At 61.1% G+C, this 56521-nt stretch carries 57 protein-coding genes, 1 tRNA gene, 1 other RNA gene and 1 pseudogene (2 of these 60 only partly in view); 26 read left to right on the top strand and 34 right to left on the bottom strand.

The genetic code is table 11. The annotated features are described in order from the left end of the window. Window positions 1-110 carry the end of a single-stranded DNA-binding protein gene (gene ssb / locus CKO25_RS07210; RefSeq protein WP_200387240.1) on the top strand. The gene continues 394 nt to the left of window position 1, outside the view, so 110 of the gene's 504 nt are visible here — the last part of the coding sequence; its start codon lies off the left edge, out of view; its stop codon occupies window positions 108-110. A gap of 407 nt (window positions 111-517) precedes the next feature. Here the strand turns inward: ssb and CKO25_RS07215 are convergent, their stop codons facing one another. Further along, window positions 518-1666: a Fic family protein gene (locus CKO25_RS07215; RefSeq protein WP_200387241.1), complete on the bottom strand. Its 1149-nt coding sequence runs from the start codon at window positions 1664-1666 to the stop codon at window positions 518-520. A 175-nt stretch (window positions 1667-1841) separates the two neighbouring features. Continuing rightward, window positions 1842-2390: a hypothetical protein gene (locus CKO25_RS07220; RefSeq protein WP_200387242.1), complete on the bottom strand. Its 549-nt coding sequence runs from the start codon at window positions 2388-2390 to the stop codon at window positions 1842-1844. Between the two features lie 307 nt (window positions 2391-2697). Here CKO25_RS07220 and CKO25_RS07225 point away from each other — a divergent pair. Further along, a pseudogene (locus tag CKO25_RS07225) lies at window positions 2698-2901 on the top strand (integrase core domain-containing protein); the annotation flags it as partial. 390 nt (window positions 2902-3291) lie between these two features. Here CKO25_RS07225 and CKO25_RS07230 read toward each other — a convergent pair. The 13 genes from CKO25_RS07230 to CKO25_RS07290 all read right to left on the bottom strand — a co-directional run bounded on the left by CKO25_RS07230 (window position 3292) and on the right by CKO25_RS07290 (window position 16534). Then, window positions 3292-6339 (bottom strand): type I restriction endonuclease subunit R, encoded by a 3048-nt coding sequence (locus CKO25_RS07230; RefSeq protein WP_200387244.1) that lies wholly within the window; start codon window positions 6337-6339, stop codon window positions 3292-3294. Window positions 6340-6613: 274 nt separating this feature from the next. After that, window positions 6614-6808 carry a hypothetical protein gene (locus tag CKO25_RS07235; protein ID WP_200387245.1) on the bottom strand — a complete coding sequence of 65 codons (195 nt, stop codon included), beginning with the start codon at window positions 6806-6808 and terminating at the stop codon, window positions 6614-6616. After that, window positions 6805-7380 carry an ATPase gene (locus CKO25_RS07240; protein WP_338115083.1) on the bottom strand — a complete coding sequence of 192 codons (576 nt, stop codon included), beginning with the start codon at window positions 7378-7380 and terminating at the stop codon, window positions 6805-6807. The genes CKO25_RS07235 and CKO25_RS07240 overlap by 4 nt, the downstream gene beginning before the upstream one ends. Window positions 7381-7429: 49 nt before the next feature. Continuing rightward, complete coding sequence (locus CKO25_RS07245) at window positions 7430-8059, bottom strand: HNH endonuclease family protein (protein ID WP_200387247.1); 630 nt, start codon at window positions 8057-8059, stop codon at window positions 7430-7432. Beyond that, window positions 8060-9373: an AAA family ATPase gene (locus CKO25_RS07250; RefSeq protein WP_200387248.1), complete on the bottom strand. Its 1314-nt coding sequence runs from the start codon at window positions 9371-9373 to the stop codon at window positions 8060-8062. Beyond that, window positions 9370-10638, bottom strand: coding sequence for a restriction endonuclease subunit S (locus tag CKO25_RS21795; RefSeq protein WP_200387249.1), 1269 nt, complete (start codon window positions 10636-10638; stop codon window positions 9370-9372). Before CKO25_RS21795 ends, CKO25_RS07250 begins: the two co-directional genes overlap by 4 nt. Beyond that, window positions 10635-10823, bottom strand: coding sequence for a hypothetical protein (locus CKO25_RS07260; RefSeq protein ID WP_200387250.1), 189 nt, complete (start codon window positions 10821-10823; stop codon window positions 10635-10637). The genes CKO25_RS21795 and CKO25_RS07260 overlap by 4 nt, the downstream gene beginning before the upstream one ends. A gap of 158 nt (window positions 10824-10981) precedes the next feature. After that, the gene (locus tag CKO25_RS07265) at window positions 10982-12451 is read right to left on the bottom strand and encodes an ATP-binding protein (RefSeq protein WP_200387251.1); all 1470 of its coding nucleotides are present in this window, start codon (window positions 12449-12451) and stop codon (window positions 10982-10984) included. Further along, window positions 12448-14574: a type I restriction-modification system subunit M gene (locus tag CKO25_RS07270; protein ID WP_200387252.1), complete on the bottom strand. Its 2127-nt coding sequence runs from the start codon at window positions 14572-14574 to the stop codon at window positions 12448-12450. Before CKO25_RS07270 ends, CKO25_RS07265 begins: the two co-directional genes overlap by 4 nt. After that, window positions 14571-15017 carry a hypothetical protein gene (locus CKO25_RS07275; protein ID WP_200387253.1) on the bottom strand — a complete coding sequence of 149 codons (447 nt, stop codon included), beginning with the start codon at window positions 15015-15017 and terminating at the stop codon, window positions 14571-14573. Before CKO25_RS07275 ends, CKO25_RS07270 begins: the two co-directional genes overlap by 4 nt. Beyond that, on the bottom strand, window positions 15017-15487 hold the full coding sequence (locus CKO25_RS07280) for a hypothetical protein (protein ID WP_200387254.1): 471 nt from the start codon (window positions 15485-15487) through the stop codon (window positions 15017-15019). Before CKO25_RS07280 ends, CKO25_RS07275 begins: the two co-directional genes overlap by 1 nt. Beyond that, on the bottom strand, window positions 15487-16185 hold the full coding sequence (locus tag CKO25_RS07285) for a DUF3800 domain-containing protein (protein ID WP_200387255.1): 699 nt from the start codon (window positions 16183-16185) through the stop codon (window positions 15487-15489). The genes CKO25_RS07280 and CKO25_RS07285 overlap by 1 nt, the downstream gene beginning before the upstream one ends. Window positions 16186-16201: 16 nt before the next feature. Then, a complete protein-coding gene (locus tag CKO25_RS07290; RefSeq protein WP_200387256.1) occupies window positions 16202-16534 on the bottom strand; it encodes an HVO_A0114 family putative DNA-binding protein in 333 nt (110 codons plus the stop codon). 577 nt (window positions 16535-17111) lie between these two features. Here CKO25_RS07290 and CKO25_RS07295 point away from each other — a divergent pair. Beyond that, the gene (locus CKO25_RS07295) at window positions 17112-17624 is read left to right on the top strand and encodes a site-specific recombinase resolvase (RefSeq protein ID WP_242467465.1); all 513 of its coding nucleotides are present in this window, start codon (window positions 17112-17114) and stop codon (window positions 17622-17624) included. Window positions 17625-17872: 248 nt separating this feature from the next. Here the strand turns inward: CKO25_RS07295 and ssrA are convergent. Together ssrA and smpB are read right to left on the bottom strand one after the other, a co-directional pair. Then, window positions 17873-18232: a transfer-messenger RNA gene (ssrA, locus tag CKO25_RS07300) on the bottom strand. 47 nt (window positions 18233-18279) lie between these two features. Beyond that, window positions 18280-18759, bottom strand: a complete 480-nt coding sequence (smpB, locus tag CKO25_RS07305) for an SsrA-binding protein SmpB (protein ID WP_200387257.1) — start codon at window positions 18757-18759, stop codon at window positions 18280-18282. 319 nt (window positions 18760-19078) lie between these two features. Between smpB and tpiA the strand changes: the two genes are divergently transcribed. From tpiA to CKO25_RS07405, 20 genes are all read left to right on the top strand, one after another. Next, window positions 19079-19852, top strand: coding sequence for a triose-phosphate isomerase (gene tpiA / locus CKO25_RS07310; RefSeq protein WP_200387258.1), 774 nt, complete (start codon window positions 19079-19081; stop codon window positions 19850-19852). Between the two features lie 15 nt (window positions 19853-19867). Next, complete coding sequence (gene secG, locus CKO25_RS21930; RefSeq protein ID WP_200387259.1) at window positions 19868-20428, top strand: preprotein translocase subunit SecG; 561 nt, start codon at window positions 19868-19870, stop codon at window positions 20426-20428. A gap of 12 nt (window positions 20429-20440) precedes the next feature. Then, window positions 20441-20525, top strand: a tRNA-Leu gene (locus CKO25_RS07320). Window positions 20526-20700: 175 nt separating this feature from the next. Beyond that, window positions 20701-21057: an NADH-quinone oxidoreductase subunit A gene (locus tag CKO25_RS07325; protein ID WP_200387260.1), complete on the top strand. Its 357-nt coding sequence runs from the start codon at window positions 20701-20703 to the stop codon at window positions 21055-21057. Further along, entirely contained in the window at window positions 21048-21524 is a 477-nt protein-coding gene (locus CKO25_RS07330; RefSeq protein ID WP_200387261.1) for an NADH-quinone oxidoreductase subunit NuoB, read from the top strand. The genes CKO25_RS07325 and CKO25_RS07330 overlap by 10 nt, the downstream gene beginning before the upstream one ends. 17 nt (window positions 21525-21541) lie before the next feature. Then, entirely contained in the window at window positions 21542-22255 is a 714-nt protein-coding gene (locus tag CKO25_RS07335) for an NADH-quinone oxidoreductase subunit C (RefSeq protein WP_200387262.1), read from the top strand. Continuing rightward, the gene (locus CKO25_RS07340) at window positions 22248-23504 is read left to right on the top strand and encodes an NADH-quinone oxidoreductase subunit D (protein WP_200387263.1); all 1257 of its coding nucleotides are present in this window, start codon (window positions 22248-22250) and stop codon (window positions 23502-23504) included. The genes CKO25_RS07335 and CKO25_RS07340 overlap by 8 nt, the downstream gene beginning before the upstream one ends. Beyond that, entirely contained in the window at window positions 23504-24031 is a 528-nt protein-coding gene (locus CKO25_RS07345; protein ID WP_200387264.1) for an NADH-quinone oxidoreductase subunit NuoE family protein, read from the top strand. Before CKO25_RS07340 ends, CKO25_RS07345 begins: the two co-directional genes overlap by 1 nt. A 4-nt stretch (window positions 24032-24035) precedes the next feature. Then, entirely contained in the window at window positions 24036-25319 is a 1284-nt protein-coding gene (nuoF, locus tag CKO25_RS07350) for an NADH-quinone oxidoreductase subunit NuoF (protein WP_200387265.1), read from the top strand. A gap of 166 nt (window positions 25320-25485) precedes the next feature. Then, window positions 25486-27912: an NADH-quinone oxidoreductase subunit NuoG gene (gene nuoG / locus CKO25_RS07355; RefSeq protein WP_200387266.1), complete on the top strand. Its 2427-nt coding sequence runs from the start codon at window positions 25486-25488 to the stop codon at window positions 27910-27912. Window positions 27913-27919: 7 nt separating this feature from the next. Then, window positions 27920-28954, top strand: coding sequence for an NADH-quinone oxidoreductase subunit NuoH (gene nuoH / locus CKO25_RS07360; protein WP_200387326.1), 1035 nt, complete (start codon window positions 27920-27922; stop codon window positions 28952-28954). Window positions 28955-28968: 14 nt separating this feature from the next. Continuing rightward, window positions 28969-29460, top strand: a complete 492-nt coding sequence (nuoI, locus tag CKO25_RS07365) for an NADH-quinone oxidoreductase subunit NuoI (RefSeq protein ID WP_200387267.1) — start codon at window positions 28969-28971, stop codon at window positions 29458-29460. Between the two features lie 193 nt (window positions 29461-29653). Then, window positions 29654-30310 carry an NADH-quinone oxidoreductase subunit J gene (locus tag CKO25_RS07370; protein ID WP_200387268.1) on the top strand — a complete coding sequence of 219 codons (657 nt, stop codon included), beginning with the start codon at window positions 29654-29656 and terminating at the stop codon, window positions 30308-30310. Next, window positions 30307-30612: an NADH-quinone oxidoreductase subunit NuoK gene (gene nuoK, locus CKO25_RS07375; RefSeq protein ID WP_200387269.1), complete on the top strand. Its 306-nt coding sequence runs from the start codon at window positions 30307-30309 to the stop codon at window positions 30610-30612. The genes CKO25_RS07370 and nuoK overlap by 4 nt, the downstream gene beginning before the upstream one ends. An 80-nt stretch (window positions 30613-30692) precedes the next feature. Beyond that, window positions 30693-32699 carry an NADH-quinone oxidoreductase subunit L gene (nuoL, locus tag CKO25_RS07380; protein ID WP_200387270.1) on the top strand — a complete coding sequence of 669 codons (2007 nt, stop codon included), beginning with the start codon at window positions 30693-30695 and terminating at the stop codon, window positions 32697-32699. An 18-nt stretch (window positions 32700-32717) separates the two neighbouring features. Further along, complete coding sequence (locus tag CKO25_RS07385) at window positions 32718-34298, top strand: NADH-quinone oxidoreductase subunit M (RefSeq protein ID WP_200387271.1); 1581 nt, start codon at window positions 32718-32720, stop codon at window positions 34296-34298. 42 nt (window positions 34299-34340) lie between these two features. Further along, window positions 34341-35780, top strand: coding sequence for an NADH-quinone oxidoreductase subunit NuoN (gene nuoN, locus CKO25_RS07390; RefSeq protein ID WP_200387272.1), 1440 nt, complete (start codon window positions 34341-34343; stop codon window positions 35778-35780). Window positions 35781-35855: 75 nt separating this feature from the next. Further along, window positions 35856-36731, top strand: coding sequence for a 4-hydroxy-tetrahydrodipicolinate synthase (dapA, locus tag CKO25_RS07395; protein ID WP_200387273.1), 876 nt, complete (start codon window positions 35856-35858; stop codon window positions 36729-36731). A 67-nt stretch (window positions 36732-36798) separates the two neighbouring features. Beyond that, window positions 36799-37956 (top strand): NlpB/DapX family lipoprotein, encoded by a 1158-nt coding sequence (gene bamC, locus CKO25_RS07400; RefSeq protein WP_242467466.1) that lies wholly within the window; start codon window positions 36799-36801, stop codon window positions 37954-37956. 7 nt (window positions 37957-37963) lie between these two features. Further along, the gene (locus CKO25_RS07405; RefSeq protein WP_200387274.1) at window positions 37964-38788 is read left to right on the top strand and encodes an MBL fold metallo-hydrolase; all 825 of its coding nucleotides are present in this window, start codon (window positions 37964-37966) and stop codon (window positions 38786-38788) included. Between the two features lie 29 nt (window positions 38789-38817). On the opposite strand, the gene CKO25_RS07410 is transcribed toward CKO25_RS07405, so the two are convergent. The 3 genes from CKO25_RS07410 to CKO25_RS07420 are packed head-to-tail and all read right to left on the bottom strand — an operon-like array spanning window position 38818 to window position 42563. Continuing rightward, a complete protein-coding gene (locus CKO25_RS07410) occupies window positions 38818-41601 on the bottom strand; it encodes a cation-translocating P-type ATPase (RefSeq protein WP_242467468.1) in 2784 nt (927 codons plus the stop codon). Then, window positions 41583-41870: a hypothetical protein gene (locus CKO25_RS07415; protein WP_200387275.1), complete on the bottom strand. Its 288-nt coding sequence runs from the start codon at window positions 41868-41870 to the stop codon at window positions 41583-41585. The genes CKO25_RS07410 and CKO25_RS07415 overlap by 19 nt, the downstream gene beginning before the upstream one ends. 24 nt (window positions 41871-41894) lie before the next feature. Beyond that, the gene (locus tag CKO25_RS07420) at window positions 41895-42563 is read right to left on the bottom strand and encodes an ankyrin repeat domain-containing protein (protein WP_242467469.1); all 669 of its coding nucleotides are present in this window, start codon (window positions 42561-42563) and stop codon (window positions 41895-41897) included. Window positions 42564-42695: 132 nt separating this feature from the next. Between CKO25_RS07420 and CKO25_RS07425 the strand changes: the two genes are divergently transcribed. Continuing rightward, the gene (locus CKO25_RS07425; protein ID WP_200387276.1) at window positions 42696-43067 is read left to right on the top strand and encodes a hypothetical protein; all 372 of its coding nucleotides are present in this window, start codon (window positions 42696-42698) and stop codon (window positions 43065-43067) included. Between the two features lie 52 nt (window positions 43068-43119). Here CKO25_RS07425 and CKO25_RS07430 read toward each other — a convergent pair whose 3' ends face one another. From CKO25_RS07430 to groES, 3 genes are all read right to left on the bottom strand, one after another. Continuing rightward, window positions 43120-43818, bottom strand: a complete 699-nt coding sequence (locus CKO25_RS07430) for a potassium channel family protein (RefSeq protein WP_200387277.1) — start codon at window positions 43816-43818, stop codon at window positions 43120-43122. A gap of 284 nt (window positions 43819-44102) precedes the next feature. Continuing rightward, window positions 44103-45734, bottom strand: coding sequence for a chaperonin GroEL (groL, locus tag CKO25_RS07435; protein WP_200387278.1), 1632 nt, complete (start codon window positions 45732-45734; stop codon window positions 44103-44105). A gap of 57 nt (window positions 45735-45791) precedes the next feature. Next, window positions 45792-46079, bottom strand: coding sequence for a co-chaperone GroES (gene groES, locus CKO25_RS07440; protein ID WP_200387279.1), 288 nt, complete (start codon window positions 46077-46079; stop codon window positions 45792-45794). A 245-nt stretch (window positions 46080-46324) separates the two neighbouring features. Between groES and CKO25_RS07445 the strand changes: the two genes are divergently transcribed. Further along, window positions 46325-47167: a tRNA threonylcarbamoyladenosine dehydratase gene (locus CKO25_RS07445; protein ID WP_200387280.1), complete on the top strand. Its 843-nt coding sequence runs from the start codon at window positions 46325-46327 to the stop codon at window positions 47165-47167. Window positions 47168-47205: 38 nt separating this feature from the next. Here the strand turns inward: CKO25_RS07445 and CKO25_RS07450 are convergent, their stop codons facing one another. From CKO25_RS07450 to CKO25_RS07495, 10 genes are all read right to left on the bottom strand, one after another. Continuing rightward, on the bottom strand, window positions 47206-48120 hold the full coding sequence (locus CKO25_RS07450) for a 5-bromo-4-chloroindolyl phosphate hydrolysis family protein (RefSeq protein ID WP_200387281.1): 915 nt from the start codon (window positions 48118-48120) through the stop codon (window positions 47206-47208). Between the two features lie 28 nt (window positions 48121-48148). Beyond that, window positions 48149-48292, bottom strand: a complete 144-nt coding sequence (locus CKO25_RS07455) for a hypothetical protein (RefSeq protein WP_200387282.1) — start codon at window positions 48290-48292, stop codon at window positions 48149-48151. 14 nt (window positions 48293-48306) lie between these two features. Next, entirely contained in the window at window positions 48307-48930 is a 624-nt protein-coding gene (locus tag CKO25_RS07460) for a V-type ATP synthase subunit D (protein ID WP_200387283.1), read from the bottom strand. After that, window positions 48876-49250 (bottom strand): YkgJ family cysteine cluster protein, encoded by a 375-nt coding sequence (locus CKO25_RS07465; RefSeq protein ID WP_338115084.1) that lies wholly within the window; start codon window positions 49248-49250, stop codon window positions 48876-48878. The genes CKO25_RS07460 and CKO25_RS07465 overlap by 55 nt, the downstream gene beginning before the upstream one ends. Window positions 49251-49466: 216 nt before the next feature. Beyond that, window positions 49467-49817 carry a hypothetical protein gene (locus tag CKO25_RS07470; protein WP_200387285.1) on the bottom strand — a complete coding sequence of 117 codons (351 nt, stop codon included), beginning with the start codon at window positions 49815-49817 and terminating at the stop codon, window positions 49467-49469. A 385-nt stretch (window positions 49818-50202) separates the two neighbouring features. Beyond that, entirely contained in the window at window positions 50203-50472 is a 270-nt protein-coding gene (locus tag CKO25_RS07475; RefSeq protein ID WP_200387286.1) for a hypothetical protein, read from the bottom strand. 50 nt (window positions 50473-50522) lie between these two features. Further along, window positions 50523-51251, bottom strand: coding sequence for an alpha/beta fold hydrolase (locus CKO25_RS07480; RefSeq protein ID WP_276569017.1), 729 nt, complete (start codon window positions 51249-51251; stop codon window positions 50523-50525). Between the two features lie 5 nt (window positions 51252-51256). After that, on the bottom strand, window positions 51257-52111 hold the full coding sequence (gene folE2, locus CKO25_RS07485; protein ID WP_200387287.1) for a GTP cyclohydrolase FolE2: 855 nt from the start codon (window positions 52109-52111) through the stop codon (window positions 51257-51259). A gap of 116 nt (window positions 52112-52227) precedes the next feature. Continuing rightward, on the bottom strand, window positions 52228-53124 hold the full coding sequence (ispA, locus tag CKO25_RS07490; RefSeq protein WP_200387288.1) for a (2E,6E)-farnesyl diphosphate synthase: 897 nt from the start codon (window positions 53122-53124) through the stop codon (window positions 52228-52230). Continuing rightward, a complete protein-coding gene (locus CKO25_RS07495; RefSeq protein WP_200387289.1) occupies window positions 53117-53359 on the bottom strand; it encodes an exodeoxyribonuclease VII small subunit in 243 nt (80 codons plus the stop codon). Before CKO25_RS07495 ends, ispA begins: the two co-directional genes overlap by 8 nt. Before the next feature lie 294 nt (window positions 53360-53653). Here CKO25_RS07495 and CKO25_RS07500 point away from each other — a divergent pair, with 294 nt between their 5' ends. After that, window positions 53654-56245: a sensor domain-containing protein gene (locus CKO25_RS07500; protein ID WP_200387290.1), complete on the top strand. Its 2592-nt coding sequence runs from the start codon at window positions 53654-53656 to the stop codon at window positions 56243-56245. A gap of 45 nt (window positions 56246-56290) precedes the next feature. Here CKO25_RS07500 and CKO25_RS07505 read toward each other — a convergent pair whose 3' ends face one another. Continuing rightward, a protein-coding gene (locus tag CKO25_RS07505; RefSeq protein ID WP_242467471.1) for a putative bifunctional diguanylate cyclase/phosphodiesterase crosses the window boundary here: on the bottom strand, window positions 56291-56521 show its 3' portion. Its footprint extends 1509 nt past the window's final position; only the last 231 of its 1740 coding nucleotides appear in the window; its start codon lies off the right edge, out of view; it ends in the stop codon at window positions 56291-56293.

Consider the following 56521-nt stretch of genomic DNA (forward strand, 5'->3'; position numbering starts at 1 on the left):
GCCAGCCGTCACGCGGCGGCGGTCAACGACCCCGGTCCCAAAGTCCGGCGCCCGCATCAGGCGGCAGTGCGCAACCACAATCTGACTTCGACGACGACATTCCTTTCTAGGTGCGTCCCCGGCGCAGGACGGCCCGTCAGGCTTCCGCGCTTGGCGGCCTCCCGAGGATCCCGTCGTGGGGAGGCGTCGCGTCCCTCTCGGTTCTGAACCCGGTCCAACCCCTGGCCTGACGTTATAAGGAAGCCAACCCGCAGCTGTCGGTGCCGTTGGTGATCCGCGTGGTGCTGGGATTTCGGCCAAAAAAAAGCCCGGAGATTCTCCGGGCCCTTCGTTTTGGTGGCGGATGGTTGACCCCGTGAACCCGGTCTCACTGTGATGCATAGCGATGGATCAGGCCGGAGCGGGATGCTGCGGGACAGAGAGTGTTCGTGAGGGAACCTGGCCGATGGTTGACCGCAGGAATGGGTCCTCGGTCAGCCATTTCGGAGCGGTGCGAACGGGTACGATTCCTGCGTAATCACCGCGACAGCAGCTCGATGTAGGGCTGGTAGCTGTAGCTGCGATTTTTCTTCTGTCCGGTCATTTCCGTCACGATGCCCAGGTTTTCCAGTACCTTGACCGCTGCAGTGGCGGTCGGAAAGGTGGTTTCCAGTCTTTGCCGCACCCGCTCGATGGTGAAGCGCGGCATCATTGGCAGCAACTCGAACAGCCGGTAGCTGGCGGGGCCGGCCTTGGGATCTTCTAGCAGGCGGCGCCGATCCGCTGAGATCAAGCTGGCGACTGAGATGATGCTGCGTTCGGCGTCACTGGCGGCTGTCGCTACGCCTTCGAGGAAGAACGCGACCCAGGACTCCCAGTCACCTTCGGTGCGGATGATCGAAAGGCGCCGGTAGTACTCGGCCTGATGCTGCTTTAGGTAGCCGCTGAGGTACATGAGCGGTTCCTCCAGCAATCCCCAGTGTTCGAGAAGCGCCGCGATCAGCAGGCGCCCGATGCGACCATTGCCATCGAGGAAGGGGTGGATGGTTTCGAACTGGGCGTGTGCCAGCGCAATCCTGACTAGCGGCGGTAGCGTGCCTGTCTCGTCGTGAATGAATTGCTCCAGGGCGCCCAGCAGATCTCCCACCCAGTCGGCCGGTGGCGGCACGAAAGCGGCGTTGCCCGGACGGGTGCCGCCGATCCAGTTCTGGGAGCGCCGCAGTTCCCCAGGTTGCTTGCCGGCGCCGCGCGCCCCGTCCAGCAGGACACGGTGGGCCTCACATAGCAGGTGCACGCTGATGGGCAGTCCATTGGGGTCGCGCAGGTTGTCCTGTACCAGCCGGAATGCGCGCAGATAGTTGGTGACTTCCTCGACATCGTCCGTGTTGCTGACGACGAATCCCGCTTCCTCGTCGAACAAGTCGGTCAGCGTCGCCTGGGTGCCTTCGATTTGTGAGGTGAGCAGGGCCTCCTTGCGGATAGCGCTGTACAGCAGCCAGTCCACCGACGGCACCAGCCCGGACACCCCGGAAAGGCGGGCGAGCGCCAGCTCTGCCTGATGATTCAGGTCGGCATACGCCTCTGGGGCCAGCTCAGGATTGGTGGGCGCGAGGGGATGCGGGACGAAGGCCCGAACCGGTTCGCCCAACGTCGTCGAGATGGCGTGAGTGCCCGTGATTCGCTTCATGCGAAAGCTATCTTTAATATGATCTTCATGTATTAAAGAATTCTTTAATATTGAGCGCCAGCATTAAAGCAGTCTTTGATCAGAGGGCCTGCCTCTGGCCTACCTCCTGAACTGTCAAGGATGTTTGAAGGTCGCCGGGCGGTACTGCCGCAGAATCAGCTTCTTGCGCGATCGGTCATGGCCACTGCCGCTTCCGCATCACGTACTGCCTGTCTGCCCAGGCAAACTGGAAGAACTCTTTCATATCTGGCACTTCAGCCGCGCCGGATTGAGCTGTGCGATTGACCGCCCACGCACTGTCACAAAGCGAGCCGTTCACATCGCGCAACGCGGCGATCAGGGTGACCAGTGCGTAGATGGCGTACTTGGCGGCAATATCCAGTTGCGAGGCTCGGACATGAAGCGGCTCTACCTCCATCCGCTGCTGGTTGAGATCACTCATCAGACTGGCCGCAGCATCGCCAAACGCAATGCTCGCGATCCGACCATTCATCTGCGCACGTTCGCGCTCCCGGGGCGTAGCCTGGGTGAGCATGATCTGGTTCGCAATCTCGCCCCACCGCGCGATGGGGTCCACCATCGCCGGATGCCGGATGCCGGATGCCGGATGCCTGATGCCTGTGGCCGGTAAGCTTGTTGATGTTGGAATAGCGCCCGCCGGGGTGAGCGAAAGTGTCAAGGAATCCCAGGATCTCAATTGGTAGTGAATCGGATTGAAATCCATCCAGTGCCGTCACGTTGCGCGCAGCGCAGACGGCCTTTGCGGCATCGAAGAGGGCGCGAAGCTTGTGACCGTAATCTTCGACGGTTTTGCTGTCGGGAGGAACCAGCTGGTTGCGCGCCATATGGTCGAGGATCAAGACCAGCTTCAAGACCAGCTTCAACACCCGCTCAAGACCAATCGATAGTTCGAAGAAGGCCGAATAGAACAATCCCTTCTTGTCCCCCAGATTGGCGCGACGCAGCGCCGTGAGGCCATTGCAAAGGCATGCTTGAGCAAGCAAGCCACTTGAGGTGGTTCAATTGTAGCCTGCTGGGACCATGCGGTCATGGAGCGCTTCTTTGGTTCACTGAAAAGCGAGTGGCTGGCCGACCAGCGTTACCTCAACCGTGAGCAGGCCCGGCAAGACATCGTTCAGGACATCGAGATGGAGATGGAGTACCACAGCGACCGACTCCACTCGTCCCTGGGGTACATCACCCCACAGCAACATTTTTTAGCGGTTGCTGCTTAATCCGTGTCCGCTGCGACTTGACCAGAACAGGGAAAACAGGGAAAACAGAGAAAAGAGACTGGGCTGGCCGGGAAATAGGCCGATTCGGCACATCCGAAGGGGATGGCACCCGCAGGGCAAACCCTCGGAACCCCGCGCTACGCGGGGATTCGCGTAAAGAAAAAGGGCCTGGAGACGATCCAGACCCTTGTGCTTGGTGGCGGATGGTTGACGGCAGAAATGCTCCCTTAGTCGGCCATTTCGGGCCGGTGCAAAGCGGAGCGAATTCCCGCGAGCTTGCGGGTAGGCAACTGTCCGGAATCTCCGGAGGGTTGCGGGTGCGGGGACCAGTTATCCGGGATTTTCGGATAACTGGTGGAAGGCATCCGTCTTTGCCGGCACCCGCTCGGGTCATGCCTTCGGGGCCATATCGCCCGACGACCGTGGGCCTCGGGGTGAGAGCCGCTCATAGACCTGGCTGCCGAGCCATTTTGATACCAGTTCCTGCATGTTCGGCTTGCCCATGTAGTCGGTGAACAGCTCCTCGTTCAACTCCATCCGCTCGATGAACAGTGATTCCAGCACCTGCCGGAATACCAGCTGGAACTTGTCCAGCGAGTTGACCTCGGCGGCCTTCTGCAGCGCTTCGTTCTGGCTCGCCGCCTCCGCAATCTGGTCGAAAAACAGCTGATCCGCCTCGTTGAGTTCGCCGCCAAAGCGCTCGTTGATGATGTCGATCAGACGTGACAGCGAAACATGTTCCTCACGCACGATTCCGGACCCTACCTCACGTGGCCCGTCCAGCGGTTTGGCATAGCCTTCGTTCAGGCTGATCGAGCCTTCGCTGATCTTCTGTAATCGGTAGTAGTCGAGCTCGACGTCTTCATCGAACTGATAGCCGGGTCCGTTCTTGCGCTTGGGTAGCTTGAGCGCGAGATGGCGCAGATAGGTGAAGAGCTTTTCGAGGTCGCTGTCCTGGTAGGGAATCACCTGACTCAGAAAGCTGTAGAGGTTGCGGAAGGCCTGCAGTTTGCCGCGCCAAAGCTCGGCCTCCTCCTCTTCCGCGTTCTGCATCCGTGCGAAGCGTGCGACCGCCTGGTCCAGAACGGCATTCATCGCCTTGTGATCGCCTGGGCTTTGCCGGCGCTTCGGCGCGAAGAACACGCGAGCAAACTCGGTCACTTCGGTCTGCAGATAGATGCCCGAGGCATCGAGCTCCGCCTTGACCTCGTAGAGCTTGTCCGGATCGACTTGCTCGCCCATGACCGAGCCTTCGTAATACTGGCGGAAGGCGTCCTGGATTTCGGCGGGGTCATTCACGAAATCCAACACGAAGGTGTCATCCTTCAAGGGGTGGGTGCGATTGAGTCTGGAGAGGGTCTGGACCGCCTGAATACCCGCCAAGCGCTTGTCGACATACATGGTATGCAGCACCGGCTGATCAAAGCCCGTCTGGTACTTTTCCGCCACCAGCAGCACGCGGTAATCAGGCTTGGAGAAGGTGTCGGGCAGTGCCTTCTCCTTTACCCCGCCGTTCATCTCCACTTCCGTGTAGGTCTTCTCCGGCGTCTTGTCGTCTTCCACCGTGCCCGAGAAGGCGACCAGGGTCTTGATCGGGTAGCCCTTCTCCTGAATCCTGTGGTCGAACGCCTGTTTGTAACGCACGGCTTCCAGCCGCGAGCCGGTGACCACCATCGCCTTGGCGTGACCGCCGATCTTGTGGCGGGTGAAGTGCTGGAAATGTTCGACCATCACCTCGGTCTTCTGGCCGATGTTGTGCGGATGCATGCGCATGAAGCGGGCCAGCGCCTTGGCCGCCTTCTTGCGCTCGACGTTGGGGTCGTCCTCGGCCTTCTTGATCAGCTTGTAGTAGGTCTTGTAGGTGACGTAGTTCTTCAGAACATCCTCGATGAAGCCTTCATCGATGGCCTGGCGCATAGTGTAGCGGTGGAAGGGCTCGCCATCGCGGCCGAAGATCGCCAGCGTCTTGTGCTTCGGCGTGGCGGTGAAGGCGAAGAAACTCATGTTCGGCTGCCGGCCGCGCTTGGCCATGGCGCGGAACAGGTGCTCAAGCTCGACTTCGCCTTCCTCCTCGGCCATCTCTTGAGCCTTGCGGCGCAATTCGGCGCCTCCCAGCACGCCCTTGAGCTCCGTAGCCGTCTCGCCCGATTGCGAGCTGTGCGCCTCGTCGATGATCACCGCGTACTTGCGGGTCGGCAGGTGGCTCTTCGCAGCGTCGCCGCGCTCCTCGCTCAGCTTGGCCAATTGCCCGGACACGAAGGGAAACTTCTGCAACGTCGTGATGATGATCGGCACCCCGGCTTCCAGCGCTTCGGCGAGCTGACGCGAGTCCGCGTCGATCTTCTGCACCACGCCCTGACGGTGGTCGAACTGGTAGATGGTGTTCTGCAACTGGCGGTCCAGCACAACACGATCGGTGATGACCACGACGCTGTCGAACAGGCGCTCGTCGCGTGCGTTATGCAGGCTGGAGAGCCGATGTGCCAGCCAAGCGATGGTGTTGCTCTTGCCGCTGCCGGCCGAGTGCTCGACCAGGTAGTTGTGCCCCACGCCCTCGCTGGCTGCGGCCGCCACCATCCGGCGCACCGCCTGCAACTGGTGATAGCGCGGAAAGATCAGGCTCTCCTTACGCGCCTTCTTGCCGTCCTCGGTGACCTTCTCCTGCACGTCCACGTGTAGAAAACGTGCGAGCAGATCGAGCAGGCTGTCGCGCTGCAAGACCTCTTCCCACAGGTAGGCCGTCTTGTAGTTGCGCCCGTCTCGGTCGGGGGGATTGCCGGCGCCGCCGTCCAGGCCCCGGTTGAAGGGCAGGAAATAAGTGGATGGACCCGCCAGCCGCGTGGCCATGTGAGCCTCTTCGGTATCGACCGCAAAGTGCACCAGGCTGCGCTTGGCGAACGAGAAAATCGGCTCCCGCGGGTCGCGGTCGTGGCGGTACTGGTGGATGGCGTTCGCCGCCGTCTGGCCGCTCAGGGGATTCTTCAATTCCAGCGTCACGACCGGAATGCCGTTGACCGACAGCACCACATCGAGCGACTTTTCCGACTTCGGGCTGAAGCGCAACTGCCGGGTTAGCCCCAGCCGGTTGGCCTGGTAGCGCGCCTCCAGCTCCGGATTCAGCCCGTGGGCCGGACGGAAGAAGGCAATCCGCAGCGTGCGCCCGAAGCATTTGAAGCCGTGGCGCATGATCTCCAGTGCGCCATGGGTATCCAGCCACTTGCACAGCGACTCCAGCACACGCGCACCGGTCTGCTCGCCGTGTAGCGCCTCCAGCTTCTCCCATACCTTGCTTTGGGTAGCGCGGATGAAGGCCAGCGTCTCGTCGGGAAAAATCGCGCGCTTGCGGTCGAAGCCGTTGGTATCGACGCGCGTGTATCCGTCACCCAGCAAGATCGTCTCGATGGCGGTTTCGAAGGCGGCTTCGGATGTGGACTTCATGGCGTCATCCTTTACGTGTCCGGTTCGTTAGTTAAAGAAACGGCGTTTCCTTCCGGCCTTCTCGGCGCCCCCGATCAGCATGAACATGGTTTGCAGCGCCTTGTTGCGGCACTCGCTGACATTGCCACGCAACAACTGGTCGAAGGAGACCAGCAGGGTGCCGGGATTGGAGAACTCGTCGGCAACCCGCCCTGCGCGGACTTGAATTCCAGGTCGTCACCCTGGGCCCAATCGAGCTGGCCGAGGATATCGAGGGGGTTGATGGGAGCGGGATTCATGAGTGCCTTGCCCCCTGCAACTCGACATCGGGCGCATCCTCCCCGGCCACCAATGGCTTGCCGTCTTGCCAGGTCACAGCGTACTGACCCAGACGCCGCTTTTTCTCCAGCGCCTTGGTGACGGCTCGGTGAAGCGCATCCAATTGCCTTTGCCCCTCAGCGGATGGAATCGTCCTTCGTGAGGCGTTCATCGTTCGGCCTCTTCAATCAGAAGCTGATAATAGACTTGGTGCAAGATATCGCGGTTTTCTTCACATTGCTCAAAAACCAGCACCGGACTTTCCCCATCGTTCATGAAACAGGTGCAGCGATCGACCTGATGGCTGAAATCATCGAGCAGGTGGCGCAGGCTACGGGGAAAGCGCCGCTCGATATCCGCCAGCGGGATGGCATGCCCGCCATGCGCCACTCGCTCGGCGACCCGTAGTTTCGACATTTCGGCGCTGGGCAGCGCCAGATAGATCAACTCGACGCACCAGTCGTCGCGGCGCAACCTCTCAACCAGCCGCAAATAGCTGCGTCCTGCCAGGGTGGTTTCGAAGGCAAAGTCTTCGCGTTTCCTGATTCGCTCCTCGATCGCGCGCAGGAAAATCCGACTGGCGGCGAGCAATTCCCGCTCCGGGGCGAGCGGCGCAAGTCCGGCGGCAATCAGGTCGGCGTTGATGAAATGGGAGCAGCCCGCGACCCTGGGCAGGTATTCCAGCGCGAAGGTGGTTTTGCCCGTGCCATTGGGGCCGGCGATGATCCAGCAATTGGGCCTCACTGCCACATCTCTTCGATGGCGGTTTCGAAAGCGGCTACGCTGGTGCGCTTCATACGGCAGCCCTCGCTTGCTTTTTTCGTAGCCAATAGACGATCACCTGTGCGAACTCCGGCAGCTCGCCGGGTTGGCTGCCGTCCCATTTGGGTAGCTCGCGCGCCGGATCGACGCGGCGGCCGTCCTGCAAGCGTTGCTGAAATGCTGTGAGCACGGCCTTGCGATTGCTGATCAGACGCGGAAGATTAAGGTTGAGCACCGTGTTAAGGGCCTCGTCCATGTCCGCGTCATCCGCCTTGATCGTGCCGTCACCCAGAAAGCGGATCTGCCGTTCGATGGGGTGGGCGGGGTCGCACACGCTGAAGCACAGGACATTGTTGCCCTTGCGGGTATCGCAATGCTGCTCCCGTTCGGGCCGGCCGCGGCCGCCCAGGCAGGCACCATGGAGATTTCCGAAATCAAGCTGCCGCCCGGGGTGGTCGGCCTGGCATTGCCAGTGTTCTATCTTCATGCCCTCGGGTGTGGCCCGGATGCGTGACTGGCAGTAGCAGCACAGCCCGCGCTGCTCGGCCACCAACGCCTGCCGCAAGGCGGCCTTGTCGGCGTAGTTGTCGTAATCGGCATGCGGCTGCTGGCGATGCTGGGTCAAGCTGGCCGGCTCCGGCCCCTTTTGGATGGTCCGCATCTACTCGTTGCCCTCCAGGAAACGAATCAAGGCACTGGCCCGGGTCAACTCGGGCTCGTCTTCGCCCAGTTTGCGTTCGAGATCTGCAATTGCGGCACGGGCATCGTTGAAGCGCTCCTGATCGATCAGCTCGAAGAGGGCCTTTAGCTCACAGTCCACCTCACGGTTGCGCACCGGCGCGCCCATCAACTCCTGCAGGATGCGGTTGGCATCCATGCCATAGGCCTCGGTGGGCAGGGTCACGCCCACCTTGCCATCCACGAATTCGAGGAAGCGCACGCAGCGTGCCGGCACCTCGCCCAGCACCAGCGGCGAATGGGTGGTCACTACGAACTGAGAGGCCTTGAAGATGTCGCGCAGCCGTTGCAGGACATCGCGCTGCCACTTGGGATGCAGGTGCAGCTCGATCTCGTCGATCAAGACCAGCGCCACGCTCTCGGCAATCGGGTCGTCGCTGTCCGGGTTGGCGATGGCCAGGCGCCGGGTGAGGTCGAACACCAGGGCCAGCAGGCCGCGTTCGCCATCGGATAGTTGGTGCAGGTAAAACGGCTGGCCGCGCTTGTCCACCACGAAGCCGAGTCGCGGTTGTTCCTGGATGCGCAGGTTGCCGAACTCGGGCAGCAGCTCACCCACCACGGCACGCAGCGCGTCCAGCACCTTAAGGCGGCGTGGTTCGTTGGCAGCGCCCAACTTCTCCTGGGTGCGGAACCAGTGCATGAACTCGCGCAGCTCCACCTCGCGGTCATGCAGGGCACGGCCGTAGGCGATGGACGGGTTGAAGGGCTTGGCTTCAGGCAGGCTGCGCGGTTGGCCGGGCAACTGGCGCTTGGGCGAGAAATACACCGCCAGTGGCGGATGGGCAGCGTTCTTCAGGCTCGCCAGCGCAACGCGGGTTTCCTTGATGCCGGCATCCGGTTCGCCAGTCAGCGTGCGGCCGCTCAGCGCGTGGGCGAAATCGGTGTCGCCGGTGGCAGCTTCGGCCTGCCGCAGCAGCATGAAGCGGTCGCCCTTGTCGTCCGCCGCGCGCAAGCGCTGCACCCCGACGTTGATAAGCTGGCCATCGATCTGGATGCGGGCGGACACCTCTAGCGAGGCCTTGTCGCTGTGGATGTCGTCATCGGTGAAGTACAGCGGCGCCGAGCGCGAAGGCGTGAACTCCGGCAACGCCCGCGACAGCAATACCGCCAGCGCGTGCAGCACCGTGGACTTGCCCACGCCGTTGACGCCGGCGATCAGTGTCACATCCGGCTCGAAGGCGATGTCGAGCTGCTCGAAGCCGCCACAGTGCGCGAGGGAGAGGGTTTCCAGTTTCATCCGGGCATCTCCTCCAGCGGGATCTGGCCGGTGACAGCGGCCGAGATAAGCGCTGCGCGGCGCTCCTTCAGCAGATTGATGGAGCTTCTGATGTGTTCGCGGACTGGAGTCGAAGTCTCTGCGTCTCGCTTGAGGAATGTGACAATCTCCTCCTGCTCGGCCTTTGGCGGAAGAGGGATATGAATCTCGCCGTATCGCGTTGGGCTCAAATTGGCCTGACCGATGGCAGGAATCGCGTTCTTTCGGGCGAACTCTAGAAACAGTGACGCATTCAGTAGCGCGACCAAGTACTGCGGCACTGCGCGATGATTCGTACGAATACGAACCAGATAGGAAGCGAAGGTCAAAGGCTCTTCCGGGTCAAAATCCACAAGCCCGACTTTCGCGATCTGATCCAGACTGTTCGTTCGGTTGAAGAGCAGATCGTTTCGTCGGAGCAGCAAGTGGCCGTCGACCTCCGTGATCATGCCGGACTTCGAAACATCAACCCGACCATCGACGATGCAACTCATACGGAGAACTGCAATGTATCCTTCGTCCCTGATGCTCTCCGATAGGCCATAGTCCGATGAAGCCCAAACGCGCTTCAGTTGGCAGATCTCCCAATGCGTTGGAATCTCGTCCAGCCACTCCAAGCCGGAGGGTTTGAGCGGGGCGTTGGGGTCGAGGCCACGCGTGACGACACGGCTGATTAGGGCGGCGCGCTTTTCTTCCAGCAGAGCCAGCATGCGTTCCTTCTCGGCAATCAGCCCGTCGATGCGGGCGGTTTCGCGGTCGAGGTAGTTGGCGATGAGGCGCTGAGTTCCAACTTCCGGCAAGCTGACCTTGATGTCGCCGAGATCGGATGCATTGATGGCCGGGTAGCTGACGCCAGTTGATCGGCTTTCGACCTCCCACAGGAATCGGTTCGCACGAAGGGCGTATTTGCAGAACCGGTGGTCAAGTACGTTCGATGGCCTGACGACTGCAAATCCCGTCGAGACGATCAGATTCTCTGGCGGACTTTCGACTGGCGCGATGGCTTGCAGGTAGGTGCGGACGGTCGAGATGATGACGTCACCATCGCGCACGATGCGGCGGGCTCGGCTGGGTGCATCTTCGAAGCGATAGTTGACGATGTCGTGTACCCGCCCCTGAGAGTCAACATTGCCGATGTCGATGTAAGCCAGCTCGAAATCAGAATCGGTCGATTCTGAGAGCGCCTCGTCGTTAATCGTCGCAGCGTACTTCAGGCGCCGCGCAGCAAGCGAAGCGGTAGGTGTCACTCCGTCACCTCCCGCAGCAAGTCCAGAATCCGCTCCTCCACGCCAGCCAGTCCCGCATCGATCTCGTGCAGCGGGCGCGGCGGCTGGTATGGAAAGAACGCGCGGTTGAAATTGCTCTCGCAGTCAACCTTGCCGATGCCAACGTCGCGCTTGTCCGGCGTCGCGCAGTCGCGGCGATTCCCCATCGTGCAGAGCCGCTGTCCGGCAGGCCCTGCACGACGGCCAGTCAAGCAACGGTCAAGCAATGCGACCCGCCCAAGCGGCTGATATTCCGACAAAACATTCGCAAGGAGTGTCGGATATTGCGATCCGATCAAGCATCGATCAAGCAACAAGGCCACGGTCATCGTGCCCACCTCGGCAGGTATTTGCGAGCGCGGCTACCCACGGTGTCGTCGTGACAGCAGATCAACCCGGCCTCGATGCTGTCCTTGATGATGCGCGAGACCATGGAGCTGTTCTTTTCGTCGATACCAAACCGCTCGCGCAGGGTGGTGTTGGTCATGTAGTCGCGCTGAACGTAGCGCAAGCAGGCGTGCAGGTAGCAGGCGCGGATGCGGTCCGCCTTGTCCATATCCCTGAATTCGCGGTGGGCGAACAGGACGGCACGTGTATGCTCATCTGTGATTTCGAAGATTGGCGCAGGGAGCTGGTAGAGCTCCGTCTGGAAAACTACCTTGTCGACACCGCTGCCGCGCTCCTCGCAGACGCCAATACGGCGCATGAAGGAGGCCAGCGCCTCGTTGCGCGAACGCGGTAGGCTGTCGAGAAAGCGGTCGGTCTGCACCAGCGGCAGGCCGGGGTTGGTGATCTCCATGCGGTTACCGAAAATCTCCACCAAGGGACCGGTGCCAGCGAGGTGGAAATCCTGGTGGATTACGGCGTTGGCCACCAGCTCGCGGATGGCCAGTTCCGGGAACATGGGCACCTGTTTGCGCAGGGCCTGGCCAATGACTTCGTTGCTGGGTAACAAGTTGGTGACAAAACCGATCAGCCCTTCGAACCCTGCGGCGTAGCCCTTGCTTCCCTCCTGCTCGCGCACGGTTTCCACGCGGCTTTCGCCCTTGTAAAGCACCACCCGAACCGCCTTGCGGGTGAGCGTTCGGAAATCGGCCAGCCGCTTTGCGAAGAGCACAGCCCCGAGGTTGGTGACGTTCCAGTTGCCGCCACTGCCCCGGGCAATCATGTCGTCGGTCGCAAGGGCCGCCAGAATTCCATCCCTGCCTTCTGGAAGAGGAAGGGAGAGCAGATCAAAATAGGCGGGATAATCGAGCAGTCGCAGCACTTCCTCGGCAGCGATGTTGTCGGCGGCGATCTCCTTCTCAAAAGGAGTGCGATCGAAAACCCGCCACAACTCACGCTCCTTTTCTGGAAACTCTTTCAGTTTCTTCTTGTAGGAACCGATGCGGATGAATTCCGCCCCCTTGAACTGCACCGGATGCCGAAAGGCCGCCCCGATTTCCAGCAGGACGACCGGATTGTCTTCGGCCTGAAATGTGTAAAAGCGAAAATTGATCTTGGGCGAGAGCAGACGCAGCAACCAGCTTTCCAGCTCCTCGTTGCCGACTTTGGCTGTCGTTGGGTCGAAAGTAGTACCGATGATATCGTGTGTCGTATCGTCGATGCCCCAGGCCAGCCAGGCGAGTACCTTGCCGGACAGCGCGGCGGCGTTGGCAAGAGCGGAGAGGTATTCCCCGATTCCCTCGGGATCCGCATTGTTATGTTTGAACTCGACCCACTCGGTTTCACGGGGCAGTTTGCGTAGCTCGGTCAAGATCCCGAGCAGCTCCTTTTCGGGGCGATCGATACTCATTCCGTCACTTCCCGCAGCAAGTCCAGAATCCGCTTCTCCACATCGGCCAGTTCCGCATCGATCTCGTGCAGCGGGCGCGGCGGCTGGTACTGAAAGAACACCCGGTTGAAATTGATCTCGTAGCCGACTTTGCCGATGCCGCCGTCCTGTTCGTCCCTCATCTCGCGGTCGATCCAGGCATCGGTCACGTAGGGACGTACCTCGCGCAGCACGTAGCTGACGATGTCTTCCTTCAGCGGGATATTTTCGACATCCTTCAGCGCCGGGTCGGGTTCGTATTCCACGAGGGCTTTGACATCGGCATACAAGCCCAAGAGTGCATACAGTTCGCTCGATTCAACTGCGGGCAACGTCTGCTGCGGGAACCATTCAGAACTGACGGGAACGTCGCCCTTCTTGTGGCGCTTGGCAATGACCGGCGCAGCCTCTGGGTCCGTGGTGGTAAAACAGTCGCGGAAGATCTTCTTCTGCGCCGAGCCCTTGGCGCCCTTGGCCCAACCTTCGATGTCCCCGGGCAGGTTCTTGAACACCTGCTGCACGGCACCCCAGGTCTGGTTCCAATCCAGCAGCGGTTCGCTGTCCAGTTCGTCCTGCACAGCCTGCAAGGCATCGAACAGTTCCGGGCAGGTGTTGAGGAAACGCTCGCGGGCCTCCTCGGTGATCTGAAAGCGCAGGCGCAGCGGACGCAACACGGTAACTCGGCGATAGCCGAAGTCGGTGTTGTCGAACACACGGCTAGTTTCGCTGTTCTCCATGGCACCATGTTCACGCGTGACGCCGTCGAGGGCGGCTTGGTCGAGGTAACGGCGCTTGTCGCCCAGACTGCGCTTCATCGGCGTGTAGCGCTCGCGGGCGTCGATGAGCTGGATCTTGCCCTTGCGGTGCGGGCTCTTGCGGTTGGTCACCACCCAGATGAAGGTACCGATGCCGGTGTTGTAGAACATTTGCTCGGGCAGGGCGACGATGGCTTCGAGCTGGTCGCGCTCGATGATCCAGCGGCGGATCTCGCTCTCGCCGCTGCCGGCGCCACCGGTGAACAGTGGCGAGCCGTTGAAGACGATAGCGGTGCGCGAGCCGGGCTTGTCGCGGTCGCCAGCTTTATAGTCCTGGAACTTGCTCATCATGTAGAGCAGGAACAGCAGGGCGCCGTCGTTGATGCGCGGCAGCTTGCCGCTGTAGCCACGGAAGTTGGGCCAGCGGTCGATGACTTTCTTCTCCGCCTTCCAGTCCACGCCGAAGGGCGGGTTGGCCAGCAGGTAGTCGAAGCGGTGATCCGGGAACGGGTCGTCGGTGAGGGTGTTGCCCAGCACCACCTGGCCATCCTTGTGGCCCTTGATCAAGAGGTCGGAGGCGGCCACGGCGTAGGAGCGCGGGTTGTAGTCTTGCCCGAAGACCTTGACCGTGGCCTGTTCATTGTGGGCGCGAATCCAGTTCTGTGCCTCGGCCAGCATGCCGCCGGTGCCGCAGGCCGGGTCGCAGATGGTGACGATGACACCGGCCCGGGTGAGCACGCGGGTGTCGGGCTCCAGCAGCAGGTTGACCATGAGCTGGATGACTTCGCGCGGGGTGAAGTGATCGCCGGCCGTTTCGTTGGCGGCTTCGTTGAAGCGGCGGATCAGGTCTTCGAACACCAGACCCATGGTGATGTTGTCGACGCGCTTGGGGTGCAGGTCGATCTCGGCGAACTGGGCGACCACCTGGTACAGACGGTTCGACTCTTCGAGCTTCTCGATCTCCTTGTCGAACTCGAAGCGCTCGAAGATCTTGCGGATGTTCTCGGAGAAGCCGTTGATGTAGTCGGCCAGGTGGCGGCCGATGTTGTCAGGGTCGCCCTTGAGCTTGTAGAAGTCGAGCTGGCTGTGGTTGTGGAAGCCCAGCGGCGTGCCGTCCTCGTCCTTGGCCAGGTTGTTGAGGATGACATCAATGTTGGGGATGCCCTTGCTGCTCAGCTCGGCATAGCGCTTGAGCACGGCTTCCTTGCTCGGCGCCAGCACGGCATCGAAGCGGCGCAGCACCGTGAGCGGCAGCATCACGCGTTCGTACTGCGGCGGGCGGTAGGGGCCGCGCAGCAGGTCGGCGACGGACCAGATGAAGTTGGCGAGTTGTTGAAAGCTGGCGCTCATGGGTGCGTCCTGGAATGCGAGAGATTCAGTTGTGCCGCTATCGACCCTGCCGTACCCGTGGTGATCGATATAAGGCATCGATTTGTCAGGTATGCCTGGGCGTATCGCCCATTTTCTATCGCCCGGCTATTGCCGATCGGGCGCAGGTTGTCCGATAGGGATTCCGGCAGCCTGCTTTGGCTCCGGCATCCGATTCGAGCCAAGCCGTAAACAGCATTAGGACAAAGAGTTACGCCGTTGTTTCTGGCGTTTGGCCCGGCGGTTTGGCGCAAGGTGGGCAGATAGGCCAGGGTTTGAGCCAAAGCCAGCCCGGCTTGACAAGCAGGCCATTCGGGATACACTCTGGCATTGAGTTCACTGCCTATCGGCTTTGAACCTATCGAGGTTTCGGCCGCTGAACCCGCGTAGCGAATCAGCGGCCTTTGTTTTTTCTGGGCTGCCATCACAGGCCACCTCCCAGCAGGCGCAGGCACGCTGCCCGTGACCATATCGGCGAACTTCTGATCTTCCCGATGCTGCTGTCGGCCTGGTAACAGGTCACGAAGTTGGCTTTCAGTGAACCATCCTGCTTCAGTCCCATCGCGACCACGACGACGAAATCCTCGTAGACGACGGCCACGCGGCGCGTTGCATCGTACCGTCTTGACGCCTTATCCCAGCCTTCGAACAGCGCGGCCGTGGGGTGCTCCAGGGTCGCTTTGATCCAATCGATGCGCTGTGCGCGCACCGGGGAAAAGACATCCTTGCGACCATCCCGCGCCGTGCTCTCGTAGAACATGTGGCCAAATTTGCCTACACCGAAGTACACGCGGATGCCGTCAAAAGTCTGGATGTTGCCCCGGCAGTAGACTCGCTCGTAATGCGAGCTGTATTCAGCGACCGTGGCGTAGTGAACAAGAGGCGGTAACGCCATTACCAGCCTCCCTGCAGGCGAATCTTGAAGATGTTGAACTTCTCTTCGCCCTTGTGGGTCGGGGCGAGCGTTCGGCCCAGCGCTGATTCGAGACGTTGGACGACGGCGGCCTTGGCCGTGCCGTCACGCAGCGTGTCGTTGATGCGGCTGCTGGCCGCACCCAGCAATAAATCGCACAACTGGATCAATACCACTTCATGGGACGGCAGCGATTGGATGCCGTCGATACTCGACGTGAGATTCGCGCGTGCAAGACATCTAGCCAGTACAGGCAGCCGCTTCGGGTCGCGGTTGCTCTTGACGTCGCAGAAGATCCGGTAGGCGTTGAAGTCCAGAATCCAGTGATGCAGCAGCTGGTAATAGAACTTGTAGAAGCCCAGCTCGCCGTCGTTGTCGTGCAGAGCAAGATTGAGCTGGGTTCGATCAACGGCAATGCAGCGGAAACGCAGATTGTCGCCATAGGCGAAGAACAGATCGATCAGTTCGACGTAAAAATCGCGGCGGTTGGGCGACACCTTGCTCCACTTGATCTCGCCCCAAGCTTGGTGACGTTCCCGCAGCGCGCCGACGCGTGATTTGATTTCGTTGCGCAATTCCTCGGGTAGCCAGAGGCTGCCGATCATGAGGTGTCGTGCACGCGGATTCGCGGATGTCAGTACATCCGGATTGGCTTCGTCGCAATACACCTCGAACTTCATCGTTGTTCCTCTCAGGTCAATCCAGCACGATCAGAAACTCGGTGGCCAGTGCCTCCGGGCGCACGGCGCGGGTGTCCGGGCTGCGGTGCATCTTGACCAGACCATGGCGCTCCAAATGACGCAGGGTGCGCGACAGGTTGCTGGCCGCTCGACCGGACCATTCGGCCAGCTCCAACACGGTGCGTGGTTGGCGCTCGCGCATCAGGCGCAGCAGCGCGCGATTTTCGTCCGACAGCAGGCTGGCCAACTGCCGCCAGGAATCGAACCAGACGGTAGGCTCGGGGTCAGTGGCGCCATCGCCTGCTCGGTGGCGGGGTTTGGCCGGACGGATGCCAATCACTGTGCGCATGCTGGGGTTCCTCGTTGTGATTCCGAGATGCTATCACGCGAGCATATTATGCTTCACCGTCGGATCTCGAAGTGCAATCCGTAAACCCCGCAAACCTCGGTTTGCACCCTGCCGGTAGCGCAATGCCGCGCTCCCGCCCCCCGCATGGCCTTCTGGCCGGGAAGGACCCCTCTCGCCTGGGGCACCTGCGCGTGCGCCGACCATAACAATAGGGGTGACCATCACCATCGTCACGACCATCACGGGTCGAGGCTCAACGTGACTGTGGTGATGGTTGTGACGGTTGGTTCCTATTGTTTACACCGCTGCAAGCGCAGACATAACCTTGCGCCGGATCATCACGGAGACGGTTCCTGCGGGTGGACTGCGGGGCCGGCCCGGACAATGCTGCACCGGTACGGATTTGCGTGGACCACGCTGGACCGCCCTCGGTAGACTGTTGGGGAATGAATCCGCATCTGCTCACCCTGGCCCTGACCACACCGCTCGAACAACTTCTGGAGTTGCCGAACGCGGTGCGCATTGCCGCCTCTGCCAGGAAGATCTGCGGCGCTTCAGCACCGAGCAGTTGGAGCAGATGTTGGCCGGCATCGACGCCGTCATCACCGACGCCGTGGCATTGGTGCAGTCCGAGCACGGCAGTGGACAGGTCAGCCGTGGCGAGCAGCGTGACCTGGACTGGTTCGTTGATGGTGGCGCCGTGAAGCTCTCGACCTTCATCCCGCTGCAGATTCGCAAGCGCGGCGTGCGCAAGGTGGTGATCCGGCCGGACGGGGAGAGCGGCAGTTCGACCACCGCACGCGGCCAGTTCGACAGCCCTATGCTGGTCGCGCTGGCGCGGGCCTTCTACTGGCAACAGCTACTCGACGAGGGCGTGGTGGCCAGTGGCAGCGAGATCGCCCAGCGCGAAGGCTTGCATCACTCGACGGTGAACGAACTGCTGCGCCTGACCCTACTGGAGCCCACCATCATCCAGGCCATCCTGGCCGGGCAGCAGCCGCGCTGCATGAGTCTGATCTGGTTCCAGCGTAACCCGCTGCCGCTGGACTGGATCGAGCAGCGGCGGGTGGTCGACGGGTTCGATGCGTAGCGGTTTGTCGGCCAATTGGTGGGCATGGTCGACCACGGAAAGGCCGCGCCAAGCCCTTGTAAACGCAGCGTTCGGCCACGCGACTACCCGCCGGGAAAACAGAGAAAAGAGACTGGGCTGGCCGGGAAATAGGCCGATTCGGCACATCCGAAGGGGATGGCACCCGCAGGGCAAACCCTCGGAACCCCGCGCTACGCGGGGATTCGCGTAAAGAAAAAGGGCCTGGAGACGATCCAGACCCTTGTGCTTGGTGGAGGCGGCGGGAATCGAACCCGCGTCCGCAAGCCCTCTGCCCTCGGTCCTACATGCTTAGCCCGCTCTATTGTTTTTAGCGTTCCACCGCCCGAGGGGCAGGGCGATTGGTCGGCGATCTCGAATTGGGTTTTAGTGGTTCAGGTCCGAGCTCCCGTCACCACGATCCTATGTGAGGTTACCCCACGAATCCGTTACCCATAGGCAGGTCACGGTGTGAGGCCCGCTGGGATTAAGCAGCGAGGGCGTAGTTGTCGTCGTTGGCAACTATTGGTTTGCGGTTGGATTTACGAGGTTACCCGCACCTCGGCATGCACCTTAGGTTTTGCGACCCACGTCGAAGCCAAGTCGCCCCCAAGTCAACAATCCGACACTCTAGCGGATCAGGTGTTCCCCGGCAAGCTCATCGCGTCTTAAACAAGCGTTCCTTATCGCGTTGCCAGTCCCGGTCTTTTTCAGTGTCACGCTTATCGTGCTGCTTCTTGCCCTTCGCTAGGCCGATCTCGAGTTTGGCCCGGCCACGCTTCCAGTACATCGCGGTGGGCACGAGGGTGTAGCCGGCGCGCTCGGTTTGACCGATGAGGCGGTTGATTTCGCTGCGCTTGAGCAAGAGCTTGCGGGCGCGCGTTGGGTTCGGTTGTACGTGGGTCGAGGCCGCGGCGAGAGCGGAGATGTGTGCCCCGATCAGGAAGGGCTCGCCTTGCAGGATCTTCACGTAACCTTCCTTAAGCTGGAGCCGGCCGGCGCGCAGGCTCTTGACCTCCCAGCCCTCGAGCACGATGCCGGCTTCGATGCGTTGCTCGATAAAGTATTCGTGACCAGCCTTTTTGTTCAGGGCGATCGTGGAACCGCCATCGCCTTTCTTGTGTTTTCCTTTCGCCATGGGAAGCTCAGTCGTGTCCGGGGTCGTCAGCAGGGATCGGCCGTGGCGCAACCGGAGGCGGTGGCGCGGCTGTCTGGTGCCGCCGTCGCGCTCCGCGCGCGGGCGCTGTCTGCGTCGTCATCGGCGCGCACCCGGTCGGGTCCCTGGATCGGACGGGGTGGGTTGGACCAATTCGGTCGGGCGGATCCGAAGTGAAGACATTCAGGGCGGATGTGGCTGCACATCATGCCTGTTGAGTGCGAAGTGTAAAGCAAACGAGGCTTGATTTCCGCGTGGCCTCCAGCTAAATTTAACGGCTCGATTTACTAGGAGAGGTTCGATGCGAAAGCCGCTGATTGCCGGGAATTGGAAGATGAACGGCAGCAAAGCCAGCGTGACGACCCTGTTGGAAGGTGTCGTTGGTGGCATGCAGGACCTCTCGAATGTGGATGTCGCCGTGTGCGTCCCGTTTCCCTACCTCGAACAGAGCGAGCGAATGCTGAAGGGCAGCGCGGTCGCGCTGGGTGCGCAGAATCTCTGCACCGAGTCGGGTGGCGCCTTCACGGGTGAGGTTTCGGCGTCGATGCTGTTGGATTTCGGATGTCACGTCGTGATCTGCGGACACTCCGAGCGACGCGAATACTATGGCGAGGATGATGCCATCGTCGCTGCAAAGATCGCGCAAGCCGTTTCCGCCGGTTTGCGACCTATCTTTTGTGTCGGTGAGACGCTGGAGCAGCGACAGCAGGGCGAGACGGATGCCGTGATCGCGGGTCAGGTCGACGGTGTGATCGAACGCATTGGGATCGAGATCTTCCGTAAGGTCGAGATTGCCTATGAACCTGTGTGGGCAATCGGCACCGGGATGACCGCAACACCCGAACAAGCCCAGGACGTGCATGCCTTCATTCGCGCACGCATTGCCGCCCTGGATCCGGAGATTGCGGCAGGGATCCGCATCCTGTACGGCGGCAGTATGAAGCCGGGGAATGCGTCCGAGCTGCTCGCGCAGCCCGACCTCGATGGGGGCCTCATCGGCGGTGCATCCCTTGATGCAACAGACTTCCTGGCGATTTGTCGGGCAGGGGAGCAGTCTGTCGCCTCGGCACGATAGCGGCGTGAGCGAACCATGCAAACCATACTGACAATTTTCCAGGTCTTTCTCTCGCTCGGGCTGATCGGTCTGATTCTAATTCAGCACGGTAAGGGCGCGGATGCTGGAGCGGCTTTCGGGAGCGGCGCCTCCGCGACCGTGTTCGGTTCACGCGGATCGGGGTCCTTCCTGACGCGGGCGACGGCGGTCATGGCCACGATCTTCTTCCTGACCAGCATGGCCCTAGCGTACTACGCGACCAAAGGGTCCGAGCCAGATACGATCATGAATCGTGTCGATGATCGGGTGATCCTGATGCCGGATGCCGTCGAGCCGGTATCGGACATTCCAGCGATTCCGGGCGAAGCGATGGACTTCGAGACGGACGAGATGATTGACGTGCCATCCGTCCCTGGTGCGGTCGATGATGCGATTGAGACCGAAACCGATGCCGAGGAAAGAGTGCTTGACGCTCCTGTCTTCGGCGTGGAGGATGTGCGCGAGATCGAGGTCGTTCCTGGCGAACATCTCGACGATGTCGAGGTAATCGTCGAAGACGGTGCCCTCGACCAGCCGGACATGGACCGGCCCGAGTGATTGTCCTATTTAGCCGACGTGGTGAAATTGGTAGACACGCTATCTTGAGGGGGTAGTGGCGCAAGCCGTGCCAGTTCGAGTCTGGCCGTCGGCACCATTCAAAAGCAAACGGCATGCCGCCTCAGTGGCATGCCGTTTTTTTTGCCAACCAATCCGCGTAAAGATTTGAAAATCCAAATATTTGAATTGAGTTTGGGTTGACACTCTGGCGACGCCTGCTCTAGACTTCGGCCTCTGCCAGAGGCATCGAATCCGAATTCAAGGGGGAGCTGGTGCTCGATAACTATCTGCCAATCTTGATTTTTATCATTGTCGGAATCCTGGTTGGCGTGGGTCCGCTGGCGCTGGGATACTTCCTCGGGCCACGTCGTCCAGACGCAGAGAAAGACTCCCCTTATGAATGTGGGTTTGCGGCATTCGAGAATGCGCGTTTAAAGTTCGACGTACGCTACTACCTGGTTGCGATCCTCTTCATCATCTTCGATCTGGAGATCGCGTTTCTCTTCCCGTGGGCCGTGGTACTCGATGAACTTGGTCTGTACGGGTTCTGGGCCATGGTCATCTTTCTGGGAATCCTGGTGGTTGGGTTCGTCTACGAGTGGAAGAAGGGGGCACTGGAGTGGGAATAGAGGGCATTCTCGAAGAAGGCGTCGTCACCACATCCGCCGATCAGCTCATCAACTGGGCGCGTACCGGGTCCTTGTGGCCCATGACCTTCGGGCTCGCCTGCTGTGCCATTGAGATGATGCATGCCGGGGCGGCACGCTATGATCTCGACCGCTTTGGAATCATCTTTCGGCCGAGTCCGCGACAGTCGGACGTCATGATCGTCGCCGGGACGCTGGTCAACAAGATGGCCCCGGCCTTGCGCAAGGTTTATGACCAGATGGCCGAGCCGCGTTGGGTGATATCGATGGGGTCGTGCGCCAACGGCGGCGGCTATTACCACTATTCCTATGCCGTGGTGCGTGGTTGTGATCGTATCGTGCCGGTGGATGTCTATGTCCCGGGATGCCCCCCGACGGCGGAAGCCTTGCTCTACGGCATCCTGCAACTCCAGAACAAGATTCGACGCACGAACACCATCGCCCGCTGAGAACCGAAGTCTATCCCATGGCAACAGATATCCTGTCCAACCCGGAACGGTTAACCACGCTCGTCAAGGTGCTCGACGGTGCCCTGGCCGATCACGAACACGAGACCCTGGTCGAGCATGGTGAGGTGACCCTTGTGATTCCGGCGGCGGCCTTACTCGAGGTCGCCTGGATCCTGCGCGATCACCCGGACCTGCGCTTCGAACAGCTGATCGATCTCTGCGGGGTCGATTACGCGGCTTACGGATCCTCGCAGTGGACGACTGATGACGCCTCCAATACCGGCTTTGGGCGCGGTGTGGATCGTGATCAAGACTTCGCCCTCGATCATCCGCATCGCTTCGCGGTGGTCTACCATCTGCTGTCGCTGGTACACAACCAACGCGTGCGGGTGCGGGTCTATGCCGACGGGGCGCAACCGGTGGTGGCATCGATCGTGCCGGTCTGGGCCGCGGCCAATTGGTTCGAGCGTGAAGCCTTCGATCTCTTCGGGATCCTGTTCAGCGGACACCCGGATCTGCGCCGCATCCTCACCGATTATGGGTTCGTCGGTTATCCCTTCCGTAAGGATTTCCCGCTGTCTGGCCATGTCGAGATGCGTTATGACCCGGCGCAAGGCCGAGTCATCTATGAGCCTGTATCCATTACTCCGCGTGTCCTGGTGCCGCGTGTCATCCGTGACGATCATCGTTACGTCGGAACCGCGGTGAGTTCAGAGGCGCCTCATGCCTGAGATTCGCAACTACACCCTGAATTTCGGACCGCAACACCCGTCGGCGCATGGCGTGCTCCGCTTGGTGCTGGAGATGTCCGGCGAAGTCATCGAGCGCGCTGACCCCCATGTCGGTTTGCTGCATCGTGGTACCGAGAAGCTCGCCGAGTCCAAGCCATACAACCAGAGTATCGGCTACATGGACCGGTTGGACTATGTGTCCATGATGTGTAACGAGCATGGGTACGTTCGGGCGATCGAGAAATTGCTCGGAGTCGAGGCACCGGAGCGGGCCCAGTACATCCGAACCATGTTCGACGAGATCACGCGGATCCTGAACCACCTGATGTGGCTTGCCGCGCACGGCCTCGACATCGGGGCGATGAGCATCTTCCTCTACTGCTTTCGCGAGCGCGAGGACCTACTCGACTGCTATGAGGCGGTTTCGGGCGCGCGCATGCACGCGACCTACTACCGACCGGGCGGGGTCCATCGTGATCTGCCGGAGCAGATGCCGCGGTATCGTGGCAGTTCGAAGTGGCACAGCGAAAAGACGATTGCCAAGCGCAATGCCGCGCGCCAGGGTTCGCTGCTCGACTTCATCGAAGATTTCACGGACCGCTTCCCCGGCCATGTTGACGAGTACGAGACCCTCCTGACCGATAACCGCATCTGGAAACAGCGCACCGTTGGGATCGGTGTCGTCTCACCCGAACGCGCCTTGCAACTCGGCTTTACGGGCCCGATGCTGCGTGGTTCAGGGGTCGAGTGGGATCTGCGCAAGAAACAGCCCTACGCCGCCTATGACAAGGTCGAGTTCGACATCCCAGTGGGCGTGAACGGGGATTGTTACGACCGCTATCTGGTGCGGATGGAGGAGATGCGGCAGTCCAATCACATCATCAGGCAGTGTGTGGCCTGGCTGCGCGCTCATCCTGGCCCGGTGGCGATCGACGACCATAAGATCGTACCGCCACTGCGCGCCGATATGAAGGATGACATGGAAGCCCTGATCCATCACTTCAAACTCTTCACCGAAGGCTACTGTCCACCGCCCGGCGAGGTCTACGCCTGCGTGGAGGCGCCGAAGGGTGAGTTTGGGTGCTACATCGTTTCCGACGGGGCCAACAAACCCTATCGCTTGAAAGTCCGTGCTCCAGGGTTCCCGCATCTCGCCGCGCTCGATGAAATGTCGCAAGGCCACATGCTTGCGGATGTCGTGGCGATCATTGGGACACTGGACATCGTGTTCGGGGAGATCGATCGCTGATGAGTTTCCGTACTGCGCCGCTGGCGGTGATCCACGATCGTGATAAGGCATCGCTCTTCACGCCAGAAATCCGTGCTGAGATCGAAACCTGGATCGCGAAGTATCCTACCGAATGGAAGCAATCCGCCGTGATGCCGGCTCTGACGATCGTTCAAGAGGCCAATGGTGGGTGGCTCACGCGCGAGCTGATGGACGATGTGGCGGCCTACCTCGATATGCCGGAAGTCTCGGTCTATGAGGTGGCCACCTTCTACGGCATGTACGACCTTGAGCCACAGGGCCGTCATAAGGTCTGCGTCTGCAATAGCATCTCCTGCATGCTGCTCGGATCGGAGGAGCTGATTGAGCACGTCGAGCAGAAATACGGCGTGCGTGTTGGCGAAACCACCCCGGATGGTCGTCTGACCCTCAAGGAGGTCGAATGTCTCGGCGCCTGTCGTCATGCCCCGGCGGTGCTAGTTGACCAGACCTATCATGAGAACCTGTCGCCGCAGGCGCTCGATCGGTTGATCGACGAACTGGAGTAGGCCAATGGTCCAGAATCAGAACAGTGTGTGTTTCAGAACCATGCACCTCGACGCGTCGAGTCGGTATACCCTTGAGGCATACCGCGGGCTTGGCGGTTATGTCCAGTGGGAAAAGATCCTGCGCGAGCGCCCAGATCCCACAGTTTTGATCGAGGAGGTCAAACGCTCGGCACTGCGCGGGCGGGGCGGGGCGGGATTCCCAACCGGCTTGAAATGGAGCTTCATGCCGCGCAACGCGCCGGGCCAAAAATACATCGTCTGCAACTCCGACGAAGGCGAGCCTGGGACCTGCAAGGACCGCGACATCCTGCGCTATAACCCGCATCAGTTGATCGAGGGGATGGCCATCGCGGGCTACTGCATTGGCGCCACCGTCGGCTACAACTACATCCGGGGTGAATTCTACGAGCCGATCGCGCGGTGCGAAGAGGCACTCGCGGAGGCCTACGCGGCCGGTTTGTTGGGCAAGGATATTCAAGGCTCGGGGATCGATTTCGACCTCCATATTCACCTGGGCGCGGGTGCCTACATTTGTGGCGAGGAGACCGCCTTGCTGGAGTCGATCGAGGGCAAGAAAGGACAGCCGCGCTTCAAGCCTCCTTTTCCTGCACAGTTCGGTCTCTATGGTCGTCCGACGACCATCAACAACACCGAATCGTTGGCATCGATCCCGGTGATCCTCGAGAAGGGTGGACAATGGTTTCTCGAGCAGGGTCTGCCGAACAATGGTGGCCCGAAGCTCTTTTCGGTCACGGGCCATGTCGCGCGCCCCGACAACTTCGAGGTTCCGCTGGGGACACCCTTTCGCGAGTTACTCGAGATGGCTGGTGGCATGCGGGATGGGCGGTCCCTCAAGGCCGTGATTCCGGGCGGCTCATCGGTCCCCGTGGTTCCAGGTGAGGTCATGATGGACGTCAACATGGACTATGACTCGATCGCGAAGGTCGGTTCCATGTTGGGCTCGGGGGCGGTGATCGTGATTGCCGAGGGGACCTGCATGGTGAAGGTCTTGCACAACCTCGCACATTTCTACATGCACGAGTCCTGCGGTCAGTGCACGCCGTGTCGCGAGGGCACGGGGTGGCTGGAGCGGGTGCTCAAGCGCATTTTGAACGGGCAGGGTCGCCGGTCTGACTTGGATCTACTCGATAGCGTCGCCGGGCGCATCGGCGGGCGGACCATTTGCGCCTTGGGGGATGCCGCCGCGATGCCGGTTCAGAGTTTCCTGAAACACTATCGCCACGAGTTCGAGTATCTGATCGACAACGGGCATAGCATGGCGGCGTAAATGATGCGCTGCGTCCAATCCGCGGCTGGGATCATGACCAGGCAATCGGTCCAGGTACCAGCGTCGCAACGAATTGAACGGCCCTGTTCGCGATGACGAACACGTCCGGAGTCGCACGCTCGCGCAGCGTCGACTTCGGCGCCGGGGCGCCGATCGAGAGACCTGAATGACGGACAAGATCACCATCGAGATCGACGGGCGTGTCTGTGATGCGGTTGCGGGTGAGATGATCATCGCGGTCGCTGACCGTGAGGGGATTCATATCCCCCGCTTCTGCTATCACAAAAAGCTGTCGATCGCCGCCAATTGCCGCATGTGTCTGGTCGAGGCGGAACAAGGGGGGCGTCCGTTCCCGAAGCCCGTGCCGGCCTGTGCGACTCCCGTTGGAGAGGGGATGCGGGTCTTGACGCGCTCGCCGAAGGCGATTGATGCGCAGCAGGGCACGATGGAATTCCTCCTGATCAATCACCCACTCGACTGCCCGATCTGCGATCAAGGCGGGGAGTGTGAACTGCAAGATGTCGCCATGGGGTACGGTGGTGATGTCTCGCGTTTCACCGAGCGCAAACGGGTGGTCAAGGACGAAGACCTCGGTCCACTGATCGCGACCGAGATGACGCGCTGTATTCACTGCACCCGCTGCGTGCGCTTTGGTGCCGAGATTGCCGGGGTCCGTGAACTCGGTGCGACGGGACGCGGTGAGGACATGCGCATCGGCACCTTCATCACGCACACCGTGAGCCACGAACTCTCGGGCAATATCATCGACCTCTGTCCGGTTGGCGCACTCACCTCGAAGCCTTACCGGTTTAAGGCGCGCGCATGGGAACTCACTGCCGTCGACAGCATCGCTCCCCATGATGCGGTCGGCGCCAACGTACGGCTGCATGTGCGGAGCGGGGAAGTGATGCGGGTCCATCCGCGCGATAACGAGGCGGTGAACGAGACCTGGATCTCGGATCGCGATCGCTTCAGTTATGCCGGGTTGCAAGCTGCCGATCGTCTCACCACACCGCTGATGAAGCGCGATGGCGTCTGGCAGGAGGTGCCCTGGCAAGAGGCCTTGACCAGCGTCGCGGAACGACTGAAGGGTGCCGATCCAGCACGCACTGGTTGGCTGCTGGCCCCGCAAGCAACGCTTGAAGAGTGTTATCTCGCGCAACGGCTCGCACGTGGCCTCGGGTGCGCCAATATCGACCACCGTCTGCGCCAAGCGGATTTCAGTGGTGACGCGAGCGACCCCCTTCTACCCTGGCTGGGTCGACCGATTGCGGCACTCGAGACGACCCCGGCGATTCTCCTGATCGGCACCGACATTCGACAAGAACAACCGCTGCTGGCGCATCGCATCCGCAAGGCCGCGCTCACGGGTTCGCTGGTCGCCTGTGTGAATCCGTTCAGTTTGACCCTGACCCATCCTGCCGAGCAGTTGGTGGGAACGCCCGCCGAAATGCTCGACCATTTGGCTGGCATCGCCCGGGCCCTGAATGCAAAGCCCACGGGTGTCCTGAAAACGCTGGTGGCGGCGTCTGACCCGACCCCTGAGCAAGAGGCCATTGCAACGCGCCTGAAGGACGCGAAGACCGACGCGGGCGAGGAGGACGTCTCAGGGGCGGTCCTGCTCGGTGCGCTGGCCGCCGCGCATCCTGACTATCGGTTGATCAAGGCCCTTGCGTGGCTGATCGCCGACACCGCGGGCGCCCCGTTGGGCTATTTGCCCGCCGCGGCCAACAGTGTCGGTGCGCATCTTGCCGGCGCGGTCCCTTACGGACGGCCTGGTGGCGAAGCCGTCGATGAGCCAGGACTGAGTGTTGGCGCCATGCTTGAGGCCTCACTCGAGACCTTGGTGTTATGGGGGATCGAGCCCGACCGCGATCTGAATGACCCACGTCGGGCGATGAGGATGTGTGATGCGGCTTCCTTCGTGGTCGCCTGCAGCGCGTTTCGGGCGCCGTCGCTCGAGGCAGTCGCGGATGTGATGCTGCCGATTGCGTCATTCGCCGAGACGTCGGGCACCTTCGTGAACGCCTCCGGCCTCTGGCAGTCCTTTCAAGGCGCGATCGCACCGCCCGGCGAGGCCCGGCCGGGTTGGAAGGTATTGCGCGTCCTCGGCAATCTCCTCGATCAGCCTGGGTTCGATTATCGTGACGCCCGTCAGGTTCGTGACGAGTTAGCGGCCTGCTGTCAAGAGCCCCCCTTTGATAATCATCCGCGCCGTGCCGCTGGCGGGAGCAAGGCGAAGCGCGCGGCCGCGCCGAAACTGATGCGCGTGGGACCGGTGCCGATTTATGCCACTGATCCCTTGGTGCGTCGTGCCCCGGCGCTGCAATCCACGCCGATCCCGGGGGCGGCCTTCGGGGTTTATCTGCATCCGGCACAGGCCCAGGCGCTTGGTGTCGAGGCCACTCAATCGGTTCTAGTCAGTCAGGACGGCGATGAGGCGGTCGCGGCGACGGTCGTGCTTGACGATGCCGTCCCCATGGGATGCGCCCGCATCCCCGCGGGGGTGAGCGGCAGCGAGCGATTGGGCGCGCAGATGGGGCCAGTGGAGATCCGCGCCACGGGTGACCTACAGCCTGGCGAGACGGGATGAGGACATGATGATCGAACTATGGAATGCACTTCCGGTCGTGATCCAGATCCTGTTGAAGATCTTGGCGATCCTGCTACCCCTTCTGGCGATGGTGGCCTATTACACCCTGGCTGAGCGGAAGGTGATCGGCTACATCCAGGTCCGGATCGGTCCGAACCGGGTCGGTTGGCGCGGTTCGCTGCAGCCGATCGCCGACGCGGTCAAGTTGATGATGAAGGAAATCGTCATTCCGACGAAGGCCGACAAGGGCCTCTTCCTGATGGCGCCGATGATTACGATCGCACCGGCCATGGCGGCCTGGGCGGTGTTTCCCTTCGATGAAGGACTGGTCCTCGCGGACATCAATGCCGGGTTGCTCTATCTCTTGGCGCTGACCTCCCTGGGTGTCTACGGGATCATCATCGCGGGTTGGGCCTCGAACTCAAAATACGCGCTGCTTGGGGCGATGCGTTCCGCCGCCCAGATTGTTGCCTATGAGATCGCCATGGGCTTCGCGCTGGTGGGCGTGTTGGTTGCCGCGGGCAGCCTGAATCTTGGTGCGATCGTTGCGGCCCAAGAGGGGCATCTCCTCACCTGGTTTTGGCTGCCGCTGCTGCCCCTGTTTGGCGTCTATCTCATTGCGGGCATTGCGGAGACCAATCGGGCGCCCTTCGACGTGGCGGAGGGCGAGTCGGAGATCGTTGCCGGTTTCCATGTCGAGTACTCGGGGATGGCCTTTGCCGTCTTCTTCCTCGCCGAGTACGCGAACATGATCCTGATTTCTGCGCTCTCGGCGCTCTTATTCATGGGAGGTTGGCTCTCGCCCCTGCCGGCCAGTTGGATTGGCGATCACCGGCTCTTGAGCGACGGCTTCCATTGGCTGCTACTTAAGACCTTCTTCTTCATGTTCGTCTTTTTGTGGTTGCGGGCGACCTTTCCACGTTATCGCTACGATCAGATCATGCGATTGGGTTGGAAGGTCTTTATCCCGATCACGATCGTTTGGATTCTGGTGGTGGCACTCGCGGTGCTGTATGAGTTGCCACCCTGGTGGTCCGTTTGAGCCGGAGTCGACCCATGCTGAACGCTGCACGCGACTATCTCCGAAGCCTGTTGTTGGTCGAACTCTTCAAAGGGTTGGGTCTGACCGGTGCATACATGTTCAAGCGCAAATTCACCGTTCAGTACCCGGAAGAAAAGATCCCGATCTCCCCGCGCTTTCGCGGACTCCATGCCTTGCGTCGCTACCCGAATGGTGAGGAGCGCTGCATCGCCTGTAAGCTGTGCGAGGCGGTCTGTCCGGCCCTGGCGATTACGATCGAAGCCGAGCCGCGTGAGGATGGGTCGCGGCGGACCACACGTTATGACATTGACCTCTTCAAATGCATCTACTGCGGATTCTGCGAGGAATCCTGTCCGGTCGATTCGATCGTCGAAACCGGGATCTATGAATACCACTTCGAGAACCGTGGCGAAAACATCATGACCAAGGACAAGCTGCTCGCGATCGGAGATCAATACGAGGCCGACATTGCGGCCGCACGGGCTGCTGATGCACCCTACCGATGAGGGGCCGCGCGTCCCATTCGCCGGGTGTCCCGCGGCGGTTGAGCGGCGCAAGCGGGGTACGCGTCCACTCTGGAACGCGCTCGTCGGTTGGAGCTGGACTCACGCCCTGGTGGCGCGGGTCGATTCGGTGTCGCGGGTGATCGACTTGTTACGAATCGTGCCGTTGTGGCGAAACCAGGCATCTGGATGAATCATGGGCTTTGAAAAATTCCTCTTCTACGTGTTTGCTGCCATAACCCTATATTCATCAGGGATGGTCATCACCCGTCGAAATCCGGTCCATGCCGTGCTGTATCTGGTGCTTGCGTTCATCAGCAGCGCGGCCTTGTGGATCCTGCTCGAAGCCGAGTTCCTCGGTATCGTGCTGGTCCTGGTCTATGTTGGGGCCGTGATGGTGTTGTTCTTGTTCGTCGTGATGATGCTCGATATCGAGATCGATGCCCTGCGTGCGGGCTTCATTCGGTATCTTCCGCTCGGTGCCGTGATCGCGGTGGTGCTTGCGCTCGAGATCTTTTTGGTTGTCGGACCTGGCCACTTTGGATTACAGCACTTCCCAAAACCGCCGCCGGTTGGGTCGGAATTCAGTAATACCGAAGCGCTCGGTCTGTTGCTCTATACCGTGTATGTCTATCCGTTCGAAATCGCCGCGGTCATCCTGCTCGTAGCCATCATCGCCGCGATCCGGTTGACCTTGCGGCATCGGCCCGTTTCGAAATATCTCGACCCCGCCGCGCAGGTGCGTGTGAAAAAGGGTCCCGATCGAATTCGCATCGTGCAGATGCCCACGGAGGGCGTCGCTGGCCCGACGGCGAGCGCGGGTGCCGGTGCCAAACAGGAATCGACCGAATGATCGCGCTCTCTGACTACCTGATCCTGGCTGCGATGATCTTTATCCTCGCGGTCGCGGGCATCTTTCTGAATCGTAAGAACCTGATCCTCATTCTGATGTGCATCGAGTTGATGCTGCTCGCCGTGAACATGAACTTCGTCGCCTTCTCCCACTTCTTGGGCGATATGACGGGGCAGGTCTTCGTCTTCTTCATCCTGACCGTGGCGGCGGCGGAGGCTGCGATTGGTCTCGCGATCCTCGTCGTGCTCTTCCGCAATCGTCGCACCATCAAGGTCGAGGATCTCAATAGCCTGAAAGGATAGCGGGTGGGGCGAGTGTCGATGACCGATCGATACGGCCCGCTCCGTCCCGATCAAATTAGAGCGAAAGGGCGAATCTAATCGTGGAAAAAGTCTACCTGACCATCGTGCTCGCGCCTCTAATCGGCGCCATTATCGCCGGTTTTTTTGGCGGCAGGATCGGCCGGCAGGGTGCGCATTGGGTCACCATCGCCGGTGTGGGGCTCTCCACCGCACTGTCGTTCATGGTCCTGGCGCGCTTTATCTGGGACGACGAGCCGGTCTTCAATCAAGCCGTCTACACCTGGCTGATCTCGGACGGGATTCGGTTCGAAATCGGTTTCCTGGTCGATCGGCTCACGGCGGTCATGATCGCGACCGTGACCTTCGTCTCTCTCATGGTCCATATCTACACCATCGGCTACATGGCCGATGACGAGGAGAACTGGCCGAAGGATTCGCGCTGCGGTACGAACAGTTATCAGCGCTTCTTCAGCTACATCTCGCTCTTCACCTTCTCCATGTTGATGTTGGTGATGGCCAATAACTTCATGCAGCTCTTCTTTGGCTGGGAGGCGGTTGGCTTGGTGTCCTATCTCCTGATCGGGTTCTGGTCGACCCGCGAGACGGCCATCTTTGCCAACCTGAAGGCGTTCCTCGTCAACCGCGTGGGTGATTTCGGCTTCGTCCTGGGTATCGCTGCGGTTGCCATGTATTTCAATAGCCTGGACTATGTCGAGGTCTTTGCCGCCGCGTCCGAGCATGCCGACACGCAAGTCGCCCTATTCGGCGGAGTCTCGCTGATGACGCTGATTTGCATCCTGCTCTTCATCGGTGCGATGGGGAAATCGGCACAGGTTCCGCTCCATGTGTGGCTGCCGGATTCGATGGAAGGCCCAACACCGATCTCGGCGCTGATCCATGCCGCAACCATGGTCACAGCCGGTGTCTTCATGGTCACGCGCATGTCACCGCTGTATGAACTCTCGGAGACCGCGCTGAGTTTTATCCTCATCATCGGCGCGACCACGGCGCTCTTCATGGGTCTGGTCGGCTTGGTGCAGAATGACATCAAGCGGGTCGTTGCCTACTCCACCTTATCCCAGCTGGGCTACATGGTGACCGCGCTTGGCGCCTCGGCCTATGCTGCCGGAATGTTTCATTTAATGACCCATGCCTTCTTCAAGGCACTGCTGTTCCTCGCCGCGGGCTCGGTGATCATGGCGATGCATCACCGCCAGGACATCCGCGACATGGGCGGTCTGCGCCACTACATGCCGATCACCTGGATCACGGCGCTGATTGGGTCCCTGGCCCTGATCGGTTTCCCAGCCTTCTCCGGCTTCTTCTCGAAGGACGCCATTATCGAAGCCGTGGGTCACTCGACCATCTATGGGTCGGGCTATGCCTCGTTGCTGTTGACACTCGGCGTCTTCGTCACCGCGCTCTACAGCTTCCGCATGTATTTCCTTGTCTTCCACGGTCAGCCGCGGATGGATGCACACACGCGTGAGCATCTCCATGAAACCTCCTGGGTAGTGACCATTCCCTTGATCCTGTTGGCGATCCCCTCGGTGGTGATCGGCTGGATGGTGGTCGAACCCTTCTTAGTGTCCAACTGGTTCGCGAGCGGTGATTGGAATCCGATCGTGGTCGCGCCGGATCACGATACCCTGCTGCCGATTCGTGAGGATTGGCATGGTCAATGGGCCTTCGTGCAACATGGTTTGACTATGCCGCCGTTCTTCCTCGCGATGAGTGGTCTTGGCCTCGCGGCCGCGCTCTGGTGGTATCTATTCGCGCGCAACCCCCGGATCGACGAGCAATTGCAGGCGATGGGTGGTCCCCTGACCAAGATCCTCGAGGCGAAATACGGATTCGATACCTTCAACCAGAAGGTCTTCGCCGGGGGGGGGCGCAAGCTCGGCACCTTTTTATGGAATACCGGGGATCGCACCCTGATCGACGGGGGGATGGTCAACGGCTCCGCGCATCGGGTGGCGTGGCTCGCGCAGTATGCGCGACACCTGCAAACTGGTTACCTCTATCACTACGCCATTGCGATGATCGTCGGCCTGGTCGGGCTCCTGACGTTCTTCGTGGTGCTTTGAGGCGGAAGGAGACGCAGCATGTACCAATTTCCTCTCCTGACGTTGCTCATTTGGTTGCCGATCATCGGCGGGATCGTCGTGCTGGCCAGCGGTGATCGCGCGACGGACATCTCGAAGTGGACAGCGCTTGGTTTTGCGGTCTTCACCTTCCTGATCAGTCTGGGACTCTGGACCGGCTTCGATACCACCAGCGCGGAGATGCAATTCGTCGAGCGCTCGGCTTGGATTCCGACGTTCAATGTCGAGTATTTCCTGGGTGTCGACGGCATCTCCATGCCACTGATCATCCTGACGACCTTCATCACCATCTTCGTGATCATTGCCGGCTGGGAGGTCATCACCTATCGGCCCAGCCATTACATGGCCGCCTTCCTGGTCATGGAAGGCATCATGATCGGGGTCTTTTCGGCACTCGATGCGATCCTGTTCTATGTGTTCTGGGAGGCGATGCTCATTCCGATGTTCCTGATCATCGGGGTGTGGGGTGGTCCCAATCGGGTCTATGCCACGATCAAGTTCTTCCTCTACACCTTCTTCGGCTCGGTCTTCATGCTGGTGGCCCTGATCTACATGTACTTCCAGGCCGGAAGTTTCAGTATCCTGGACTTCCATACCCTGCAGTTGGGGATGACGGCGCAGATCCTGATCTTCATCGCCTTTTTGTTGGCCTTTGCGGTCAAGGTGCCCATGTTTCCGGTGCATACCTGGCTACCGGATGCCCACGTCGAGGCGCCTACCGGCGGTTCGGTGATCCTCGCGGCCATCATGCTGAAGATCGGCGGCTATGGTTTTCTGCGCTTCTCCTTACCGATCGCTCCAGATGCCAGTGACTCGTTGGATTGGTTGATCATCACGCTCTCGCTGATCGCCATCATCTACATCGGCTTCGTCGCACTCGTCCAGCAAGACTTGAAGAAACTCATCGCCTATTCCTCGATCGCGCACATGGGCTTCGTGACCCTCGGTTTCTTCATCATCTTCACCATCCTGCGCGACCCCAGCGCGACCGGGGGCGCGGTCATGGGGATCGAGGGCGGGATGGTCCAAATGATCTCGCATGGCTTCATTTCCGGGGCACTCTTTCTGTGCGTCGGGGTGCTCTATGATCGGGTCCATTCGCGCGAAATCGCCGTCTATGGTGGCGTGATCAACACCATGCCCTGGTTCGGTGCCTTCGTCGTCTTCTTCGCGATGGCCAACGCCGGGCTGCCTGGCACTTCTGGATTCGTGGGCGAGTTCATGGTGATCCTCGCGACCTTCCGCGCCGACTTCTGGTGGGCCTTGCTGGCCGCGACCACCTTGATCCTCGCCGCGGCCTTCAGTCTTTGGATGGTCAAGCGCGTCATCTTTGGTGAGGTCAAGAACGAAAAGGTGGCGGCCTTGCAGGATTTGAATCGGCGTGAGGCCTTCAATCTGGGTGTGCTCGCCACCGCAGTCCTGATCCTCGGCATCTGGCCCGCACCCCTGATCGATGTGATGCATGCCACGGTTGAGAACCTGGTCGCTCATGTCAGTCTATGTAAACTGCCCGCAGCGGAGGCCGCGCAATGCATCCTGGCGGTGCCCACGGCAGATCTGGGCCTGGCGGGCCAGCCCTGAGACGGCGCCGCGGCGTGGGTCTTAATCAATTGGAACTGTGACATGCCATTCGATGCTGCCAATCTGATCACCGTCCTGCCGGAGATCGCCATCTTGATCACCGCCGCGGCGGTTTTGATCCTGGATCTCTATCTCAAGGATAAGGATCGGGACATCATCCATACGCTCACCTTGATCGGCTTGCTCGTGGCGATCGGCCTAACGGGCGCGGTCGGTGGGGGCGAGCGTCAAGTGGTCTTCGACGGCAATGTCGTGCGCGACGCCATGAGTGATTTGCTGCGGGGTGCGATCCTGATCGTGAGCCTCTTTGGGTTCGTGTATGCACGGCCGTGGCTGAAAGATCGTGGTCTGTTTGTGGGTGAGTTCTATGTTCTCGGGCTTTTCGCGGTGCTCGGGATGCTCATCATGGTCTCGTCCAACAGCTTCCTGACGCTGTACCTTGGACTCGAACTCCAAGCCCTGTCGCTGTATGCCCTGGTTGCCTTCGATCGCGACTCGAACAAAGGGGCCGAGGCGGCAATGAAATATTTCGTCCTCGGGGCGCTCGGTTCGGGAATGCTGCTCTATGGCGTGTCCATGATCTATGGAGCGACCGGCTCGGTTGAATTTGGCCCGGTCGCGCAGGCGGTTGCCGAGCAGGGTATGGACAACACCGTGCTGGTCTTTGGGATCGTCTTCCTCGTGGTTGGGATCGGTTTCAAGTTCGGAGCGGTCCCATTTCACATGTGGGTCCCGGACATCTACGAGGGTGCTCCTACCCCGGTGGTGCTCTTGTTGGGGAGCGCACCGAAGATTGCCGCGTTCGCCCTCGCGGTGCGGATGCTGGTTGACGGGCTCGCGGCAATTCATGCCGATTGGCAGGGGATGCTCGTGATCCTGGCGGTGCTCTCGATGGGTCTCGGCAATCTGGTGGCGATCGCTCAGACCAACATCAAACGCATGTTGGCCTATTCGACCATTTCACATGTCGGATTCCTGCTACTGGGATTACTCGCCGGATCCGCGCAGGGCTACGCGGCGGCCATGTTCTATGCCATCGTCTATGCGGCGATGGCCGCCGGCGCCTTCGGCATTCTTCTGATCCTAAGCCGGCGGGGATTCGATGCCGAACAGCTTGACGATCTCAAAGGGTTGAATGAACGCGATTCCTGGTATGCGGCCATGATGGCCCTGCTGATGTTCTCCATGGCTGGTGTTCCGCCAACGGTTGGTTTCATGGCGAAGCTGCTGGTGCTGGAAGCCGTGGTCCGAATCGATCTGGTGTGGCTTGCGGTCGTGGCCGTGATCTTCTCGATCATTGGCGCCTTCTACTATCTACGGGTCGTCAAGCTCATCTATTTCGACAAACCAGTGGAGGGGCTGCCGCGGTTGTCGACCTCGGGCGGAGTGCGGTTCGCCATGACCCTCAATGGGCTTTCGATGCTCGCGCTCGGGGTGTTCCCCGCGGGTCTGCTCGGTCTCTGCCAGAATGTCTTCGCGTGACGCGTGCGAGTTGATCGGTTGTGTCAGCATGCGCTGACGTAATACCATCACCCTTTTCGGTTAGCGGAGTTGCACATGTTTCGCGGCAGCATCGTGGCCCTCATCACGCCCATGCATGAGGATGGTGAGGTCGACGACCAGAGCCTTCGTCGTCTCGTCGATTTTCATGTCGAGGCCGGGACCACGGCGATCGTGGCAGTCGGGACGACCGGCGAATCGGCAACACTCGACGAAGACGAGCACTGCGCCGTGATTCGTGACGTGCTTGAGTACGCCGCAGGACGCATTCCGGTGATTGCCGGCACGGGAGCGAACTCGACCCGGGAGGCCATCATCCTGACGCGCTGTGCGCGGGAGGCGGGTGCGCACGCCGCCCTACTGGTCACTCCCTACTACAACAAGCCGACCCAGGAGGGACTCTACCGCCATTATTGTGCGGTGGCTGAAGCGGTCGATCTTCCGCAGATTCTTTATAATGTTCCGGGGCGTACCGCGTGTGATCTGTTGCCCGAGACGGTGGCCCGGCTGGCGCCGATCGAGAATATCATCGGGATCAAGGAGGCGACCGGCGATCTGTCGCGCCTCGCCAGGCTGCGCGAGGCCGGGGGACGGGATTTCGTGCTCTACAGCGGTGATGATGCAACCGCCTGTGAATTCATGTTGCAGGGCGGCGATGGCGTCATCTCAGTCACCGCGAACCTCGCACCTCGATTGATGCAGGACCTCTGTCAAGCGGCCCTCGAAGGGGATCGGGAGCGCGCCGAGGCGTTGAATCAGCGCTTGCTCCCCCTCCATCGCGATCTGTTCGTGCAATCCAATCCTATTCCAGTGAAATGGGGCGCCATGGCGATGGGGCTCTGTGGTCACGGCATCCGACTCCCACTGACCTGGCTTCCAGAGGAGCACGAGGCCTGTGTCCGCGCTGCGATGGAGCATGCGGGTGTCCTTTGACCTCCGCCGGCATCACTGGATGCTGGTTCGTCGCGGACCAGCAAACCGATTTAAGAGGCCACCGACGTTGAGATCACCGATTTGGCTTCTGTCCGTTACTCTGGGCTTCACGCTCGCGCCACTGCTTTTGGTCGGCTGCGGTTCGAATCTGCTCAGTGACGCGATTCCCGATCAGCGCCTGGCCTACAAGCAGCAACGCGAGGCCGGGGAGAATCTGGAGATTCCGCCTGATCTGACCGCGAGTCGGTTCGACGACGCGCTCGATATTCCACCAATCGGTGGTATGACCTATTCCGAATATGCTGGAAGCCGGGCGCAGCGTCAGCGCGTTTCCACGACTCAGGAGGTGTTGCCCCAAACGCCGAACGTCGAACTCAAACGACGCGATGCCGAGCGCTGGCTCGAGGTGCAGGCCGATCCCGCGGTCGTCTGGCCACAGGTCATTGCCTTTTGGCGCGAGCAGGGCATTCTTCTGACCGAGCAGAATCCGACAGTGGGTGTGATGCGTACCGACTGGCTGGATAATCGAGCCGAGATCAGGCGTGACTTCATCACCCGGATGGTCAGCCGGGTCGCCGAAGGAGTCTATGCGACCTCCTCGCGTGATCAATATAGCGTTCGTATCGAACCTGGTCCCACTCCGGGCACAACGGATATCCATCTCACCCATCGCGGCATGGAAGAGCGCGTGATCACGAATGCGATCGGCGACGGCAGCCGGACCATGTGGGAGCCGAGTGGATCCGAGCCCGCGAAAGAGGCAGAGATGCTGCGGCGTCTGATGGTCTTTCTCGGGGGATCGGAAGCGCGTCGAGACACGGTGGCGGACACCACTCCCGCGACGCGTTCCCTCAACTCACGGATCGTGACAACGGACGGGCAGCCGGCCCTCCTGTTGCCGGAGGATCCCCGCCGAGCGTGGCGCACCACTGGTTCGGCCCTGAGCCGAGCGGGTTTCGCGATCGAGGACCGCGACAATGCCCGCGGTATCTACTATGTGCGCTATGCCGGGCACGATGCCGCGACGCCGAGCGAACGGCCTGGCCGGTTTGCCCGGATGGCTTTCTGGCGTACCTCAGAGGTCGATACCCTCAAGCAATACCAAATCTTGATTATCGGCGATGACAGCGAATCTCGGGTCACCGTCCTGGGCGCCGACGGACAGCCGGATCGCACTGAAACCGGGCAGCGGATCCTCACCCTCCTGCAGGAACAGATTCGCTGACGCTGGGGTGAGGTTCTGTTCGCTTGGAAGTGGGAGCCGCGGCAATGCCACGCTGGTGGACACTGGTGGCTACCGCATTCTGGTCGACAATGGCTTCAGTCTTCGCGAACTGCTGCGGCGACTCGAGCGGGTAGGCGTCGCCCCCGCGACCATTGACTGTCTGCTGCTCACGCATGAGCACGCTGATCATGTCAAAGGCGTCGCGTCCTTCGTGCGGCGCCATGATGTGGAGGTTTGGACCACGCCGGGGACTTGGCGCGCGGCGGGTGCCCCGGACGTCCCTCGGCTGCGGTTGCTCTCAGGACCCGGACAAACCCTGGAGCTCGACGGCGTGCGCGTCAGCTCCTATCCGGTTCCCCATGATGCCCGCGAACCCTGTCAGTTCGTCTTCGAGTCCGGCGGACACCGTCTTGGCATGCTGACGGATTGCGGTCGCGTGACACCGCATATTCAGCAGTTCCTGAGCGATTGCGACGCGCTCATCCTTGAGTTCAATCATGATTCGCAGTCTCTGCAACGCGGACCCTATCCGCTTAGTCTGCAGCGACGGATCAGTGGGGGCTTCGGACATCTGAGTAATCGGCAAGCGGGCGACTTTCTCGATCGCTTGTCGTGGGGAGCGCTCCAACATCTGGTTGTCGCGCATGTCAGCGAGGCCAACAATCATCCCGATCTCGTGCTGGATACCATCCGCTCGGTATCGACGACACTCGCTGAGCAGGCGGTGTTATGGGAACAGGATGCGCCGAGTCCCTGGTGTGCGTTCGCGAGCGGCACTCAGCGCGCACACGGTCCCGCTGCGCTCGTCGAACCGTCCAGCTCACCAGGATGACCCTGCAGCGCCTTGCCGCCCGGGGGCGCTCAGACCGCGACCGATGCTCCTGGGTTGGCGCTCAGGGTCCGGCGCTGCAGCCATTTGCGGGTTTCCTCGAGCAACAGCACGCTCGCGGCCATGAGGGTTGCCGCCAGCCAGTGTGCTGGTTGCAGCGCCGTGGTGGCAAAGATCTCCTGCGCGCTCGGCCAGGTGACGACCAGCCATTGTAGGGCGAGCACGGACGCGAGCGCGAGCCAGAGCTTCCCATTCGCGAAAAATTGGTTGTTGAAGGCCGTGCCCTGTTCGTTGCGCGCGTTGAAGACATTGAAAAACTGAAACAGGACAAAGGTCGTGAAGGCAAGCGTCAAGGCGTAGGTCTCACCGTGCGTGGTGAGGGCCAGCTGAAACAGCCAGATGGTGCCCACCATCATGGTCACGCCATAGAAGGCGAGGCGGGCGAGGCGGGGGAGGGTCAGGATCTGGGCCTCGGGGCGACGCGGCTGGGCTTGCATGATGCCAGGACGGGCGGGCTCGACCCCGAGTGTCATGGCTGGAGGGCCATCCATGATGATGTTGATCCACAGGAGTTGGATGGCGGTGAAGGGTGCCGGCAGCCCCATCAAGGTTGCGGCCAGGACGGTGAGAATGGCCCCGATGTTGGTGGAGAGCTGGAAGCGGACGAATTTCACGATATTGTCAAAGATCACCCGTCCTTCCTCGACCGCCCGAACGATGGTTGCGAAATTGTCGTCCGTGAGCACCATCGTGGCGGCCTCGCGGGTCACGGCCGTGCCGGACACGCCCATGGCAACGCCAATATCAGCCGTCTTGATCGCCGGGGCATCGTTGATTCCATCCCCGGTCATGGCGACGATATGCCCACGCGCCTGAAGCGATTTGACGATTCGCACCTTGTGTTCAGGCGAGACCCGCGCAATCACGCTGATCGCATCGATCCGCCGCATCAGGGTCGCATCGTCCATCGCGTCGAGTTCCACGCCCGTCACGACGTCGCCCTGAAGACCGAGTTCCCGTCCAATGGCGGCTGCCGTGAGCCGGTGATCACCCGTGATCATCTTCACTTGGATGCCTGCATGCGCACAGCGTGCGATCGCGGCCGCGGCCTCCGGGCGCGGTGGGTCCATGAGCCCGGCCAGCCCAACAAAGGTCAACCCCTCGGTCCAGCTCCAGAGATCCCCACCCGGGTCGAATTGCGCGGCTGGAATGGTGCGTCGCGCAACCGCGAGCACGCGCAGCGATTGATTGGCCAGGAACTCGTTCTCGTCCTGGATTCGCGTGCGCATCGCCTCGCTCAAGACCTCGGAACCCCTGTCGGTCAGCCAGTGCGTGGAGCGGTCCAGCAGCACATCTGGTGCCCCCTTCACGTAGAGTTCCACCTGATCGGCTGCATGGTGGAAGGTCGCCATGAACTTATGCGCCGAATCGAACGGGATTTCGGCTAGACGCGGTCGGTGTGATTGTTCTGATTCGGGATCGAATCCAGCCTTCTCGGCGAGCACCCAAAGCGCGCCCTCGGTTGGATCGCCCAGCAGCCGGCCATCACGCACACAGGAGTCGTTGCAGAGTGCCAAGGGGCGGGCCAACTCAGTCAATGAGTGGACGTCGACAGAGCGAATCTCCCCGGCACGGTCGTAGCCTGTTCCGGTGACGCTGAAGCGTTGGCCCGCGAACCAGCCCGCCCGCGCGGTCATCTGATTCAGGGTTAGGGTGCCGGTCTTGTCCGAGCAAATGACGGTGGTCGAGCCCAGGGTCTCGACCGCGACCAACTTCTTCAGGATCGCGCGATTCTGAGCCATTCGCCACATTCCGATCGCCAGGGTGACCGTGACCACCGCCGGGAGCCCTTCAGGAATGGCTGCGACCGCCAAGGCGACCGCGGTGATTGCCGCTTGCGTCCAGGCCAGGCCGCGCGCGAGATCGAGCATGAAGATCAGGATCACGATCACACCCGCGATCACCGACAGGCGTTTGCCGAGGGTGTCGAGTTGGCGCTGCAGTGGGGTTTCGGTCTCGCGTGTTTCGGCGATCAGACCGGCTAACCGGCCCATTTCGGTTGTCATGCCGGTCGCCACAACGATCATTTCGGCCCGACCGCGGGTGACGACCGTGTTCATGTACAGCAAGTTCAAGCGTTCGGCGAGTGGCGCCCGCGGTACGCTCAAGGTGCTCGGGGACTTGCCCACGGCATGTGATTCGCCGGTTAAGGCGGCCTCATCGACCTCCAGGTTCGGCCCGATGATGAGGCGCCCATCCGCGGGAACCCGCTCACCCGCCTCGAGCAGCACCAGGTCGCCTGGAACCAGATCATCGGCATCGATCTCGATGACCATGCCGTCGCGCCGCACCCGCGAGCGGGTCGCCACCATGGCCTTGAGGGTCGAGAGGGTGCGTTCGGCGCGATACTCCTGGTGAAAGCCCAGCAGGGCATTCAGGACGACGACCGAAAGGATCACGACCGCATCCTTGAACTCACCGATCAGCCAGGCGAGCAGGGCGGCGCCAATCAGCACGAGCACGAGAAGATTGCGGAACTGATCGAAAAATTTCAGCCAGGGTGGGCGCGCTTTGGTCTCGACCAACCGATTAGGGCCGGCGGTGGCGCGTCGGTGCTGGGCCACGGCCGTGCTGAGGCCGCTGGCAAGGTCGGTCTCGACGAGGCGCGCGACCTCCGCGACCTCACGACAATGCCAGTCCGTCTGCTCGCGCTGGTGCGTCGTGGCGCCGGCTCGCGGGTCCATCGCGCGGCGCCGGCGCTCGGCACCAGGGTTGCGCATCGCGGAGATGACCTGACTCAGTCGTCCTTCAGCCATGCTTGAAACGCATCGACGAGGGCCTGGGCTTGAGCGCGGCTGGAGATATTAAACTTCGATTGCTGGCGGTATTCGCCACCGCGCTTTTGGTACCGCCTGATGGTGTATTTTTCGGGTCCATAGCTTCCTTTCGCACGATCCCAGTCCTGGTAGCGAAACAGAATCGTGGTCCAACTCCCTTTCGACAGGACCACCTTATCGATCTCCTTCGTTGTCTCGATGCCGTCCTCCACGTAGGTGACGGTCAAGTCTTCGATCCGCTCTGCCATGCGGGGACTCCTATTGGTGCTCGTTTAGCGTGGGAGCTCGACGATGGCGCCATTGCGCTCCAGTGTCGATTGGATGAAGCGCGCATCGCTCCCGGGGGCGGATTCTCGCGCAATCCGCAGTGGTAAGCGACCGTCGCCGTCGGGCTGATTGACATTGGCGCCGGCGATGATCAAGCGACGAACGGTCTCAAGATGGCCATGCTTGATCGCCGCGTGCAGGGCTGTGTCGCCGGCTTCGTCGACCCCTTCCAGGGTGGCACCGCGGCGGATCAGCAGCGCGATCGCGTCACGATCGATCACCCCGGCGGCGGACAGTTCGATCAGCATCGACTGGGCCTGCAACGCTGCGCCGCGCTCGATCAGCTGCTGCGCGACCTGTGTCCTGCCATGCGCCAGTGCAACGTAGAGGACGCTCTGACCCGCGGCATCCAGGGCGCTCAGATCGGCCCCGTTACGAACGAGTTCACGCACGATCGCGACCCGGCCTGCGCGTGCGGCCACATGCAATGGCGTTTCGCCCGCCGCGTTGCGCTTGTTGAGATCACTCTTCCAATAGGCATGTCGTTTGATTTGGTCGAGGTCACCGATTTCGACGGCACGATTGAGCCCAACGGTCGGTGCGGCCGGCTCGGTACAGGCGACGAGACTCAGACTCATCACGACCATCAGGACCGGGAATGTGAAGGCTTTCATCAGTGTTCTACTCACCACTTGGTCTATTCTTGATCTGCCCGGGGTGATCACAGACGCCGGTCCCTGTTGCGTCGGGTGCGTATCACCTGGCATCGGCTGCTCGATCTCGTCCAACATGCTAACGTATCGAACATGATCTGGAAGCTTCTTCTGACCACATTGGTGATCCTTGGTGCGACGCTGGTCATTCGGGCGCGCATCCGACGTGCGCGTCTGGGCGCGGATGGCGCGCCGCGGCCGCCGCTGATCCCCCTGGCGCTGATTCGTCCACTCGCGTACGGACTTCTTGCACTCATGCTGATCGGAAGTCTAACGCACCTGATCCGCGGTTGGGATCGCGACCAATTGCCGGTGACGGTCCAGGTCCTGAATACCCACACCGGGGCGATAACTGAATATGAGGCGCGGCGCGGCAGCGTGGAAGGGCGACGTTTCACCACCCTGGACGGGCGCACCATTTATCTGGCCGAGATCGAGCGCTTGGTCACTGAGGCGACACCCTAGGGCGCGGCAGCGGCTCTGGTGTGGCGCGGACGTGCCGTGCTACCCGCACGCATCATTTGGCATCGTGCTGGTAGAGTGTCACCAGGCGTGCGATCAGGATGGCGGGGTAGAGCTGGCCGATTAATCCTTGGATGCTGACGATGGCCCGTGCGAATGCGTTCAGCGGGGTGATGTCGCCGTAGCCGATGGTGGTGAGCGTGACGAAACTGTAGTAGTGGAGCTCCGGGAGTGGAACGTTCGGGACTCTGATGTCGGCGTCGAAGCGAAAGGCGTCAGGTGAGAACAGTATGATGATCAGATAGATGTTCGAGAAGATTAACCCGATCATGATGTAGCCCGCGATCGATCCGAGGATCCGATAGGCATTGATCCGCCCTGGGCCAAAGACCCTTGCGAGCGTGTAATAGCCCTGCGTCGTGAAAAATAAGATGGCGGTGATGGCATCGAGCAGATACAAGGTGAAGCCGCCGACGACGAGATGTGCCCAGTGGATGCAGAAGGCCATGAGGGCGATGGCGATGACAGCGTAACGGATGAGATGATGTTGCGCGGTAGCCAAGACGCCGGTGAAGAGGATCAAGGAAAAGGCAACCGCTGACAGACCCTTTTGCTCAACGGGAGAACCGTAGAGCGGGACGAAGACGGTCATATAGAGCAGGAGCAGGAAGAGTAAGGTCGCCAGGTTGTGATCGGGGTCCTTGAGAAAGCGCCAAACGCGCGAGCCGCGAGGTGAAATCTTAAGCGAGCGCATCAGTGTGTGGCGTGATCGTCCTGTGGTGAGGCCGCGCTCATCAGTCGCGTCTTTTGTACCGAACGGCTCCGGATTGCCATCAGGTCAGACGCCGTGCGCCTCTAGAGATCGCACGCGGATGACCGTCTCGGTCGTCCGCGTGCGCCATGAACCCATGGCCGGGTGGCCATGTCCGTGCCACACCAAGCGCTTCAGACCCGTCAGACGGGTTCTCTGCGTCGGAGCGTCGGATGAGGCGTTGGGGGCACCATCAGAGGTTGCCGATCCGATGGCAAGGCGGCGCTTTAATAATCCATGTCGTCCATACCGCCACCACCCGCTGCTGGAGCCTTGTCCTTCTTGGGCTCATCCGCCACCATGGCCTCGGTCGTGATCATCAGCCCCGCGATTGACGAGGCGTTTTGCAGCGCCGTGCGCGTGACCTTGGTCGGGTCGATTACACCCATCTCCATCATGTCCCCGTACTCGCCCGTGGCGGCGTTGTACCCGAAGCTCCCGCTGCCCTCGGCGACCCGACTCATGATAACCGAGGGCTCCTCGCCCGCATTGGCGACGATCTGTCGCAGTGGCTCCTGCATGGCGCGACGGGTTAGGGCAATGCCGAGATCCTGATCGTGGTTGGCGCCCTTGAGCTCAGTGACCGCGGCGATGGCACGAATCAGTGCGACGCCACCTCCGGGCACGATCCCTTCCTCAACCGCGGCGCGGGTCGCATGTAGTGCATCCTCGACGCGCGCCTTCTTCTCCTTCATCTCGATTTCGGTCGCGGCACCGACCTTGATCACGGCCACACCACCGGCGAGTTTGGCCAGCCGCTCTTGGAGCTTCTCGCGGTCGTAATCCGAGGTGGTGTCCTCGATCTGATTGCGGATCTGGTCGCAGCGCGCCTTGATGTCGTCGTGCGAACCGGCCCCGTCGATGATGGTGGTGTCTTCCTTGGCCACCTGGATCGTCTTCGCGGAGCCGAGGTCGTTGAGCGTCGCCTTCTCGAGTGACAGTCCGACCTCCTCGGAGATGACGGTCCCGCCGGTCAGGATGGCGATGTCCTGCAGCATGGCCTTGCGCCGATCACCGAACCCGGGTGCCTTCACGGCGCAGACCTTCAGGATGCCACGCAGATTGTTCACCACCAGGGTCGCCAGGGCTTCGCCCTCGATGTCCTCGGCGATGATCAACAGGGGCCGACTGGCTTTGGCAACGCCCTCAAGGACGGGCAGCAACTCGCGGATATTGGAAATCTTTTTGTCGTGGAGCAGGATGAATGGATTTTCCAGCTCGGACTTCTGACTCTGCTGATTGTTGATGAAGTAGGGCGAGAGGTAACCGCGGTCGAACTGCATCCCTTCGACGAGGTCGAGTTCGTTGTGCAGCGACTTGCCTTCCTCAACGGTGATCACACCTTCCTTGCCGACCTTCTCCATCGCCTCGGCGATGATCTGTCCGATCGACTCATCGGAATTGGCCGAGATGGTCCCGACCTGGGTGATCTCCTTGCTGGTCGAGCAGGGGCGGGAGAGGGCCTGCAACTCGGCGACCGAAGCGGCGACGGCCTGGTCGATGCCGCGCTTGAGATCCATCGGATTCATTCCCGCCGCGACGGCCTTCAAGCCTTCGCGGACCATGGCTTGTGCGAGCACGGTCGCGGTGGTGGTGCCATCACCCGCGATGTCGGAGGTCTTGGAGGCGACCTCCTTGACCATTTGAGCTCCCATGTTCTCGAGCTTGTCTTTCAGTTCGATCGCCTTGGCGACCGACACGCCGTCCTTGGTGACGGTCGGTGCGCCCCAAGACTTTTCGATCACCACATTGCGACCTTTCGGACCCAACGTGACCTTCACGGCGTTGGCCAGGATATCGACGCCGTGGAGCATCCGGGCGCGGGCTTGTTCGTTGAATGAAATCTGTTTTGCGGTCATGGTTACGATGCCTGAGTTCGAACGAAAAGGAAGATGCGGAAACGAGCAGTGAGGCCGTTATTCGACGACGGCAAGGATGTCCTCTTCGCGCATCACGAGCAGCTTCTCGTCGGTGACCTTCACCTCGGTGCCGGAATACTTCCCGAACAACACCTTGTCACCGACCTTGACGTCGAGGCGGCGAATGTCGCCATTATCGAGCGGCTTCCCATTACCAACGGCAATGACTTCGCCTTGGATCGGCTTCTCTGTGGCCGTGTCTGGGATCAGAATGCCACCGGCGGAGGTGCGCTCCTCCTCCTGACGGCGGACGACGACACGATCATGTAACGGACGTAGCTTCATAGAACGCAAGGCTCCTCAAAAAATGAGACGATCGATTGAGAGAAACACGAGACCGAAACGTTGTTAGCACTCGGTTAGCTCGAGTGCTAACAATCTAGAGAAAAACGCACCGATGTCAAGTCCCCCGCACGCGCTTCGACCGGTTCTGGTGCCGGCGTCCACGGCCGCGATCCTGGTTCAGGGTCCGCTGGCCACGAGGTCGACTGTGCCGAGCGTCCCATTCATTCTGCCCGAGCGGATCATCCATGAGTGAACTCAACCCTGATGTCGTGCGCGATCTCGATTCACGCATGGCGCGTGAATCACGCTTTGGTGGCATCGCTCGACTGTACGGGAGTGCGGAGAGTGACTGGATCGCCGGTCTGAATGTCTGTGTCGTTGGGGTAGGGGGGGTTGGATCCTGGGCGGTCGAGGCGCTTGCGCGGACCGGCGTCGGTGCCATCACCATGATCGATGGCGATACCCTCGAGGCGGGTAATGTCAATCGCCAGATCCATGCCCTGAGCCGTGATCTTGGACGCCCCAAGGTCACGGTGATGGCCGAGCGCGTGGCGGAGATCCACCCCGCCTGTCAGTGCACGCCCATTGATGATCTGCTGACCGAACACAATCTCGAGGCGCGGCTCGGGCGGGGCTATGATGGCGTGATCGACGCCATCGATCACATTCGGGTCAAGGCCGGGATGATCGCTTATTGCAAGCGACACCAGCTCTCACTGGTCACGACCGGTGGTGCCGGTGGGCGGCGCGATCCCACCGCGATCCGGGTCGCGGACCTCAGCCGCACCACCCATGACCCGCTTGCGTCCGGGGTTCGCAAGTGCCTGAGAGACCGTCACGGCTTTCCCCGCGACCCCAAACGGCGCTTCCAGGTCACCTGCGTCTATTCGCTCGAACAGCCCCGGTATCCACGACCCGATGGCAAGGTGAGTGCGGGAAAGCCAGGGCTCAGTGGGATTTCGCTCGACTGTCGTCTCGGGTATGGTTCAGCAACCTTTGTGACCGCGAGCTTTGGCTTCGCGGCGGTTGCCGCCTTGCTTGAAAAGCTGTTGGCACGCCGTCCCGGTGACGGGGTGAACGTGGGTTGAGAGCGCCTTGGCGCCTCACTGAGTTGCGCGCTCGCGGTTCACATCAGTCCTTCGCGCTTCAACTGGCTGGTCAGGACTTCAATCGCGACATCAAGATCCAGCAGGTCCTTTTCCAAGAGTTTCGCGCGCTGCTCCTCGAAGGCGGCTTCGATGCTGACGAGCACCCTGCGAAAATTGGCGTCGAGGTCAGGCGAGGTGGCCCATTGATGGGTGCGGGCGTAACCCTGCACGACACGCTCGACGCCATCCAGATACACGTTCAAAAAGGTGCGCGCGCGATAGAGGTTGCGCGGATCATCCTCGAGCAGCCTGAGGATGTCACGGGCGAGCCTGGTGATGCGCTGCAACCGGTCACGCAATTCGCTGCTTCGAAAGGCGCGGCTTGCGTGTTCAATGGCCGCGATGGTCTGCTCGGCCTGAGACAGGGTCGCGTGCGCCGATCCGGGTGGAGCGCGCCTGAAGTCCGGGTGGTCTCCCTCCCGGCGCCGCGGATCGCGACCATAGAAGAGCAGGCAGCCCAGCAGGGCAACCAGGCCGAACGTGAGACTGATCACGGGATGGTGTCCAACACCAAGCCAGGCGGTGATCCCCGTCGCTAGGCCGATCAGACCACTCCCGATGGTCTTCAAGGGCCATAACCGGCGCGCATTCGGGTGTTGCGCGAGCAGGGTCTCGTTCATCAGACCACGCAGGATGAACCAGGCGCCAACCAGATAGAGGAGATAGCCGAGACTGTTGCCCAACAGCGGGGTCAAGAGACCGCGGGCCATGGCGATGATGGCGGCAGCGAGCACAGGAAGCGGCAACACGAAGAGCAGCGCGCCCGCAACCGGGAACCGGGCGGCGACCGGATCGCGTGGCGGCGCGCGACCCGCCCGCAGACGCTCCCGCACCAGCAGCACCGCACTCATGATGGTCCCGAGGAGCAAGCCGATGAGGAGGATGCGCAGCATGCGGATGACTCGGATGCGGCGGTCTGCGTCAGGTGCCCGAAAGGGGGCTGGCGGAGGAGGCGGCGACGCTGGGCGAGGCCGAGCAAGAGGTTGCCAAGGTCTGCCACGCGGCGATCCCGATGGCGCTGATGAGCAGGATTGCTCCGAGCAGCTTGCGTGGCAGTGGCGGCATGGTGACGTGTGCTGCTAGGCTTCGGCTTGTTGTCGCAACAACTTGACTTGGAAAAGGGTGTTGCGTTCTTCCTCCTCAAGTGACGACTGAATGAAATGGATGGTGCGTCGATACAGTGGAATGATGTTGTACTTGAGCGCGTTGACCCGTTTTTGGGCCTTACGCTGTTCTTCCATCAGGCGGTGTAAGGCGGTTTCAACCTCGGCGAGACGCGCGAGCAGAACACAGGCATTAGCGAGATTCTCGCGCGTCGTGTCGAAGCTCGCATCCGTCCCCAGTAACCCCACCGGCTTGAGCGGAACCCGCTCACTGGTGACCGCCGGATACTCGACGCCGAGCGCGCGGCGCGGGAGGATGTCGACGGTCAAGGTTAACTCCGATCCGAGCGCGGCCTGATGAATACCACGACTGCCCATGCGCAGGTGCGAAATGCTGAGACAGCGGTAAGCCTCGGCGAGGGCCTTCTCGGCCGCGCTGCGCAACCGTCGATATTCCCCGATGCGTTCGTAGACGAGACGCGTGAGCAGTTCGCGCTTACGCTCAAGCAAATCATGGCCTTCCTCGAGGAACTTCGCTTGTTTCTTCAGCCGCAGCAGGGTGTTCTTGGTCGGGGGAACCTTGATGAGTTGTGATGCCATGGGATGCTCTCGGTGAACTCACGATGCTCGGCAAGACATTCGGGACTGCCGACGCGCAGTTCTCGACACACAAGCGGGCGCTGTTCGTAAATGCGGCACAATAGGGTCTGACGGTCGAGCGCAATGCACCAACCGTCGTCGAGACGGGCCATGACCGTCCCCCCGCGCGGATCGGCGCGCATGAATGCCTCTGGAACACCGGTTTCGGTCAGGCACCATACCTCGAGTCGACAGCACGCGGCGGGGCAGTGTGCACAATCGATTCCGGTCGACGGCTGGCTCATCGGGTGTGGGGATCTCGGATTCAGGTTGCGCGCCATGATGAAAGCGCTCGGGCCGCATTCCCTCGGCGCATCGACACGCCGGTACGGCGGATCGGGGGGTGGGTGGAGGATGGCGGCGCGGATCGTTCAAACCCATGATCAGCGGGCGGCGGGACGCATCGTCATCGGCGCTGGTGTCCCGCGACCATTCGGAGCCGAAACAAGGCGACCCCAACCACCGACAAGGCGATGGTTGGGGCACTCAGAGGGTGCTCAGTCGTACTTGCCGCTGATCGCGCCGCTGGCATCATCTTCCGCCTCGAGATCGGCGGCAGTTTTGGCTTGTGCTTCTGGATCCGACGTGGGATCCGTGATTTGCCCTTCCTGACCAATGTTCATGGGTTCGTCGCCAGTCAGCTCAACGCCCTGCTGCCTGAGCATCTCGCCGGTCTTCTCTTGGGCTGCTGCGTCGGGCGTGGGGGCGGTGAGCTGCCCTTCTTGACCGATGTTCATCGGCTCGTCGCCGGAAATCAGTGGGTTCTCCGCCTGCACGGTCGTGGCGAGGCCGCCGAGCGTGACGGTGAGGGCGGCCACTGAACTCAACAGAATTTGCTTCACTTTCACAGGCTTGTTCTCCTTGCTCGTCGTATGAATCGGGGCAACCAGACAACTGAGGTCCTGACGGATCGGTCTACGCCGAGCGTTGCAGGAAACGGCTCATCTGTCGAGTGCACCGGGGGACAGTTGCTCGTACTCGATCACCATGCAATGCCACCTCGATTCCGGCGAACCGCAATGTGATCGACCCGAAACAGGTGTTGATCTTGTCACCTCAGATCTTTCGATCATACCAGGGTTTAAGGAAATTCGAATGATTTCCGCTCCCGCTGACGCGACCGGCATTTCGGGTTGCGGCACGGCTCAGAAGGCAACGCTGTTGGCTCCATCGGCAGGTTCCATCACCCTGAGCATCGACTGATGTGGCGACAGTCCGTTCCCGGGGGACGGATCACGACCGCTCGCGTCGCAGGGGATGGAGCAGACTCAACAGGGTCGCCGCGACGCCAAAAAAGGCGAACAGCAGTTTAAATCCCCGCTCCCCAAGCGTCACGATCAAACTATTCTCTTCCTCGCGCACATGATCGGTTCCAGGTGTCGGAGTGGCCGAGGGCGGCGCGGACCCTGGCTCGGATGCATTCTGTCGCATGAGTAACTCCTCACGATGGTCGAGTCGATTGGCACAGCGAATATCCGTGGCCTGTTCTGTATGCAGACTCATGCCACGCCATCAGGGTTCCGCCCAACGGGCGCTCGCCTCAATCCCGGCCCTTAAGGGTGTGCCTGCCCAAGGGTGTGATGGATCAGAGGTTCGAGCCGTCCTGGGCACTCGAGCAGCGGATTATGGCCGATCTTTGGCAAGACATGAAGGTGGGTCGTTGGCCGGAGTTGCCTCACGGCACGGGCGATGGCGAGGAATTTGGTGTCGGAGCCGCCGACCACCCAGGTCAGTTGACCCGGAAAATCACGCACACCGTCCCAGAGGCTCGGCATCCGCCCCAAACCCAGCCTCTCCAGGGACGATGCCAGCGCCTCGGGCCGGTGGGAGAGGCGGTGTTGCCGTTGCCATCGCAGGCGCTCGGGGTCGAGGCGCGCTTGGGTCGCGAACAGGGGCTGTGTTTCCCACGACGCGACGAAGGACGCGAGACCCTCAACCCGCAACCGGTACAGCCATTGGGCGTCGTGGGCGTTGCGCGCATCACGTTCGGGCATCGAGCGCAAGCCCGGATGGGCGGAGATAATGAGCGCGCGGCGGAAACGGAGCGGGGCCGCGGTGAGCAAGCCGAGCGCGAGGCGTCCGCCAAGCGAGTAGCCGGCTAGGGCGTCGACCTCGGCGGGGAGCGCGGCTAGGAGACCCTGAATCGTCTCCTCGAAGCCCTTGACCGCTTGATCCGTTGGCCCGTGTCCAGGCAGGTCGATGGCCCAAGCCCGCGGGTCGTCGCGAAGTTGCGGACAGGCCATCCACCAGTCGCTTGCACGCCCCGTGAAACCATGGAGCAAGAGGATCAGGCCGCGGTCTCGGTCAGGCGGTCCATGGCGGTCTTATCGCGCTCGATCAGTGCATAGGCCGAATGATTGTGGATGGACTCGAAGTTCTCGGCCTCGATCACATAGGCGCTGATCCGATCGTCCTCGTTGAGTCGTTGCGCGACATCCCGGACCATGTCCTCGACGAATTTTGGATTGTCATAGGCGCGCTCGGTCACGAATTTTTCATCCGGTCGTTTGAGCAGACCGTAGAGTTCCGAAGAGGCCTCCTGCTCCACCAACTCGATCAATTCCTCAATCCAGATGTAGCCTTGGGTGCGCACTTGGACCGTGACATGGGAGCGTTGGTTGTGTGCGCCATAGGCCGAGATTTTCTTCGAGCAGGGGCAGAGGCTGGTCACGGGGACCACGACCTTGATTTCAAGACTGGGCCGTCCGTGTCGAATCTCGCCGATGAAGGTGACCTCGTAGTCGAGCAGACTCTCGACGCCGGTCACGGGCGCCTTCTTGTTGATGAAGAACGGAAAGCGCATCTCGATATGACCCGCTTCCGACTCGAGTCGCTCGGACATCTCGGTGAGCATCTCCTTGAAGGTGCTCACCCCAATCTCACGCTCGTGATGATTGAGAATCTGCACGAAACGTGACATGTGCGTCCCTTTGAAATCGTGCGGCAGATAGACATACATGTTGAAGGTGGCAACGGTATGTTGTTCAAGGCCACTGCGATCACAGATCCGCACGGGATGGCGGATATCCTTGATCCCGACCTTGTCAATCGCGATCCGCCGGGAGTCGGCGCTGCCCTGGACGTCAGCGATCTGGGTGCCGCTGGATAGACTGCAGCCGGATGAATCGAGCGCGTGCTCCATGATGTAACATCTCTCAGTGAACAATCGTGTTCGGCGATGATTGATGGTGGGGTCAGCGCACGCGAAGACCAATCGGTTCGCAACTTCAGGACTCGCCGCGGGGGCTCCGCCCGGATTCAAGCCGTGCGACCAAGCAGCGCACTGGCGATCCAGCGTAAGGGGCGTGCGCGATCTTCTGGAAAGACCGCGATGCTCGCGAGCGCATCGGCGATGAGTCCGTCCGCCATGGCCTTGGCCTCGTTCAACCCAACCAGCGCGGGATAAGTGGCCTTTTCGAGGATCTCATCCCGGCCGGCGGTCTTGCCGATGAGGGCGGTGTCGCCCTCGACATCCAGGATGTCATCCTGGATCTGGAAGGCTAAACCGATGCATTTGGCATAGTGATCAAGACGTTCGCTCTGGTGCGCGTCGGGATCATCATGGGCGAGCATGCCCATCTGAACCGACGCCCGAATCAGGGCGCCGGTCTTGTGAATATGGATGTGCTCAAGGAGGGCGACATCCTGGACCTGGCCCGCCGCGGCCAGATCGAGTGCCTGTCCGCCGACCATGCCGCGTGCACCACTGGCCCGCGCCAGATTCGCGACCATCGCAATCCGTTTGGACGCCGTGAGCCCCGGAGCATCCGCCAGCGCTTGGAAAGCCAGTGTTTGCAGGGCGTCGCCAGCGAGGATCGCGGTTGCGTCGTCGAAGGCACGATGACAGGTCGGACGCCCGCGGCGCAGATCGTCATCATCCATGGCCGGGAGATCGTCATGGATGAGTGAATAGGCATGAATGAACTCCACCGCGCAGGCGGGTCGATCGAGCAGGGTCGGGGTGACCCCGAACGCCTCGCCCGCCGCGTAAACGAGCAACGGGCGGATGCGTTTTCCACCCCCAAGCACGCTGTAGCGCATGGCTTCGTGCAGGCGGGTTGGTTCGACCTTGGTCGGGGGCAGGAGCTCGTCGAGCATGGCCTCCACGCGGGCCTGGATGCGTGCGCGAAAGGCGTCGAGATTCTCGTCAGTCATGGGATTGAAATGGCTCTGGCTCGGCGTCGACCCGGGTGTCGCTGAGCAGGCGCACGCGCTGCTCCGCCGCATCGAGCGCTTGTTGACAACTGCGCGTGAGTCCGATTCCGCGCTCGAATGCATTCAGCGACTCTTCAAGACTCATCTCGCCCCGTTCCAAGGCGTCGACGATGGCTTCCAGTTCGCTGAGTGCGTGCTCGAATGGCGGTGGTGCGGGAGCGGTTGATTTTTTCACATCACTCTGTTTGCAAGAAAACAATCACTAAGAGGACGCTTGCGACGATGGCGGCAGGCTTGATCACGGACGGTCACGTGGCCTACGTTAGCTTGATGCGGGTGAAGGGTCAAACGGTGGCGGTACCGGCTGTCGCACCAGGCATCACGCCCTCGATCAGCCGCGTCAGACCTCCGCCGCCTCCCCTGCGCGCTGCACTCGCACTGAATCTCGCTAGGGGCATCCTGGTTGTGCTGTTGGTCAGCTTGACCCACACTCCCGTTTCGCCACCAACGGTCGGATCGTTTTCACAACATGAGCGCCAACCGCCACAATCTTGACGATGAGGCCAATGCCCGAGAGGTGATCACGGCATTGCAGGACGAGATTCGGGCACTCGACGCACGACTTCGCGGGTTGCACGAGGCTGAGGCGCAGCTTTTGGCCACCCAGTCACTGTTGCGGACGGTGATCGACGAGATTCCGGATTTCGTCATCCTCAAGGATCACGAGGGGCGTTTCCTGCTGGCCAACCGCCCGCTTGCCTCCTTCTATGGCACCACTCCTGATCAAATGGTTGGAAAAGACGACGCTGACTTCAGTGCGTCGCCCGAACAGGCCGAGTTCTTCCGTCAGAACGTCAAGGCGATCATGGCGCGCGGGGTCACCGAGATCGTCTTCGAGGAGTCCACGGACGACGAGACCGGTGAAGTTCGCTATTTCAAGTCGATCAAAAAGCCGTTCGTTGGTCCGGATGGCGATCCGCGTATCTTGGTGATCGCGCATGACATCACCGATATTCGGCAGGCGCAGGCGCGGGTCGAAGCCAGCGAAAAACTCCTCGGCTATGTTCATGAAGCGACCCGCGAGGGGATTTGGGACTGGGATATCCCGAGCGGCAGGTTGCAGCACAACGCGCGCTGGTTCGACATCCTTGGTTTTGCGCCCGAGCAACTCACCGGAACCATTGCCGATTTTAAGAACCGTCTGCACCCAGACGATCTCGCCGGGACGATGGCCGCCCTTGAGTCCGCGCTCGCGGGCGGCGCGGACTATCGCCACGAGCACCGCATGATCTGTCAAGACGGTCGGGTCATCTGGACCCTCGACCGTGGTCGCATCGTCGAATGGGACAGCCAAGGGCAGCCGATCCGGATGGTCGGCAGTTTCGCGGATATCACGGCCCGCAAACTCGCCGAGCAACAACTCGCTGAGAGCGAGGAGCGTTTCCGGCGTTTATTCGAGGATACACGTCAGCCCCTGTCCTTGATCGATGAGGGCCGGTTCGTGGCCACCAATCAGGCAACGCTTCAGATGTTGCGGATGACCTCGCCAGACCAACTGATCGGACGCACTCCGGGGGATGTGTCTCCGCCCTATCAGCGTGATGGGCGACCCTCAGGGGAGAAGGCGCTGGAGATGATTCAAACCGCGCTCGATCTCGGGTCCTACGAGTTCGAATGGGAGCATGTCCGCGCCAATGGCGAGTGTTTTCCAGCGACCATCCTCTTGACGGCCATCCGTGAACACAACCGCGAGATGATGCATGTCGTCTGGCATGACATGACCGATGCCAAGAAGGCGCAGGCGCGGATCGAGTACATGGCCTACTATGACGCGCTGACCGGTTTGCCGAATCGTGTGCTTGGCCAGAAGCTGCTGTCGCACGCCATCACTGCCGCGCATCAGCGCGCGGCATCGGTGGCGGTGCTCTATCTCGATCTGGATAAGTTCAAGTATATCAATGACACCCATGGACACGAATTGGGTGATCAATTGCTCAAGGCGGTGGCGATTCGGCTGCGCAGCCAACTGCTCGGCGAGGAGCAGGTGTGCCGCCTGTCGGGCGATGAGTTCATGCTGATCTTCCCGAGCACGCCCCGGCCTGATGTGCACAACGCAATGCTGCGGCACTGCAAGCAGTTGTTGACGAGTTTAGAGTCGCCATTCGATCTCGACGGTATTCGGCTTTCCATGTCCTTCTCTGCTGGGTGTGCGATCTATCCACAAGATGGAATGGACGGCGATACCCTGATGCGCAACGCGCACACCGCGCTCTACTACGCGAAGAAGACCGGGCCGCGGTTCTACCGACTCTTCGAGCCCCCGATGAATGCCGACCTCATCCGCTTCGTCGAAACCCGCGAGGCATTACGTGTCGCGCTCGAACGCAACGAGTTCGAACTGCACTATCAACCGCAGATTGATTTAAGTACACGCCGCGTCATCGGGGTCGAGGCCTTGATTCGGTGGCGGCGTCCGGGCGTCGGACTGGTGATGCCGGGGGACTTCATCGAGGTTGCCGAGGAGAGCGGTTTGATTCTGCCCATCGGGCGCTGGGCCCTGTACGAAGCGTGTCAGCAAGGTGCGGTCTGGGGGCAACGCGGTTGGAGCAACCTGTCGATCGGGGTGAATCTCTCCGCGGTTCAGTTCCGGGAAGGACAACTCGGTGAAGACGTGCTCAAGGCACTGGATGCGAGCGGATTGCATCCCGCACGCTTGGACTTGGAATTGACCGAGTCCACTCTCTTGTGCCACCAGGAGACGATTTCGAGCACGCTCACGAGTTGGAAGGCGCTGGGTATCCGCCTCTCGATCGATGACTTCGGAACCGGTTATGCCAGTCTCGCTTATCTGAAACGATTCAAGGCGGACACCATCAAGATCGATCGTTCGTTCGTACAGCACCTGCTGACAGACCAGGAGGATCGCGCCATCGTCAAGGCCATCATTCAGGTCGCGCAGAGTTTGAACGTGTGCACCATCGCGGAGGGGGTGGAGTCGTTCGAACTCGCTGAGCAACTGGCATCAATGGGCTGCGATCAGGTTCAAGGGTTTGTCTATTCGAAGCCATTGCCGCCGGACGCATTCGAGAAATGGTTGTTGGCTGCCGAGGTTCTGCCCTGAATGAGGCCGCGCCCAGGGGGGCGTTCCCGATCGCTGGCGCATCCTCTACGAGGACGGTCCCGTCTGGTTCAACTGCCCCGGGACCAGATCCTCGAGTCGCAGGGAGGGACCGACCCCAAATCCCTGGGCATAGTCGACTCCCATCTCTCGGAGGATCTCGATGATGTGAGGGGTCTCGGCCCACTCGGCGATCGTCTTCAGTCCCAGAATGCGTCCGAGGTGATGGATCGAGGACACCAGTGCATGGTCCACTGGATCGGTTGCAAGCTGACGCAC

It is taken from the genome of Thiocapsa imhoffii (genome assembly GCF_016583985.1).
In the GTDB taxonomy this organism is placed as follows: Bacteria; Pseudomonadota; Gammaproteobacteria; order Chromatiales; family Chromatiaceae; genus Thiocapsa; species Thiocapsa imhoffii.

Bases quoted from the DNA above. Each gene is read 5' to 3' on its own strand.
- CKO25_RS07245 (WP_200387247.1), bottom strand. From the start codon at position 8,059: ATGCGGACCATCCAAAAGGGGCCGGAGCCGGCCAGCTTGACCCAGCAT.
- dapA (WP_200387273.1), top strand. From the start codon at position 35,856: ATGTTTCGCGGCAGCATCGTGGCCCTCATCACGCCCATGCATGAGGAT.
- tpiA (WP_200387258.1), top strand. From the start codon at position 19,079: ATGCGAAAGCCGCTGATTGCCGGGAATTGGAAGATGAACGGCAGCAAA.
- CKO25_RS07295 (WP_242467465.1), top strand. From the start codon at position 17,112: ATGTTGGCCGGCATCGACGCCGTCATCACCGACGCCGTGGCATTGGTG.
- CKO25_RS07215 (WP_200387241.1), bottom strand. From the start codon at position 1,666: ATGAAGCGAATCACGGGCACTCACGCCATCTCGACGACGTTGGGCGAA.
- CKO25_RS07420 (WP_242467469.1), bottom strand. From the start codon at position 42,563: ATGAAAGCCTTCACATTCCCGGTCCTGATGGTCGTGATGAGTCTGAGT.
- CKO25_RS07410 (WP_242467468.1), bottom strand. From the start codon at position 41,601: ATGGCTGAAGGACGACTGAGTCAGGTCATCTCCGCGATGCGCAACCCT.
- CKO25_RS07415 (WP_200387275.1), bottom strand. From the start codon at position 41,870: ATGGCAGAGCGGATCGAAGACTTGACCGTCACCTACGTGGAGGACGGC.
- CKO25_RS07500 (WP_200387290.1), top strand. From the start codon at position 53,654: ATGAGCGCCAACCGCCACAATCTTGACGATGAGGCCAATGCCCGAGAG.
- CKO25_RS07285 (WP_200387255.1), bottom strand. From the start codon at position 16,185: ATGAAGTTCGAGGTGTATTGCGACGAAGCCAATCCGGATGTACTGACA.
- CKO25_RS07290 (WP_200387256.1), bottom strand. From the start codon at position 16,534: ATGCGCACAGTGATTGGCATCCGTCCGGCCAAACCCCGCCACCGAGCA.
- CKO25_RS07425 (WP_200387276.1), top strand. From the start codon at position 42,696: ATGATCTGGAAGCTTCTTCTGACCACATTGGTGATCCTTGGTGCGACG.
- folE2 (WP_200387287.1), bottom strand. From the start codon at position 52,111: ATGGAGCACGCGCTCGATTCATCCGGCTGCAGTCTATCCAGCGGCACC.
- CKO25_RS07235 (WP_200387245.1), bottom strand. From the start codon at position 6,808: ATGAACGCCTCACGAAGGACGATTCCATCCGCTGAGGGGCAAAGGCAA.
- nuoF (WP_200387265.1), top strand. From the start codon at position 24,036: ATGGTCCAGAATCAGAACAGTGTGTGTTTCAGAACCATGCACCTCGAC.
- secG (WP_200387259.1), top strand. From the start codon at position 19,868: ATGCAAACCATACTGACAATTTTCCAGGTCTTTCTCTCGCTCGGGCTG.
- groES (WP_200387279.1), bottom strand. From the start codon at position 46,079: ATGAAGCTACGTCCGTTACATGATCGTGTCGTCGTCCGCCGTCAGGAG.
- nuoI (WP_200387267.1), top strand. From the start codon at position 28,969: ATGCTGAACGCTGCACGCGACTATCTCCGAAGCCTGTTGTTGGTCGAA.
- CKO25_RS07465 (WP_338115084.1), bottom strand. From the start codon at position 49,250: ATGGCGCGCAACCTGAATCCGAGATCCCCACACCCGATGAGCCAGCCG.
- nuoG (WP_200387266.1), top strand. From the start codon at position 25,486: ATGACGGACAAGATCACCATCGAGATCGACGGGCGTGTCTGTGATGCG.
- groL (WP_200387278.1), bottom strand. From the start codon at position 45,734: ATGACCGCAAAACAGATTTCATTCAACGAACAAGCCCGCGCCCGGATG.
- ispA (WP_200387288.1), bottom strand. From the start codon at position 53,124: ATGACTGACGAGAATCTCGACGCCTTTCGCGCACGCATCCAGGCCCGC.
- CKO25_RS07430 (WP_200387277.1), bottom strand. From the start codon at position 43,818: ATGCGCTCGCTTAAGATTTCACCTCGCGGCTCGCGCGTTTGGCGCTTT.
- CKO25_RS07280 (WP_200387254.1), bottom strand. From the start codon at position 15,487: ATGGCGTTACCGCCTCTTGTTCACTACGCCACGGTCGCTGAATACAGC.
- nuoH (WP_200387326.1), top strand. From the start codon at position 27,920: ATGATCGAACTATGGAATGCACTTCCGGTCGTGATCCAGATCCTGTTG.
- CKO25_RS07345 (WP_200387264.1), top strand. From the start codon at position 23,504: ATGAGTTTCCGTACTGCGCCGCTGGCGGTGATCCACGATCGTGATAAG.
- smpB (WP_200387257.1), bottom strand. From the start codon at position 18,759: ATGGCGAAAGGAAAACACAAGAAAGGCGATGGCGGTTCCACGATCGCC.
- CKO25_RS07460 (WP_200387283.1), bottom strand. From the start codon at position 48,930: ATGGCATCACAACTCATCAAGGTTCCCCCGACCAAGAACACCCTGCTG.
- CKO25_RS07450 (WP_200387281.1), bottom strand. From the start codon at position 48,120: ATGCTGCGCATCCTCCTCATCGGCTTGCTCCTCGGGACCATCATGAGT.
- CKO25_RS07250 (WP_200387248.1), bottom strand. From the start codon at position 9,373: ATGAAACTGGAAACCCTCTCCCTCGCGCACTGTGGCGGCTTCGAGCAG.
- CKO25_RS07270 (WP_200387252.1), bottom strand. From the start codon at position 14,574: ATGAGCGCCAGCTTTCAACAACTCGCCAACTTCATCTGGTCCGTCGCC.
- CKO25_RS07475 (WP_200387286.1), bottom strand. From the start codon at position 50,472: ATGAGTCTGCATACAGAACAGGCCACGGATATTCGCTGTGCCAATCGA.
- CKO25_RS07370 (WP_200387268.1), top strand. From the start codon at position 29,654: ATGGGCTTTGAAAAATTCCTCTTCTACGTGTTTGCTGCCATAACCCTA.
- nuoN (WP_200387272.1), top strand. From the start codon at position 34,341: ATGCCATTCGATGCTGCCAATCTGATCACCGTCCTGCCGGAGATCGCC.
- CKO25_RS07265 (WP_200387251.1), bottom strand. From the start codon at position 12,451: ATGAGTATCGATCGCCCCGAAAAGGAGCTGCTCGGGATCTTGACCGAG.
- CKO25_RS07385 (WP_200387271.1), top strand. From the start codon at position 32,718: ATGTACCAATTTCCTCTCCTGACGTTGCTCATTTGGTTGCCGATCATC.
- CKO25_RS07340 (WP_200387263.1), top strand. From the start codon at position 22,248: ATGCCTGAGATTCGCAACTACACCCTGAATTTCGGACCGCAACACCCG.
- CKO25_RS07445 (WP_200387280.1), top strand. From the start codon at position 46,325: ATGAGTGAACTCAACCCTGATGTCGTGCGCGATCTCGATTCACGCATG.
- CKO25_RS07260 (WP_200387250.1), bottom strand. From the start codon at position 10,823: ATGGGGAATCGCCGCGACTGCGCGACGCCGGACAAGCGCGACGTTGGC.
- CKO25_RS07230 (WP_200387244.1), bottom strand. From the start codon at position 6,339: ATGAAGTCCACATCCGAAGCCGCCTTCGAAACCGCCATCGAGACGATC.
- CKO25_RS07335 (WP_200387262.1), top strand. From the start codon at position 21,542: ATGGCAACAGATATCCTGTCCAACCCGGAACGGTTAACCACGCTCGTC.
- CKO25_RS07220 (WP_200387242.1), bottom strand. From the start codon at position 2,390: ATGGATTTCAATCCGATTCACTACCAATTGAGATCCTGGGATTCCTTG.
- CKO25_RS07455 (WP_200387282.1), bottom strand. From the start codon at position 48,292: ATGCCGCCACTGCCACGCAAGCTGCTCGGAGCAATCCTGCTCATCAGC.
- CKO25_RS07275 (WP_200387253.1), bottom strand. From the start codon at position 15,017: ATGGCAGCCCAGAAAAAACAAAGGCCGCTGATTCGCTACGCGGGTTCA.
- nuoK (WP_200387269.1), top strand. From the start codon at position 30,307: ATGATCGCGCTCTCTGACTACCTGATCCTGGCTGCGATGATCTTTATC.